Source organism: Pseudomonas fluorescens, assembly GCF_018614775.1.
Classification (GTDB): Bacteria; Pseudomonadota; Gammaproteobacteria; order Pseudomonadales; family Pseudomonadaceae; genus Aquipseudomonas; species Aquipseudomonas fluorescens_BY.
In genome coordinates this window covers 1-49810 of sequence record NZ_JAGGOF010000091.1, presented here as the reverse complement: position 1 = coordinate 49810, position 49810 = coordinate 1, and the positions used below count along the sequence as shown (strand labels likewise).

Here is a 49810-nt window from a genome sequence, read left to right as displayed (position 1 = left end):
ACCTTGAAAAACGCCGCGATCGCGAAGTTCTGCGAAGCTCGCCTTGGTGCCTAAAGAGCTGTCGGCATGCGTGGGTCTCTGTGTGTGAGCCAACACAAATTTAATACCCTGACAGGTCGCTGTGGCGAGTTTCAAATCGGAAAATCGACGGAAAACGTTTTGTTGGTTGTTGAGGTCAAGTCGATAGCCGAGGATGCGTGCTTATGGGGACGGATCTTTTTACCGAGGCTGCGAAAATGTAAATCGCTCCCCTTTTTCTCTCACCAACCCACGGACTGGCATGCACGCTGAAGGCAATTTCATTCGTGCCATTCACCCAACAACCCATAGTTTCACTGGTCACTTTCCAGGCGAAGGGCTGTATGAGTGACCTGATTAGTAGCCAAGTCCTCCATCTTTCTAGCGTCTCCTGCGCAGAGCAAAGTACTATCAAGCAGCTACAAGCCCGTGTGAAAGCGAAATGGTGCCGAACCAATCTTTTGCATCGGAATTGATCAGCGTTAGGGCTGGCTGCTTTCGTCTAGAAGCGGGCACCTGATTTTCCCCCATCCCAATAAATGCAGTGTGCGGGGCTCCAGCCTATACAGGGGGCAGCCCCTTACCAGCCTGAGATTTTTGTTGATAAGCGAAGGATGAGAAATGGACGTTCACTCTCAGGACATAGCTGAAGAGTTGGAAGATGAAGGCAGTGATCTAGTCTTCCCCGAGTCTGAGCCTCACAGCTTGGCGGCCAGTACGCACTTTCTGTATTCGGGGCGCGATCAGCTTTATCTGGTCACTTATCACCTTGCCACTGATCAGCAGATCAAAGGGCTTTTTCGCAGGAAAAGACCAGTAGGAGATCTGCTACAGCCTTCGAATTTTCTCGGTCGTCCTTGCTATGAGCTCTGGACCAACGGTTCGTTGGTCGGCGTTGCCGTGCTGAGTTTTTCCGGCATGGAATTCTCTGACGAAATCTATCTCACTGTCACCCTAGATGCGGTGTATCTCGCCAATAGCAGCCGAGGCATCGGACTGGCCCACTCTTTTTTGGAGGAGGTAGCCAAAGCTGCATACCTAGTGTCGATGGCGCCTCTTGTTGGGCCTGGTCGTGAGTTACCGAAAAAGCCAGTCAACCTGACCATTACGGCAGAGTTACATTCAGATGGTGGGCAGAATGCAGTGAGGGCACTTGGCGATTCGCTTTCATGGATGTTCTCGCTGAGCGGATTTCCGTCTCTAAAGTGCGTGGTTGAGGACAGCAATTTCTAGAGCACCGCACAAGTGAAACTGAACAGATACGTATGAGCCGTGTTGCGGGGCGATGACATCAAGCGAGTCATGCTGCAGAAAGAGTGCCAATGGCTTGTGTTGGATTTTTGGCGTTGCGGCACTTGGTTTCTTTCGAGGGCATCAGGATTACATCCTCTCTGAACGGGCTGCTGAGCGTTTTATGCCCCCATCAACCGTGGGATGCCCTGGATTAGGTGGGGAAACGCAGGCAATAAAAAAGCCGTAAAGCTTTGATTTCTCTAGGCTTTACGGCTTTTTTTGGGTCTTCCTGGGAAGACGAATTGGTGGAGCCGGGGGGATTTGAACCCCCGTCCGCCAGTACTCCGCTGTCGGTACTACATGCGTAGCCGTGTCTATTAAGTTAACCCTCAGCGACCCGACGGGCAGGGTGCTTTGGGCGAGTTGTGTAAGTTTTAGCCGCTTCGTCCACAACGTACTGCACGGCGATTCCGTTCTATATGACAATCACTTTGGGTTTACGGACATCCCCTCATGATTGCTGGACCCGAAGGTACCAGAAGCTCAGGATCTAAGGCTGCTTACGCAGCGATAGCGAATTCCTGGCCGTAGGTTTCGTCATTGGCAACTATAGAAGTTGCAACAGTGGATTTACGAGTTCTGTTACCAACTCGGCATGCACCTAGAGTTTCGCAACCGGCGTCGAATCCTAAACGGCCCCGAGCCTGTCACTCCGTGAATCATTTGGGGTGGCAGGCATGCGCAGTGTACGTCAATTCATCTCGCAGGCCAACCCGAAGGTTGGCCGCTGGGCGATCTTACTGAGGGTCGCCTTTGACATTGTTCTGCAGCTTCTGAAGGACCTGGGTCGTCAGGGAAATGCATTTTTGCGTGCCTTCCTTGGTGCCTTTCGCCTGCTCGCCCTTGGCTTGGCTTACCTTAGCGTCGATGTCGGCCTGCAAGCTTTCGCTTTTCTGCTCGGTGCTGACATTGGCGTTTCTGATCTTGTCCAGGTTGATCTGGCAGAGATCATCCTGACTATCCTGACTCGTTGCGAACACCGGAGAGGCCAACATCACAGCGGAAATGAACAAGCCAGCAAATGCAGTGTGCTTCATGTGTATCTCCTTGAACGTAGGGTCTCGGGGCTGCCGGTAATGGTCAGGCCGAGGGGTTGTTGTAGGGCCTTGCGGAGCCAGGCCTATTCAAGTGACTACAGCGAAGCGCAGGAATTCGATTTTTCGTCGGGTGCTGTAGGAAATCCCTCATGATCAGCCATTCTGGGCCGGGTCACCCGATCCACCAGATAGACCAGCCCGTGGTAGTCAATTGCGCCGTGCTGCGTCAGACCAATCTCGCAAGTGCGGCTGGTGGAGATGCCTTCGCTGCAATGCCGGACGGCGTCCTTCAGGGTGCGCAGTGAGTGGGCATTCAGCTCGGGTGTGGTAAAGCCCTTGTCGCCGGCAAAACCGCAGCAATGGATGCCCTCGGGGATGACCACGTTTTTACTGCATTTACGCGCCAGATCGATCAACGCCTGGCTTTCGCCAAGGTGCTGGGTGCTGCAGGTGACGTGGACGGCGATGGGCGCCTCTTGTGGGATGAAGTCCAGGCGCTCCATCAAGTGAGTGCGGATGAAGCGCACCGGGTCGTACAAGTCCAAACGCGTCTCGCCCAGGTCCTGGACCAGTCGCAATGTGCACGGGCTGGTGTCGCAATAGATGGGATCGAGTCCCCCGCGACTGGCGTGCAGCAGCGCGCCGATCAGTTCCTGGCGCTTGTGCTCGGCTTGTTCGGCGTAGCCTTTTGAGGCAAAGGGCTGTCCGCAGCAAAGGCTGTCCTGGTTGTCTGGAATGACCACTTGATAGCCGGCCTTCTCCAGCAGGCCGCGAGTTTTATCGTACAGCGACGCCTGTTCTTTATCCCCCGCCGCGGGGCCCATGACCCGTGATACGCAGGCGGCCAGGTACACCACGCGCGGGCGTTCGTCGGACACGACAGGGCTGAAGCGAATGGCCTTTTCCGGCTGCGGCATGGCGTTGCTCCACTGCGGCACCTGGCCCTTGAACAAGCGCGTCAATGTGGCCGAGAGTTTCGCCAGGCGTGGCGCCCCCAGCAGCATGCGTGCACCGTTGGCGACGTGCAGGGTGAAGCGCAGGCCTTGCAATGTGGTGGCGAAGTTTCCTTCAATCCAGTTGGCGGTTTTTGTACGCGTGGCTTCACGGCTGCGAAGCTTTTTCACCAGTTCGCCGGTATTGATGCCTACCGGGCAGCGTTGTGCACACAGGCCCGTGGCCGCGCACGTATCGATGCCTTGGTATTGGTAGGCCTGTTCCAGCTCGGTGGTGTCGATGCCTGCGCGTTGCTTCGCCTGGATATCACGCCAGATGACGATGCGCTGGCGCGGGCTCAGGGTCAGGTCCTTGGAGGGACAGACCGGCTCGCAGAAGCCGCACTCGATGCATTTGTCCACAATCTCATCGGCGGCCGGCAGTGGCTTGAGGTGCTTGAGGTGGATCTGCGGATCCTCGCTGAGTACCACGTCCGGGTTGAGGATGCCGTTGGGATCGAGCAGGCGTTTGAGCTGCCACATCAGTTGGTAGGCGTCGCTGCCCCATTCCAGCTCGACGAACGGTGCCATGTTCCGTCCGGTGCCGTGTTCGGCTTTCAACGAACCGCCGAATTCCACCGCCACCAGTTGCGCCACGTCGTCCATGAACGCCTGGTAGCGTGCGATTTCTTCCGGATTGTTGAAGCCTTGGGTGAAGACGAAGTGCAGATTGCCTTCCAGTGCGTGTCCGAAAAGGATCGCTTCATCGTAGTGATGTTTGTCGAACAGTTCGATCAGCCGGTTCACGCCAATGGCCAGTTGCTCCACCGGGAAGGTCACGTCTTCGATGATCACCGTGGTTCCGGTTTTGCGTACCGCGCCCACGGCTGGAAAGGTGTCTTTGCGGATGGCCCAGAGCCGGGCGTTTTCCCGTGGGTCTTCGGTAAAGTCGACTTGTCTTTCCACCGGGAAGCCGGCTAGCGAGGCCATGATCCGAGCGAGTTGCTCATGCAGCAACGACGAAGAGGCCGCGCGGGATTCGATCAGCAGGGCGCAGGCATTGGTCGACAGATGTTGTACGAAATCCGGCATGCCCGGCTTGTCTTGCACCCAGCGCAGGCTGCGGCGGTCGAGCAGTTCCACGGCCGATACCGGTTGGCTTTTCAGCACGGTAACCGCGTTGCAGCAGGTTTCCACGTCCGGGAATACGATCAGTGCCGACGCCTTGTGCGGATGGTCGACCACGGTGTTGTAGGTCACCGCGCTGATGAAACCGAGGGTGCCTTCAGAACCCACCAGCAGGTGGCTCAAGATATCCACAGGCTCGTCGAAATCCACCAGGGCATTGAGTGACAGGCCGGTGGTATTTTTCAGACGGTATTTGTGGCGGATTCGGGCAGCCAGCTCGGTGTTGTCGCGGGTCTCGCGGCCCAGGGTCGCCAGGCGCTCCAGCAGTTCGCCATGACTTGTACGAAAAGCCGCCACGCTGGCGTCGTCTTCGGTGTCGAGGCGGGTGCCGTCGGCCAATACCAGGCGAATGCCGGCCAAGGTGTGGTAGGTGTTTTGCGCCGTGCCGCAGCACATGCCGCTGGCGTTGTTGGCGACGATGCCGCCGATCTTGCAGGCGTTGATCGAGGCCGGATCCGGGCCGATCTTGCGCCCGAACGGGGCCAGCCAGGCGTTGGCCTGGGCGCCGATCACGCCGGGCTGCAAACGGATCTGCGTGCCTTGGCCGCGAATCTCGCGGCCGTTCCAGTTATCCCCCAGTACAATCAGCACGGAATCGCTGATCGCTTGCCCGGACAAGCTGGTGCCGGCCGCGCGAAAGGTGACCGGCACCTGGTCGCGCTGGGCGAATTGCAACAGGGCCACCACTTCGTCTTCGGTTTCCACCCGTACCACCAGTTTCGGAATGAGCCGATAGAAACTGGCGTCGGTGCCGAAGGCCAGGGTCGACAGCGGGTCGTCGAAACGGCGCTGCTGTGGGATCAATTGCTCTACGTCGCGTAGGAAAGAGGCCGGAAGGGTCATTGGTCCTCCTGAATCAAAACCACCAGGTCCTTCGGACCGTGGGCGCCGTAGGCCAGGACTTGCTCGATGTCCGCGGTTTTCGAAGGGCCGGACACCAGCAGGGCGTTGGTGGGCATGCCTTGGGCCCATTCGAATTCTTGCTGCACTTCATAGAAGTTATCGCGGATCTCGCTGGCCTTGAGCAGGGCGAAGTGCACCGGCGGGACCAGGCTCATCAGCCGCGGTTCCTCCCGGGTCGGCCACAGGATCAGGCTGCCAGTTGCAGCAATGGCACCCAGGGTTCCGGTCAGGCTGGCGGGGGTATCGTTGAACAATTCGGCTTTCCATTCCTCTACCGGCCGGTCGTAGGCCTTGAGCGTTGGCAGGTCAGGATTGTTCGCCCAGAACTGTGTGATCTTTTTCCCGTGAGGGGTGGTCGGGGCGATCAGCAGGCTCGGCAGCTGCCGGTCGCGCAGCAACTGCGCCAGCAGCGCCGGCCAGCCTTCACCGGAGGTCAGGTGGATTTCGGTGTGCACCGCCTCCATCAACTTGCGCAGTTGCGGGATGCGTTCCTTGGGCGAATAGCGGTAGGTTTGCGTCACCAGATCGACATCGAAGTTGTCGGCCACGGGCGTGGTGCCGGTCAGACTTGTGCGCAGCTTGGCGAGGATATTGTCCTTGGCGCTCATCGGCGGTCTCCCTTGACTTTCAGGTGTTCGCGGGCCAGGTCATGCAATGAGCGGGCGGCGGGTTTTGGGGCACTGTGGTTTTGTGTCCACGGGCCGAGGTTGCGGGGCGTCAGGGCGCGCAGGCGCGTGGCGATGAAGCCGAACAGGCGATAGAGCCGCGGTGAGCTGTTGAGCCGGGCCCAGGCATTCCAGATGAAGCGTTCCCTGGGCGAATATTTGCTGCCCTGGCCGCGCATCACTGGGTGAGGGCTGTCCGGTGCCTTGACGTTTTCTTCGCGCAGGCGTCGCAGCAAGGCCGGGATCGGGATTTTCACCGGGCACACTTCACCGCAGGCGCCGCACAACGATGAAGCGCTGGGATGGTCCGGCACTTTGGCGAGGCCGACCATGTGCGGCGTGATGATTTTTCCGATAGGCCCCGGGTAAACCTCCCCATAGGCGTGACCGCCGATTCGGGTGTACACCGGGCAATGATTCATACAAGCGCCGCAACGGATACAGTTCAGGGTCTGGCGCAATTCGCTGTCGGCAAATGCTTGGCTGCGACCGTTGTCCAGCAGCACCAGGTGCACTTCCTGGGGGCCGTCCAGTTCGTCGGCCTTGCGCGGGCCGGAGATCATGTTCACGTAAGTGGTGATCGGCTGGCCGAGGGCGGAGCGGGTCAGCAACGAGAGCAGCGGCACCACGTCGCGCAGGTTCTCCACGACTTTTTCGATGCCGGTCACGGCGATGTGCACCGGGGGCACGGTGGTGGACATCCGTCCGTTCCCTTCGTTTTCCACCAGCAGCAGCGTGCCGGTTTCGGCGACGGCGAAGTTGACGCCCGACACGCCGATGTCGGCCTCGAAGAATTTCTGCCGCAACACCTTGCGACCGATCTGAATGAGTTGGTCAACGTCCTTGGTGTACTCCACGCCGAGTTTGTCGTGGAACAAGGACGCGACCTGACCGGCGTTCTTGTGGATCGCCGGCATAATGATGTGTGAAGGCTTCTCGTGATCGAGCTGGACGATGTATTCCCCCATGTCGGATTCGAGACATTCAATGTCCCGAGCCTCGAGGAAATGGTTCATTTCCATCTCTTCGCTGACCATCGATTTGCCCTTGATCACTTGCCGCGCCTCGTGAGCGCGGATGATCGAGAGGACGATGCCGTTGGCTTCGTCCACCGTTTCCGCCCAGTGCACAGTCACACCGTTGCGGGTCAGGTTGGTTTCAAGTTGCTCGAGCAGGTCGGGCAACTTCGATAACGCACGGGCGCGGACAGCATTGCCCAGCGCTCGCAGGTGTTCTCTTTCATGGGCATCGCTGAAGGACGTTGCCCGTTTGGTCATCAGTGAATCCATCGCGCTGCGAAAGTTGTTTCGCAGTTGCGTGTCGGCCAAAGCCTTGTGGGCTCGGGCGCGAAAATCGTCGTGCAGCTCAACGGTCGGAATCAGCGTCGGCGTGCTCATGCCCCACCTCCGGTTCGCTGCCAGAGGAAGCTCGCCAGATGTTGCCCGCGTAACGCCTCCTGTTGCTTTTCCAGCGCGCCGTTGATGTTCATCAAGCAACCGCAATCGGCACTGATGACCTTGTGCGCGCCGGATTCCTTCAGCGCTCGGGTCTTGTCGGCCACCATCGCGCCGGAAATATCCGGCATGCGCACGCTGAATGTCCCACCAAACCCACAGCATTCACTTTCATGGCTGTGTTCAACCCGCTCCACATTGCCCAACTGCGCCAACAACGCGCGACCGTGCAGGTGGGTGTTCATTTCACGCCGTGCCGAGCAGGACGTATGCAGCGCGACCTTCACCGGCTCGCCGCCGTCGTTCAATTGCACCTTGCAGACGAACAGCAGGAACTCGGCCAGCTCGTAGGTCCGGGCGGCCAGGGCCTGGACTTGTCTGAGCGTGTCGGGCTCATCCTTGAACAGGTCGGCGTAATGCTCGCGCAGCATGCCGGCGCAGGAACCCGAGGGCACGACCACCGGACAGTCTTCGGCAAACAAGGCCAACTGCGCCCGCGCCACCGTCCGCGCCTGCTCGGTGTACCCCGAGGTGTAGGCCGGTTGCCCGCAGCAACTCTGCCCTTGCGGGTATTCCACCCGGATCCCTTCGCGTTCCAGCAGATGAATCGCATCCATCCCGGCTTCGGGATAGAACAGGTCCACCACGCACGTTCCAAACAGGTAGACCCGTTGCGGTTTTACGCTGAGGTACTGCCGAGGTTCGGGCAATGGCGGTGCGACACGCGTCGCGTTCGGCACGGCGTTGTAAAAAAGCTCGCTCATCAGGCGTGTCTCCGGGTGGTCCCGGTTATCCGTCCGCTGAGGCTGCTGAATATAGAGAGGAAATCTTTCAGCAGCCTTGCAGACCCGGTGATCAATAGCGAACGCCGGTTCGTGTTCCGGCGTCGGTTTTTTCCATGGGGCTTGTCGTACTCAGTGCACCAGCATGCCGGTGAACCAGTAGGCCTGGGCCAACGTGATCAGGCCGACGATCGTTGCAAAGAATAGGCTGTGTTTCAGGGTGAAACGGAACAGATCCGATTCCTTGCCGACCAAGCCAGTGGCTGCGCAGGCCACGGCGATCGATTGCGGCGAGATCATCTTGCCGGTCACGCCGCCGCTGGTGTTCGCCGCGACGAGCAAGGTGTCGTTGACGCCGAGCTGGTGCGCGGTAGTGGCTTGCAGCGAGCTGAACAGCGCATTGGAGGACGTATCGGAACCGGTCAGGAACACCCCCAGCCAACCGAGGAACGGCGAGAAAAAAGGAAACGCCGCGCCCGTGCCGGCCAACACCAGGGCCATGGTCGACGACATGCCGGATTAGTTGGTGACGAAAGCAAACGCCAGGACCATGCCGATGGACAGGATCGGCCAGCGCAACTCAAAAAGCGTCTCTTTGAAAGTGGTAAGACCAGTTTTTAAGTTGATCTTGAGCACCAGCATCGAGATCAGCGCAGAGAAGAAAATCGCCGTGCCGGTGGCGGAAATCGGATCGAGTTTGAACACGGCCGGAATGGCGGTGGGATTGATCACGATCGGCGCCACTTTGATCACCATCTGATCCAGATGGGGAATGGCGAAGTTGAACACCCAGCCATACATCGAACCGCCAGCGGCGAACATCGCCTTGAACGGTTTCAGGGTCCAGATCGTCACCAGCACGGTCAGGATCAGGAAGGGCGACCAGGCCTTGATGATTTCCCCCAGGCTGTAGGGCGAAGCCACAGTGCTGCGAGGTTGGCCGAAACCGCCGACGCTGGCGGTGACCGTTGCGCTGGACGTGGCACCGGCAATCTGAGCCCCCGCGGTGCGCTTGGGCTGCCAGACTTTCAGGAACAGCGTCAGGGCAATCAGGCTGGCGAGGGCCGAGGTGATGTCCGGCAGTTCCGGGCCGATGAAGTTGGAGGTGAAGTACTGGGTGACGGCAAAGCTCAGGCCCGCCACCAGCGCGGCTGGCCAGGTTTCCCGCACGCCGCGCAGGCCGTCCATCATGAACACCAGCCAGAACGGCACGAACAGCGACAGCAAGGGCAACTGGCGACCGGTCATGGCGCCGATCTTGAACGCGTCGATCCCGGTGACCTGGCCAGCCACGATAATCGGAATGCCCAGCGCGCCGAACGCTACTGGCGCGGTGTTGGCGATCAGGCACAGGCCGGCGGCGTACAGCGGGTTGAAGCCCAGGCCGACGAGCAGCGCGGCGGTGATCGCGACCGGCGCACCGAAGCCGGCGGCGCCTTCCAGGAAGGCGCCGAAGCAAAAGCCGATCAGCAGCACCTGCAGGCGTTGGTCATCGGTAATCGACAGCACTGAGCTGCGGATGACCTCGAACTGGCCGCTCTTGACCGTCAATTTGTAGAGGAACACGGCGGCGACGATGATCCAGGCAATCGGCCACAGGCCATAGGCAAAACCATAACCGGCGGCGGCAAGCGCCATGTCTGCCGGCATGTTGAACGCGAAGATCGCCACGGCAATCGCCAGGGCCAGGGTGACGCTGCCGGCCACATGGCCTTTCAGGCGAAACACCGCCAGGGCCAGGAAGAAAAATACGATGGGAATGACGGCCGCGAGTGCGGACAAGCCGAGGCTGCCGAGCGGGCTGTAAAGCTGTTGCCAGGTTTGCATATGGGTGGGCCCCTAATTGTTGTTGGTCAGGCACAGATCAGCGAATTTGGGTAATTGGTAATACCAATTTACAATCGCTGTTGGCTAGAGTAAAAGCCTTGGTTGTCGTGTGTCAATTTGTCGCTTGGAAACTTTCGTCGAATAAGCGGTGCAGATCGCATCTGCTCTGGTCGCGCAAACGGCTTCTGGTGGGTGTGGACGAGGCCCGGATGGGCCAGAATAGAGAGCCCGGCGAGCCGTCGGGATCGTGGAGAGTCGAGTTATGGGGTTTGATCAGATTCGTCAGCGCCGTTTGTCTGACGATATTGTCGAGCGGCTTGAAGGAATGATCCTTGAAGGCACGTTGAAATCCGGCGAGCGGCTACCGGCCGAGCGGACCCTGGCCGAACAGTTCGGTGTGTCACGCCCTTCGTTGCGCGAGGCCATCCAGAAACTGGCGGCCAAGGGGTTGCTGGTCAGCCGGCAGGGCGGTGGTAACTATGTCGTGGAGTCACTGGGCTCGACGTTCAGTGATCCCTTGCTGCAACTGCTGGAAAGCAACCCCGACGCGCAACGGGACCTGTTGGAATTTCGCCACACACTGGAAGCTTCCTGTGCTTATTACGCCGCGCAGCGAGCCACCGATGTGGATCGCGAGCGGCTGACAGCGGCTTTCGAGGAACTGCAGGATTGTTATTCGCGCCATGAGGAGGTGAGTCGGGCGGAGGAGGGCGCGGCGGATGCGCGCTTCCATCTGGCGATCGCCGAGGCCAGTCATAACGCGGTGTTGCTGCACACCATTCGCGGTCTGTTCGACCTGCTTAAACGCAACGTGGTGACCAACATCGGTGGCATGTACAAACAGCGCAGTGAAACCCGCGACATGCTGATCAGCCAGCATCGGGAGTTGTACCAGGCGATCATGGACGGGCACGCCGAACAGGCGCGGGAGGTGTCCAGTCGGCATATCCTGTATGTGCAGGAGGTGCTCGAAGAGGTGCGTCAGGAAGTGCAGCGGGTGGCGCGGGCGGAGCGGCGCAAGGGGATGTAGCCGGCAGGTTACGCGAAACCTGTGGGAGCGAGCCTGCTCGCGATAGCGGTGGTTCAACCAACGGAAATGTTGACTGATGCGCCGCTATCGCGAGCAGGCTCGCTCCCACATGGGGCTCGCGAGGGCTAGTCTTCCTTGCCCTTGTTACGCACAGCACGCTGCAGCTCGCGCCCGGCGTCGCGTTCGCGTTCGGTGTCGCGCTTGTCGTATTCCTTCTTGCCCTTGCCCAGCGCAATTTCGCACTTGATCAAGTGCTTGCTCCAGTACAGCGACGTGCAGACGCAGGTGTAGCCCTTCTGTTGCACGGAGGCGAAGAGCTTTTCCAGCTCACGCTTGTTGAGCAACAGCTTGCGCGAGCGCACCGGGTCGGCAATCACGTGGGTGCTGGCGGTGGTCAGTGGCGTGATGTGACTGCCCAGCAGCCAGGCTTCGCCATCCTTGAGCAGCACGTAGCTGTCGACCAGTTGCGCCTTGCCGGCACGCAGGCTCTTTACTTCCCAGCCGGCCAGGACCATGCCAGCCTCGAAACGCTGTTCGATGAAGTAATCGTGTCGCGCCTTTTTATTTTGCGCGATGGTCCCTGTGGGGTGTTTCTTCTGTTTAGCCATAGGGGCGGCATTATAGGCAGTTGCGCGCGTGTCGGCTACGGTGAAGCTGCATGCTTGAGCACGTTGAGTGAATCCCGGACAATGCGGCCTCTTTTTGAACGCTTGGGCGTGATCACGATGGCGACAGACAAGGTTTCTGTCCACGGCAGTTGGGCTAGCCGCTGGGTCTTCATACTCGCTGCGACCGGTTCTGCGGTGGGGCTGGGTAGTATCTGGAAGTTTCCATACATGGTTGGCGTCTATGGTGGCGGCGCCTTCGTACTGATGTTCCTGGCGTGCATCGCGTTCATCGGCGCGCCGGTCATGCTCGCCGAAACCCTGATCGGTCGTCGCGCCCGGCAAAGCCCGGCCAATGCCCTGAAGGTGCTGGCCCTGGAGGCCGGGCACTCGGCCAAGTGGTCGTGGGGCGCCTTTGCCGGCATGATCACGGCATTGTTGATCTTGTCTTTCTATAGCGTGGTCGGCGGCTGGTCGCTGGACTACATCATCGACATGGGGCGCGGGGATTTCCAAGGCGTCGCGCCTGATCAGGTCGGCGCCTATTTCGGCAAGGTCATCGACGATCCCTGGAGGCTGACGCTCTGGCACACGATTTTCATGGTGTTGTCCGCCGTGGTGATTGCCCGAGGCGTGGTCGCCGGGCTTGAGCGCAGCCTGCGGATCATGATGCCGCTGCTGTTCGTGATGATCCTGGTGCTGCTGGGGTACAGCATGACCACCGGGCATTTCATGGAAGGCCTGCACTTCATGTTCGATTTCAAGCCGGAAAAAGTCCTGGATGGCTTGTTGCCGGCCATGGGGCATGCGTTCTTCTCCCTGAGCGTCGGGGTTGGTTCGATCATGATCTACGGCGCCTACATGCCGAAGAACGCCTCCCTTACCCGAACCGTGGTCGGCGTTGCGCTGTTGGATACCTTCGTGTCGCTGCTGGCCGGCGTCGCTTTGTTTCCGATTGTGTTTGCCGCAGGCCTCAATCCCAGCGAAGGGCCAGGGTTGATGTTTGTCAGCCTGCCTTTTGCCTTCGGCAGCATGGCGTTCGGCCAAGTGATGGGGGTCGTGTTCTTTGTCCTGGTGGCCATCGCGGCCTGGAGTTCGGCGATCTCCCTGCTGGAGCCCATGGTGGCTTACCTGGTTGAGCGGACCCGGCTCAGCCGCGCCTGGGTGACCTTCTGGCTGGCCTTTACCTGCTGGTTCGTGGGCCTGGGTACGGTGTTTTCCTTCAATATATGGAAGCAGGCGAAGTTTTTCGTGAACGAAGACGGGCTGTTCCATCTCTACCAGTGGGGAGCAACCGGAGGGCTGGATTTCTTCGGCGTGATTGATTTCTTCACGTCACGGATCATGCTGCCATTGGGTGGTTTGTGTTTCGTGGTGTTTGCAGGATGGATCATGGGGCGTGAGGCGGTGCGTGATGAGTTGTCCCTGCGCAGCCCTGTATTGTTTGCCTTGAGCCTGTTCTTGATGCGCTACGTGGCGCCCATCGGCATTCTTGTAGTGTTTGCCGCCCAGCTGTGGAAGTGACGCTTACATGACGACACATATTCAACGCTCGGCCTTGCTGCCGTACCCGGCGCAGGTGCTGTACGACCTGGTCAACGATGTGGCGAGTTATCCGCAATTCTTGCCGTGGTGTGCGTCCGCCGAGGTTCTGGAAAGCTCCGATACCCACATGCGCGCCAGTCTCGGCATTGCCAAGGGTGGGTTGAGCCAGCGTTTCGTGACGCGCAATACCCTGGTGCCGGGGCAGTCCATCGAAATGAATCTGGAAGAGGGGCCTTTCAATCAGCTCCACGGTGTCTGGGTGTTCAAGCCATTGGGCGAAAAGGCCTGCAAGATCAGCCTCGACCTGTCGTTCGACTACGCTGGCCCATTGGTGCGGGCAACGCTGGGGCCCTTATTCAATCAGGCGGCCAACACCTTGGTTGACGCGTTCTGCCAACGTGCCAAGCAGCATGCAGAGCTCAAGCGTTGATTGAGATTGAAGTGGTGTACGCCTCTGTAGAGCGCCAGTTCCTGCGCGCATTTGCCGTGCCGGAAGGTACACGTGTACGTGCGGCGTTGAAGGCGTCGGGGATTGCCGAAGCGTTTCCCGAACTGGATCTGGCGACGTGCCCGGTGGGGATTTTTGGCAAAGTGCTTGTCGATCCGGATAACCAGATCGTGCAGGCGGCTGATCGACTGGAGATCTATCGTCCGTTGCTGGCCGATCCAAAAGAAATTCGTCGGCTGCGTGCGATCAAGGCCGCCCAGGCGCGCCAATCCGAGCAATAACCGGTCGAATCGCAGGCAATAAAAAACCCGGCATGCCGGGTTTTTTCATGTCGCCATTTATTGCGGCGAGGTGTCCAGGGGCTCTGGAGTCGGCACCGGTACGGTCTCGACTTTGTCTACATCCTTCTGGATCTGGTCGAGCAACGAACCTGGCTTGGCCGGTTTCTCCGGTTTCGGCTGTTCGCTGTTCTGGGTCGGATCAGTGACGGTAGTGCCGCTGTCCTTGCCCATGATTGCCTCGTCGCGGCTTACACCGGGCATGAAATCGCCCGACAGGCTAACGAGTTGGTCATTGGGGCTGAAGATAACGCTGATGCGTTCCTGCTGGCGCTCACCGCCCCCAGGCTGCAGGCTGTACAGGTAATCCCAGCGATCGGCGTGGAACGTGTCGGTCAGCAGGGGGTTGCCCATGATAAACCGTACTTGCCGGCGGGTCATTCCCGGGCGTAACTGGTCTATCATGTCCTGCGTGACGACATTGCCCTGCTGGATGTCGATTTTGTAAACCCCGGGGAATGAACAACCGGCGAGTGCGAGCAGTCCCACGAAGGTGAAACTGGTTAGCAAGAGCTTGGTGTTTTGCATCGGTGGGCGACTTCCACTATCTTGGCTGGGACAACGTAAACGCCGATCATACCCGCATTAAGAGAAGCTGCGAAGCAGCATCGCGAGAAAGCTGACCATGGTTGAAAATAGCGAACTACGCAAAGCCGGCCTCAAAGTGACCCTGCCACGGGTCAAGATTCTACAAATGCTCGATTCTGCCGAGCAACGTCACATGAGTGCCGAGGACGTCTACAAGGCGCTGATGGAAGCTGGCGAGGACGTTGGTCTGGCCACGGTCTACCGTGTCCTGACTCAGTTCGAGGCAGCGGGTCTTGTGGCTCGTCACAATTTCGATGGCGGTCATGCGGTCTTTGAATTGGCTGACGGGGAGCATCACGATCACATGGTGAACGTGGAAACCCGTGAGGTTATTGAATTCATCAGCCCGGAAATCGAGAAGCTGCAAAAGGCAATTGCTGAAGAGCATGGTTTCGAGCTGATCGATCACCATCTCGTCCTGCATGTGCGCCAGCGTAAATAAGCACGTTGCGTGAGCCCTGGCTCCCGAAACGAAAGAAGGCGACCCCAGGGTCGCCTTCTTGCTTTACGGCTTTTGTCAGGTCTTTGCGGCGACGACCATTTTTTTCGCGTGGGCCAGGGACTCCTTGGTGAGGTCAATCCCGCCCAGCATCCGCGCCACTTCTTCCACCCGCTCGTTTTTGTTGAGCTTGGACACGGCGGTTCGGGTGGCATCTTCGCCGCGCACCTTGTGCACAAATAAATGCTGATGCCCCTGAGCGGCCACTTGGGGCAGGTGAGTGACTGTCAGCACCTGGCCGCGCTCACCGAGCCGGCGAAGCAGTTGACCGACGATTTCTGCGGTCGGGCCGCCAATGCCCACGTCCACTTCGTCGAATACCAGCGTCGGCACGCGAGAGGTTTGCGCCGTGATGACCTGGATAGCCAGGCTGATTCGTGACAGCTCGCCACCGGAGGCGACTTTTGCCAGGGCCTTGAGCGGTTGCCCGGGGTTGGCGCTGACCAGCAGCTCCACCTGCTCCAGGCCGTTGGGCTGGAGTTCGTCGCTGGCGTTGGGCCGCAGCTCGATGGTGAAGCGGCCACCTGGCATGCCCAGGCGCTGGATTTCCTGTTCCACCGCATCGGCCAGCCCTGTCGCGGCATGCCGTCGCAGTTCGCTGAGCTCCTTGGCCTTTTCCTGATAATGCCGGGCGTAGGAGGCGAGTTCGTCTCCCAGGCGCTCGATGGATTCGTCGTTGGCGTTCAAGGTTTCCAGTTCGTCCAGCAGCCGCTGCTGGAGTTCGGCCACCTCGGTTGGCTGGACGCGGTGCTTGCGCGCCAGCGTATAGATGGTGTCCAGCCGCTCTTCCAGGTATTGCAGGCGTGCCGGGTCGGCATCGAAGTGATCAAGAAAGCGGTTCAGTTCCCCGACGGCTTCCTCGACCTGGATCTGTGCGCTCGTCAGCAGGTTGGTCGCTTCGCTCAGGGCGCCCACCGAATTGTTCACGCTGGAGAGTCGGTTCAGGCTTGCTGTCAGCGCGTTGAGCACATTCCCGGAGTCATTTTCGCTGCATTGCTCCACTACTTGGCGGCAGATGCCCAGCAGGGTCTCGGCGTTGGTCAGGTTCTTGTGTTCCTGCTCCAGTTCCCCCAGTTCATTTTCGCCGAGGGCGAGGTTCTCCAGTTCCTCAAGCTGATAGCTCAACAGCTGATGGCGGGCCCGTTGCCCATCGCCGGAGTTCGAGAGCCGGTCCAGCTCCTGCCGTGTCTGGCGCCAGCGCTGGGCGGCCAGCTGTACCTGGCGCGCCAGGTCGGTGGCGTCGGCGTATTCATCGAGCAGGCGACGGTGGGTGTCGGTCTTGAGCAGCGACTGGTGTTCGTGCTGGCTGTGAATGTCGATCAACAGTTCGCCAAGGGCCTTGAGGTCCCCCAGGGGGCAGGGCGTGCCGTTGATGTAGCCCCGGGAGCGTCCTTCGGCGGTGATGACACGGCGCAGGATGCACGGGCCGTCGGTGTCCAGGTCGCGTTCGGCGAGCCAGGTGCTGGCCTCGGGGATGTCGACCAGGTCGAAGGTCGCCAGGATGTCGGCTTTGTCTGCACCGGGGCGCACCACACCATTGTCGGCGCGATCACCCAGCGTCAGGCCCAGGGCGTCGAGCATGATCGATTTGCCGGCGCCGGTTTCACCGGTGATCACACTCATGCCTCGATCGAGTTCGAGGTCGAGGTGTTCGACGATGGCGTAATTGTGTACGGACAGGTGCACCAGCATAAGGCCGCTCCCAGGCTTTAGGTCTGGTTATTTATACAGTGTTTTGTTTGCGGCTGACAATGCCCTCGCTTAGCTCGATTTGCTTGGCTGGGTGAATTCCTTAGTTCAGGTGGGAATGGACAGGCAGATGTTTTTTGTAAGGTCAATTCGTCGCGCGGCCCTTGAAGCTGAAAAACCCGACCCCATATACCGGGGCAGAAGCGCGAGTCGAGCTCGCGGACGAAATTGAAAGGAGAAATCTATGGCTGACGAACAGACGCAGGACACGCAAAATCTAGACGCCAACCAGGCTCCCCAGGATTCGGGTGATGACCTGGCGGCACGTGTGCAAGTGCTCGAAGAGCAACTGGCGGGTGCGCAGGATCAGGCGTTGCGTGTAGCCGCGGACCTGCAGAACGTCCGCCGTCGCGCCGAGCAGGATGTGGAAAAGGCGCACAAGTTCGCCCTCGAGCGTTTCGCTGGCGACCTGCTGCCGATCATCGACAGCCTGGAGCGCGGCCTGGAGTTGTCCAATCCGGATGACGAGAACATTCGTCCGATGCGCGAAGGCATCGAGCTGACCCTGAAAATGTTCCAGGACACCCTCAAGCGCTACCAGCTTGAAGCGATTGATCCCCACGGCGAACCCTTCAACGCTGAACACCACCAGGCCATGGCGATGCAGGAAAGTGCCGACGTCGAGCCGAACAGTGTGCTGAAGGTTTTCCAGAAGGGTTATCTGCTTCACGGCCGCCTGCTGCGCCCGGCCATGGTCGTGGTCAGCAAGGCACCTGCACCGGTTTCGCCTTCTATTGATGAGCAGGCTTGAAAACGGTCGTAACGGCCCCATCTATAAGTCAAGCGTTTAAGTGCTACCGCAGTTAGCCACCACTGCTGCGGCAACCAAATCCAAGTTCCGGGAGAGTTAACATGGGCAAGATTATCGGTATCGACCTGGGGACCACCAACTCGTGCGTCTCCGTGCTGGAAAACGGCAAGGCCAAGGTTATTGAGAACGCCGAAGGCGCGCGCACCACGCCGTCGATCATCGCGTACGCCAATGACGGCGAAATTCTGGTTGGCCAGTCTGCCAAGCGTCAGGCTGTGACCAATCCGCACAACACCCTTTACGCGGTGAAGCGCCTGATCGGTCGCAAGTTCGACGAAGAAGTCGTTCAGAAAGACATCAAGATGGTGCCTTACAAAATCGCCAAGGCTGACAATGGCGACGCATGGGTTGAAGTGAACGGCCAGAAAATGGCGCCGCCACAGATCTCGGCTGAAATCCTGAAGAAAATGAAGAAAACCGCCGAAGACTACCTCGGCGAAGCGGTGACCGAAGCCGTTATTACAGTTCCGGCCTATTTCAACGATAGCCAGCGCCAGGCGACCAAAGACGCCGGCCGCATCGCGGGCCTGGACGTAAAACGTATCATCAACGAACCGACTGCTGCCGCACTGGCCTACGGCATGGACAAGGCCAAGGGCGATCACACTGTGATCGTTTATGACTTGGGCGGCGGTACCTTCGACGTTTCCGTGATCGAAATCGCTGAAGTCGATGGCGAGCACCAGTTCGAAGTACTGGCAACCAACGGTGATACGTTCCTCGGTGGTGAAGACTTCGACATCCGCCTGATCGACTACCTCGTCGACGAGTTCAAGAAAGAAAGCGGCATGAACCTCAAAGGTGATCCGCTGGCGATGCAGCGCCTGAAAGAAGCCGCTGAAAAAGCCAAGATCGAACTGTCCTCGAGCCAGTCGACCGACGTGAACCTGCCGTACATCACTGCAGACGCCACCGGTCCTAAGCACCTGAACGTGAAAATCTCCCGCGCCAAGCTCGAAGCGCTGGTGGAAGACCTGGTTCAGCGCACCATCGAACCTTGCCGCATCGCGATGAAAGACGCCGGTATCGACGTTGGCTCGATCAACGACGTGATCCTGGTGGGCGGTCAGACCCGCATGCCACTGGTTCAGAAGCTGGTGACCGATTTCTTCGGTAAAGAAGCGCGTAAAGACGTGAACCCGGACGAAGCCGTTGCCATGGGTGCTGCCATCCAGGGCGCCGTGCTGGCTGGTGACGTGAAGGACGTTCTGCTGCTCGACGTCAGCCCGCTGACCCTGGGTATCGAAACCATGGGTGGCGTGATGACCGCGCTGATCGAGAAAAACACCACGATTCCTACCAAGAAATCCCAGGTGTTCTCGACCGCCGACGATAACCAGGGCGCCGTGACCATCCACGTGCTGCAAGGTGAGCGCAAGCAAGCCGCCCAGAACAAATCCCTGGGCAAGTTCGATCTGGCCGAGATTCCACCAGCACCACGTGGCGTGCCACAGATCGAAGTGACCTTCGACATCGACGCCAACGGCATCCTGCACGTCGGCGCGAAAGACAAGGCCACCGGCAAGACCCAATCGATCGTGATCAAGGCCAACTCCGGTCTGTCCGAGGAAGAAATTCAGCAGATGGTTCGTGATGCTGAAGTGAACGCCGAGGAAGATCGCAAGTTCGAAGAACTGGCCAGCGCCCGCAACCAGGGTGATGCCCTGGTGCACTCGACTCGCAAGATGATCGCTGATGCAGGCGACAAAGTGACCGCGGAAGAGAAGACTGCCATCGAAGCGGCCGTGGTTGCCCTGGAAGCCGCTGTCAAAGGCGACGACAAGGCGGCCATCGAAGCGAAGATCGAAGAGCTGTCCAAGGTCTCCGCGCCAGTGGCCCAGAAGATGTACGCCGAGCAGGCTCAGCCAGCTGAAGGCGCAGCGGCACAAGGCGAATCGGCGGAAAAAGCCGATGACGTCGTGGACGCTGAGTTCGAAGAAGTGAAAGACCACAAGTAATCGCTTGCTGGTCGACCGGTTGACTGCCTTTGTGCGGTGGCTGGTAGGATGTCGCCGCGCGGGAGCTTGCTCCCGCGTTGGCGTGTCTGGAGCCAATGAATTTTTACAGCATGCGACGGCGTTCGGGTGCTGGCGGTGTGATCGGGAATGCTCCTGCTTTCCGAGCGATAAGCACTGCGTTTTGGCCGGGGCCCTGGCTGAAAGATCAAGACCAGGATCGTTGAATTGACGTGAGTTGGGTCCGGGCCTGTATTGGGGCTCAACGAGTTTGGCAAGGTTCAGGAGAGGTTTGCCGAACGTCCTATAAGAGTGCAAAGACTAATGGCAAAGCGTGACTATTACGAAATATTGGGTGTTGAGCGGGGGGCCAGCGAGGCAGAGCTGAAAAAGGCCTACCGTCGCCTGGCGATGAAGCACCACCCGGATCGTAATCCCGACGATAAAGCGTCTGAAGAACTGTTCAAGGAAGCCAACGAGGCTTACGAGGTTCTGTCCGACTCCAGCAAGCGCGCGGCATATGACCAGTACGGGCATGCTGGCGTCGACCCGAGCATGGGTGGCGGCGGTGCCGGTTTCGGCGGCCAGAACTTCTCCGATATTTTCGGCGATGTGTTCAGCGACTTCTTCGGTGGCGGTCGCGGCGGTGCCCGCGGTGGTGCCCAGCGTGGCAGCGATCTGCGTTACACGCTGGAACTGAACCTGGAAGAGGCGGTGCGCGGTACGACCGTCAATATCCGCGTGCCGACGCTGGTCAATTGCAAGCCGTGCGACGGCTCGGGCGCCAAGAAGGGCTCCTCGCCTGTTACGTGCCCGACCTGCGGCGGTATCGGTCAGGTTCGCATGCAGCAGGGCTTCTTCTCGGTGCAGCAGACCTGCCCGCGCTGCCATGGCCAGGGCAAGATCATTTCCGATCCGTGCGACTCCTGTCACGGCGAAGGGCGTGTCGAAGAGTACAAGACGCTGTCGGTCAAGGTGCCAGCCGGTGTCGATACCGGTGACCGTATTCGCCTGTCCGGCGAAGGTGAGGCGGGTGCCCAGGGTGGCCCGACCGGCGACCTGTACGTGGTGATCAATGTGCGCGAGCACGCGATTTTCCAGCGCGACGGCAAGCATCTGTTCTGCGAAGTGCCGATCAGCTTCGTCGATGCGGCCCTGGGTGGCGAGCTTGAGATCCCGACCCTCGACGGTCGCGTCAAGCTGAAAATCCCTGAGGGGACACAAACCGGCAAGCAGTTCCGCATTCGTGGCAAGGGCGTTGCGCCAGTGCGTGGTGGCGGCGCAGGTGACTTGATGTGTCGCGTGGCGGTAGAGACACCGGTCAATCTGAGCCGACGTCAGCGTGAGCTGCTGGAAGAGTTCCGCGGTACGTTGGAGGGTGACAACAGTCACTCCCCGAAAACCACCGGCTGGTTCGAAGGCGTGAAGCGCTTCTTCGGCGATCTGTAAGGAGGTCGCATGCGACGTATAGCTGTGATGGGTGCTGCGGGGCGCATGGGCAAGGCGCTGGTCGAGGCGGTGCAGCAGCGCTCGCCGCTCTCCGGCCTGACGGCTGCCATCGTTCGCCCCGACAGTACGCTGGTGGGCGCGGATGCGGGCGAGCTGGCTTCGCTCGGGCGCATCGGTGTGCCGATGTCTGGCGGGTTGGAAAAGGTCCTTGACGAGTTCGATGTCCTGATCGACTTCACGCTGCCGGAAGTGATGTTGAAAAACCTCGCCATCTGCCGCAAGCACGGCAAGGCCATGGTGATCGGCACCACGGGATTGGACGCTATGCAGAAGCAGTTGCTGGCCGATGCCGGGAAAGGCATTCCGATCGTGTTTGCGGCGAACTTCAGTGTGGGTGTGAACCTGTCGCTGAAACTGCTGGACATGGCGGCCCGGGTCTTGGGTGACGATGCGGATATCGAGATCATCGAAGCGCATCACCGACACAAGATCGACGCGCCGTCGGGGACGGCCTTGCGCATGGGTGAAGTGATTGCCGATGCACTAGGTCGCGACCTGCAGCAAGTCGCCGTGTACGGGCGCGAGGGGCATACCGGTGCGCGAGAGCGAGACACCATCGGTTTCGCGACCGTGCGCGGTGGTGATGTGGTGGGTGATCACACCGTACTGTTCGCCACTGAGGGCGAGCGCCTGGAAATCACCCACAAGGCCTCGAGCCGGATGACCTTCGCCAAGGGTGCGGTGCGTGCTGCGCTGTGGCTGGAGGGGCGTGAGCCTGGTTTGTACGATATGCAGGACGTTCTCGACCTGCGTTGATGTCAATGAAAACGGGGTTCGGGTTATACTGCGCCCCGTTTTACGCCGCTTCGCGACGGCCTGTCGCATTCCCCTGCCTTTAAGGCTCATTAGCGGTGGACCAAAAAAGCCTTTTTCTGTAAGCTACAGCTTTAGTGTGTCCACTAAAAGCGCGCAGAATAATTCAGTGAAGAAGCGGGGTGACGTGTCCATACGTCACTCCGCTTTTTTACAACCTGCGATCGCCCTTTCAGGCTTTATTTACGGGAGGTCTTCTTGACTAAGCCAGCCATACTCGCCCTTGCTGATGGCAGCATTTTTCGCGGCGAAGCCATTGGAGCCGACGGCCAGACCGTTGGTGAGGTGGTGTTCAACACCGCAATGACCGGCTATCAGGAAATTCTTACCGATCCTTCCTACGCCCAGCAAATCGTTACCCTGACTTACCCGCACATCGGCAACACCGGCACCACGCCGGAAGATGCCGAGTCCGACCGTGTCTGGTCCGCCGGCCTGGTCATCCGTGACTTGCCGCTGGTAGCGAGCAACTGGCGTAGCACGATGTCGCTGTCCGACTACCTGAAAGCCAACAATGTCGTGGCGATCGCCGGTATCGACACCCGTCGCCTGACCCGCATCCTGCGGGAGAAGGGCGCCCAAAACGGCTGCATCATGGCCGGTGACAACATTTCCGAAGAAGCCGCCATTGCCGCTGCCCAGGGCTTCCCTGGTCTCAAGGGCATGGACCTGGCGAAAGTCGTCAGCACCCAGAAGCAATACGAATGGCGTTCCACGGTCTGGGACCTGAAGACCGACAGTCACGCGACCATCGAGGCTTCCGAGCTGCCATACCACGTGGTTGCCTACGACTACGGCGTCAAAGTGAACATCCTGCGCATGCTGGTCGAGCGCGGTTGCCGCGTGACCGTGGTGCCCGCACAAACCCCGGCTGCAGACGTCCTGGCCCTCAAGCCCGACGGCGTGTTCCTGTCCAACGGCCCGGGTGACCCCGAGCCTTGCGACTACGCGATCCAGGCGATCAAGGATGTGCTGGAAACCGAGATCCCGGTGTTCGGCATCTGCCTCGGTCACCAGTTGCTGGCCCTCGCTTCGGGCGCCATGACCCTGAAGATGGGGCACGGCCACCACGGTGCCAACCACCCCGTCCAGGACCTGGACACCGGCGTCGTCATGATCACCAGCCAGAACCACGGTTTTGCGGTGGACGAGGCGACCCTGCCGGCCAACGTGCGGGCGATCCACAAGTCGCTGTTCGATGGCACGCTGCAAGGCATCGAGCGTACCGACAAGAGCGCGTTCAGCTTCCAGGGCCACCCTGAAGCGAGCCCGGGCCCGAACGACGTGGCCCCGCTGTTCGATCGCTTCATCAACGAGATGGCCAAGCGACGCTGACCGCGTGAAGCCTGAGGGCGGCCCCGAGTACGGCGGCCCCCTTGGGCGCTTCAAAGATTGTTCGACGGCCTAGCCGACTGACCTGCGGATTTGAGTGACAAACCCATGCCAAAACGTACAGACATAAAAAGCATCCTGATTCTCGGCGCTGGCCCGATCGTGATCGGCCAGGCCTGCGAATTCGACTACTCCGGCGCCCAGGCCTGCAAAGCCCTGCGCGAAGAGGGCTATCGCGTCATCCTGGTGAACTCCAACCCGGCGACCATCATGACCGACCCGGCCATGGCCGACGCCACTTACATCGAGCCGATCAAGTGGCAGACCGTTGCGAAGATCATCGAAAAGGAACGCCCTGACGCACTGTTGCCGACCATGGGTGGCCAGACGGCGCTCAACTGCGCCCTGGACCTGGAGCGCGAAGGCGTCCTGGAGAAGTTCGGCGTGGAAATGATCGGCGCCAACGCCGACACCATCGACAAGGCCGAGGATCGTTCGCGTTTCGACAAGGCCATGAAATCCATCGGCCTGGCGTGCCCGCGCTCCGGTATTGCCCACAGCATGGAAGAGGCTAACGCGGTCCTCGAGAAACTGGGCTTCCCGTGCATCATCCGTCCGTCCTTCACCATGGGCGGCACCGGTGGCGGCATCGCCTACAACCGTGAAGAATTCGAAGAAATCTGCGCCCGTGGCCTGGACTTGTCGCCGACCAAGGAACTGCTGATCGACGAGTCCCTGATCGGCTGGAAAGAGTACGAAATGGAAGTTGTCCGCGACAAAAAGGACAACTGCATCATCGTCTGCTCCATCGAGAACTTCGATCCGATGGGCGTGCACACCGGCGACTCGATCACCGTCGCACCGGCCCAGACCCTGACCGACAAGGAATACCAGATCCTGCGTAACGCCTCCCTGGCGGTACTGCGTGAGATCGGCGTGGAAACCGGTGGCTCCAACGTCCAGTTCGGCATCTGCCCAAACACCGGGCGCATGGTGGTCATCGAAATGAACCCGCGGGTATCCCGTTCGTCGGCCCTGGCCTCGAAAGCCACGGGTTTCCCGATTGCCAAGGTCGCTGCCAAGCTGGCCGTGGGCTACACCCTGGACGAACTGTCGAACGACATCACCGGCGGCAAGACCCCGGCGTCCTTCGAGCCATCCATCGACTACGTCGTCACCAAGCTGCCCCGTTTTGCCTTTGAGAAGTTCGCCAAGGCCGATGCCCGCCTGACCACTCAGATGAAGTCGGTCGGTGAAGTCATGGCGATTGGCCGGACCTTCCAGGAATCCCTGCAGAAAGCTCTTCGCGGTCTGGAGGTGGGTGTCTGCGGTCTTGATCCGAAGCTGGATCTCAACGACCCGGAAAGCATGAGCGTACTCAAGCGCGAGCTGACCGTGCCAGGCGCCGAGCGTATCTGGTACGTGGCCGATGCCTTCCGCGCCGGCATGACCGTCGAGCAGATCTTCGGCATGAACATGATCGACCCTTGGTTCCTGGTGCAGATCGAAGACCTGATCAAGGAAGAAGAGAAGGTCAAGACCCTGGGCATGTCCAGCATCGACTACGACATGATGTTCCGCCTCAAGCGCAAGGGCTTCTCGGACCAGCGCCTGGCCAAGTTGCTCGGTGTGACCGAGAAGAGCCTGCGTGCCCATCGTCACAAGCTGGAAGTGTTCCCGGTCTACAAGCGCGTCGACACCTGCGCCGCCGAGTTCGCCACCGACACCGCGTACCTGTACTCCACGTACGAAGAAGAGTGCGAAGCCGCGCCATCGACCCGCGACAAGATCATGATCCTGGGTGGCGGTCCTAACCGGATCGGCCAAGGCATCGAGTTCGACTACTGCTGCGTGCACGCCGCACTGGCCCTGCGCGACGACGGGTACGAGACCATCATGGTCAACTGCAACCCGGAAACCGTGTCGACTGACTACGACACTTCCGATCGCCTGTACTTCGAACCGGTGACCTTGGAAGACGTGCTGGAAATCGTCCGCGTCGAGAAGCCCAAAGGCGTGATCGTCCAGTATGGCGGCCAGACCCCGCTGAAATTGGCTCGCGCCCTTGAAGCCGCTGGCGTGCCGATCATCGGGACCAGCCCGGATGCAATCGACCGCGCCGAAGACCGCGAGCGCTTCCAGCAAATGGTCGAGCGCCTGAACCTGCGTCAGCCACCAAACGCCACCGTGCGCAGCGAGGACGAAGCGATTCGTGCCGCGGCCAAGATCGGCTACCCGCTGGTGGTGCGCCCGTCCTACGTACTGGGCGGCCGCGCCATGGAAATCGTCTATCAGGAAGACGAGCTCAAGCGCTACCTGCGCGAAGCGGTCCAGGTATCCAACGACAGCCCGGTGCTGCTGGACCATTTCCTCAACTGCGCCATCGAAATGGACGTGGATGCGGTCTGCGATGGCAAGGACGTGGTGATCGGCGCGATCATGCAGCACATCGAGCAGGCCGGTGTTCACTCCGGTGACTCCGCGTGCTCGCTGCCGCCTTACTCGCTGCCGGCCCATATCCAGGACGAGATGCGCGAACAGGTCAAGAAAATGGCCCTGGAGCTGGGCGTTGTCGGCTTGATGAACGTGCAGTTGGCGCTTCAGGGCGAAGACATCTATGTGATTGAGGTCAACCCGCGCGCTTCTCGGACCGTGCCGTTTGTCTCCAAGTGCATCGGTGTTTCCCTGGCGATGATCGCTGCGCGAGTCATGGCGGGCAAAACCCTGAAAGAGCTGAACTTCACCAAAGAGATCATTCCGAACTTCTACAGCGTCAAGGAGGCGGTGTTCCCGTTCGCCAAGTTCCCTGGCGTGGACCCGATCCTCGGCCCTGAGATGAAGTCCACTGGTGAAGTGATGGGCGTCGGTGACACCTTCGGCGAGGCGTTTGCCAAAGCCCAGATGGGCGCCAGCGAAGTGCTGCCGACGGGTGGTACGGCGTTCATCAGCGTCCGTGATGACGACAAGCCACTGGTTGCAGGTGTTGCCCGTGATCTGATCAACTTGGGTTTCGAAGTGGTCGCCACTGCCGGTACTGCCAAACTGATCGAGGCGGCAGGCCTGAAAGTGCGCCGCGTGAACAAGGTGACCGAGGGTCGCCCGCACGTGGTCGACATGATCAAGAATGACGAAGTCACGCTGATCATCAACACCACCGAAGGCCGCCAGTCGATCGCTGATTCCTATTCCATTCGTCGCAACGCGCTGCAGCACAAGATCTACTGCACCACGACCATTGCTGCGGGCGAAGCGATCTGCGAAGCGCTCAAGTTCGGTCCCGAGAAGACCGTGCGTCGCTTGCAGGATCTACATGCAGGATTGAAGGCATGAGCATAACCAAGTACCCGATGACCGTTCAGGGCGCGAAGGCCCTGGAAGAAGAACACGCTTTCCTGACCAAGGTCGAGCGTCCGCGCTTGAGCCAGGCCATTGGCGAAGCGCGCGAGCTGGGCGATCTCAAGGAAAACGCTGAGTACCATGCCGCTCGTGAGGAGCAGGGCATGGTCGAGGCGCGGGTGCGTGACATCGAGGGTCGCATGCAGAACGCAGTGATCATCGACGTCACCGCCATCCCCCACACCGGCAAGGTGATCTTCGGCACCACCGTGGAAATCGCCAACGTCGAGACGGATGAAAGCGTCACTTACCAGATCGTGGGTGAGGATGAGGCTGACATCAAGCTGGGCAAGATTTCCGTCGGTTCGCCGATCGCTCGCGCCTTGATTGCCAAGGAAGAGGGCGATGTGGTGACGGTGAAGACACCCGGTGGTGTTATCGAGTATGAGATTGTCGAAGTCCGTCACATCTGAACGAAGGCGCCCGCTACGTGCTGGCGCCATGCTCTGGCAGCTTAGCCAGATGCTGTGGGTGGGTGGCGTGTGGTTGCTGCACATCGGTTTGCTGCCGGTGCTGGGCCGTGTTGGCCTGGCACCGCTGCTCATCAATGAAATCGCGGGTATGCTGACGGCACTGCTGGTGGGTTTCTGCGCAGTGTGCGTGACGTTTCAGGTGTTGGTGTTGGTGCTGGTTCAGGCCGAGGGCCTTGCCAGTCTATGGCGCGACATTCGTGGGCAATTGCTGCTCATGGCCTTGTATGCCTGCGGAATGTTCTTTGCGGTGCGTCTCGGCTGGCCGGATGCGAGCCAGTGGCAGGCATTCAGTTACCTGGTGCTGGGGTTTTCCGGCTTGGTGCTGGTGTTGCAGCCGGTTCCCGGATGGGGTGGCAGGGTGCGCGAAGCACACCCTTGACCCTTTGCTGTCACTTGAAGCGGTGAACGTTCGACAGTTGCTTGTTGACGCTGAAATTCTTGCGATAAATCAGTGCCATCTTGCCGATGACCTGCACCAGGTCGGCCTTGCCGGTCTTGCACAGTTCAGCAACGGCAGCCAGGCGGGCTTCGCGGTCGAGGATGTTGAGCTTGATCTTGATCAGCTCGTGATCACCCAAGGCGCGTTCCAGCTCGGCGAGTACACCTTCCGTCAAACCGTTGTCAGCCACAGTCAAAACCGGTTTCAGATGGTGGCCAATGGATTTGTATTGTTTCTTCTGCTCTTGAGTGAGCGGCATAATCTGACCCCTGCGTCTGATCTTGTAAAAAGCGGCGGCCAGTTTACCCGAGCGAGTCCGGGACCGCCCACTTAATCACGACCCGTTTTATTTTTTAGAGGTGGCCCGTGGCCCGTTCCAAGACTAGCCAGAACTGGCTCAGAGAGCATTTCAACGATCCGTACGTCAAAATGGCGCAAAAGGACGGCTATCGTTCGCGTGCCAGCTATAAATTGCTTGAGATCCAGGAAAAGGATCGCCTGATCCGTCCAGGCATGACCGTGATCGACCTTGGTGCGGCGCCGGGAGGGTGGTCCCAAGTGACCAGTCGTCTGATTGGTGGGCAAGGGCGCTTGATCGCCTCCGATATCCTGGAAATGGACGGCATCCCTGATGTGACCTTCATCCAGGGTGATTTTACCGAAGACGCCGTATTGGCAAAAATTCTGGAAGCCGTCGGAAATACCGAGGTTGACCTTGTGATTTCCGATATGGCCCCCAATATGAGTGGATTGGCGGCTGTCGACATGCCTCGTGCGATGTTCCTCAGTGAGCTGGCCTTGGATCTTGCCGGACGGGTTCTGCGTCCAGGGGGCGATTTCCTGATCAAGGTCTTCCAAGGTGAAGGCTTCGACGAATACCACAAGGGCATGCGCAAGTTGTTCGACAAGGTGCAGATGCGCAAGCCATTGTCGTCCCGTGACCGCTCTCGCGAGCAGTACCTGTTGGCGCGAGGGTTTCGCGGTGTTGAAGGCGCCTCCAGTGATGAGCGTCTTTGACAGGCGCGATAGTTTTTTTTGTCTCGCATTGAAAACGCCGTGTAACGAAAATTACCCGGTCAAAGTTTCACAAAGGGTTACAGACGGCGCCTGCCAGAGTCGTAGGTAATGTAGTAAGTTAGGCCGGTGAATATCATGCGAAGCGCGCGCCAGTAGCGGAGCTTGCTTCAGAGGGTAGTTAATTGAACGATATGGCAAAGAATCTGATCCTGTGGTTGATCATCGCCGCTGTCCTTGTGACCGTGATGAACAACTTCTCCAGCCCTAACGAGCCGCAGACCCTCAACTATTCCGACTTCATCCAGCAGGTCAAGGATGGCAAGGTCGAGCGCGTAGCCGTAGATGGCTATGTGATTACCGGCAAGCGCGCCGATGGCGACAGCTTCAAGACCATTCGTCCGGCGATCCAGGACAATGGCCTGATCGGCGACCTGGTGGACAACCATGTCGTGGTCGAAGGCAAGCAGCCCGAGCAGCAAAGCATCTGGACCCAGCTCCTGGTCGCCAGCTTCCCGATCCTGGTGATCATCGCGGTGTTCATGTTCTTCATGCGCCAGATGCAGGGCGGTGGTGGCGGAAAGGGCGGGCCGATGAGCTTTGGCAAGAGCAAGGCCCGACTGCTTTCCGAAGACCAGGTAAAAACCACCCTGGCTGACGTTGCGGGTTGCGACGAAGCCAAGGAAGAAGTGGGCGAGCTGGTTGAATTCCTGCGTGATCCCGGCAAGTTCCAGCGCTTGGGCGGTCGTATCCCCCGTGGCGTGTTGATGGTGGGCCCGCCAGGTACTGGTAAGACCTTGTTGGCCAAGGCGATTGCCGGCGAAGCCAAGGTGCCGTTCTTCACGATTTCCGGTTCCGACTTCGTGGAAATGTTCGTCGGCGTGGGCGCCAGCCGTGTTCGTGACATGTTCGAGCAGGCAAAGAAGCACGCGCCATGCATCATTTTCATCGACGAGATCGACGCCGTCGGCCGCCATCGTGGCGCCGGCATGGGTGGCGGTCACGACGAGCGTGAACAGACCCTCAACCAGTTGCTGGTGGAGATGGACGGTTTCGAAATGAATGACGGCATCATCGTGATTGCCGCCACCAACCGTCCTGACGTGCTTGACCCTGCGCTGTTGCGTCCAGGCCGCTTCGACCGCCAGGTCGTGGTGGGGCTGCCGGACATTCGCGGTCGTGAGCAGATCCTCAAGGTCCACATGCGTAAGGTGCCAATGGGTGACGACGTTGCCCCGGCGGTCATCGCGCGTGGTACGCCTGGCTTCTCCGGCGCTGACCTGGCGAACCTGGTCAACGAAGCGTCGCTGTTTGCCGCGCGTTCCGGCAAGCGTGTGGTGGAAATGAAGGAATTCGAACTGGCCAAGGACAAGATCATGATGGGTGCCGAGCGCAAATCCATGGTCATGTCCGAGAAAGAAAAGCAGAACACGGCGTACCACGAGGCGGGGCACGCGATTGTCGGTCGTGTAGTGCCTGAGCATGATCCGGTCTACAAGGTCTCGATCATCCCGCGTGGTCGTGCCCTGGGTGTGACCATGTTCCTGCCGGAGGAGGATCGCTACAGCCTGTCCAAGCGCGCGCTGATCAGCCAGATCTGTTCGCTGTACGGTGGTCGTATCGCTGAAGAAATGACGCTGGGCTTCGACGGTGTGACCACTGGCGCCTCCAACGACATCATGCGTGCCAGCCAGATTGCCCGGAACATGGTGACCAAGTGGGGCCTGTCCGAGAAACTGGGCCCGCTGATGTACGCCGAAGAAGAGGGCGAGGTGTTCCTCGGTCGTGGTGGCGGTGGCCAGCATGCGAGCTTCTCTGGCGAGACGGCCAAGCTGATCGACTCCGAAGTGCGTAGTATCATTGATCAGTGCTATGGCACCGCCCGGCAGATCCTCACGGACAACCGTGACAAGCTCGATGCCATGGCCGATGCCCTGATGAAGTATGAAACCATCGATGCCGATCAGATCGACGACATCATGGCGGGTCGCGAGCCGCGCGAACCCCGTGACTGGTCGGGTGGCACCGGTAATTCCGGTACGCCTCCGGCGGTGCAGGGCGAGCGTCCGGAAACACCGATTGGCGGTCCGGCTGCTGATGTCTAAGGCTTGAAATGACTTCTGCTCAGTCCTCGACCCGGTTGCTTTGCGGCAACCGGGTTCTTGATTTGGCCCATGCGCATGTCATGGGTATTCTCAATGTCACTCCTGATTCCTTTTCCGATGGCGGCCGATTCAGCCAGCTCGACGCTGCGTTGCGGCATGCCGAAGCCATGGTGGCCGCCGGTGCGACGCTGATCGATGTGGGTGGCGAATCGACCCGACCGGGTGCGCGAGCCGTTTCCCCTACCGAAGAGCTGGAGCGAGTGGCACCGATTGTCGAGCGTATAACTCGCGAGCTTGATGTCATTGTCTCGGTGGATACGTCCACGCCGGCGGTTATGCGCGAAACGGCGCGACTGGGGGCGGGGCTGATCAATGATGTTCGGTCCTTGCAGCGCGACGGCGCCCTGGATGCGGCAGCGGCCACCGGCTTGCCGGTTTGCCTGATGCATATGCTCGGCGAGCCCGGGACAATGCAGAATGACCCGCATTATGATGATGTGCCCCGAGAGGTCGGTGAGTTCCTGGCGCAGCGTATGAGCCAGTGCGCCGCTGTGGGCATCTCTGCCGAACGGATCATTCTTGATCCCGGGTTTGGCTTTGCCAAGACGTTGGCTCACAACCTGAGCCTGTTCAAGCACATGGAGGCCCTGCATGCGCTCGACCGTCCCCTGTTGGTCGGTGTTTCGCGAAAGAGCATGATAGGCAATGCCTTGGGGCGTCCGGTGGGAGAGCGCCTGTATGGTGGTCTCGCCCTTGCAGCCTTGGCCCTAACCAAAGGCGCGCGCATATTGCGCGTTCACGATGTGGCCGAAACGATGGATGTTGTGCGGATGATCGCAGCTGTGGATTCAGCCGAATAAGAATGACGGAGCACTTATGAGCAAAAAATACTTTGGCACCGACGGGATCCGTGGTCGGGTCGGTGAATACCCTATCACCCCGGATTTCATGCTCAAGCTCGGTTGGGCCGCCGGTATGGCGTTCCGCAAGATGGGCGCCTGCAAGGTGCTGGTTGGCAAGGACACGCGTATTTCCGGCTACATGTTCGAATCGGCTCTCGAGGCAGGTCTGACTTCGGCGGGTGCCGATGTGATGCTGCTGGGGCCAATGCCGACACCGGCCATCGCTTACCTGACCCGTACCTTCCAGGGGCAGGCAGGTATCGTGATCAGCGCTTCGCACAACCCGCATGACGATAACGGGATCAAGTTTTTCTCCGGCAAGGGCACCAAGCTGCCGGATGAAGTCGAGCTGATGATCGAGGAGCTGCTGGACACGCCGATGACTGTCGTTGAGTCGAGCAAGATCGGCAAAGTGTCGCGGATCAACGATGCTTCGGGTCGGTACATCGAGTTCTGCAAAGGCAGCGTGCCGACCGGCACCAGCTTCGCAGGCCTGAAAATCGTCGTCGATTGCGCCCATGGAGCCACTTATAAAGTCGCCCCGAGCGTGTTCCGCGAGTTGGGCGCTGAGGTAGTGGTACTTTCCGCCCAGCCCAACGGCCTGAACATCAATCACAACTGTGGTTCTACCCATACCGACTCGTTGCAGGCTGCGGTGCTGGCCGAGCACGCCGATCTGGGGATCGCCTTCGACGGCGATGGCGACCGGGTCTTGATGGTTGATCACACTGGTGCGGTGGTCGATGGTGATGAGTTGTTGTTCATCATCGCTCGCGACCTGCACGAGCGCGGCAAGCTGCAAGGGGGGGTCGTCGGTACGCTGATGAGTAACCTTGGGCTGGAACTGGCCCTCGCGGACCTGGATATCCCGTTCGTGCGCGCTAATGTGGGTGACCGCTATGTGATCTCGGAGCTGCTGGAGCGCGACTGGGTGATCGGTGGCGAGAACTCCGGTCATATCGTTTGCTTCGACCATACCACCACAGGTGATGCGATTATCGCAGCCCTGCAGGTGTTGATGGCGCTGAAGGCACGCAATGAAGGGCTTGCGCAGGCGCGCCAGGCGCTGCGCAAGTGTCCGCAGGTGTTGATCAACGTGCGTTTCGGTGGCGGTGCGAATCCCCTTGAACACGCGACGGTCAAGCAGGCCAGCGAGCGCGTGACACAGGCGATGGCGGGTCGCGGACGTGTACTGCTGCGCAAGTCCGGCACAGAGCCCTTGGTGCGTGTCATGGTCGAAGGCGAGGATGAAACACAAGTCCGCGGTTACGCCGAAGAGCTGGCAAAACTGGTTACTGAAGTTTCTGCCTGAATTCGGCTTGCCAGTCATGAATCGGTTGGGTAACATCTGCGCCCACTTTGACCGACGAGGTACAGCATGCGTCGCCCTATGGTAGCTGGTAACTGGAAGATGCACGGTACCCGCGCCAGCGTCGCTGAGCTGATCAATGGCCTTCGTCATCTGGCCTTGCCAAGCGGTGTTGATGTCGCGGTATTCCCGCCTTGCCTGTATATCAACCAAGTGGTTGATGGCTTGAAAGGCAAGTCGATTTCGGTCGGTGCGCAGAATTCTGCGGTGGAATCCATGCAAGGTGCTTTGACCGGTGAAGTTGCGCCGAGTCAGCTGGTGGATGCAGGTTGTTCCCTGGTCCTGGTCGGGCATTCCGAGCGTCGCCTGATCATGGGCGAGCAGGACAAGACCTTGATTCGCAAATTTGCTGCGGCTCAGGCTTGTGGTCTGACTCCGGTGTTGTGCGTAGGGGAGACCCTCGAGCAGCGTGAAGCCGGCAAGACCCTTGAAGTTGTCGGGCGTCAGCTGGGCAGCATCATCGAAGACCTGGGTGTCGGTGCTTTTGCAAAGGCAGTCATAGCTTACGAGCCGGTCTGGGCCATTGGCACCGGGCTGACTGCTTCGCCGCAACAGGCGCAGGATGTGCATGCCGCCATCCGCGCGCAGTTGGCGGCAGAGAATTCTGAAGTGGCACGAGGTGTGCGGCTTCTATACGGCGGCAGCGTGAAGGCGGCCAATGCGGTCGAACTGTTCGGCATGCCGGATATCGATGGGGGGCTCATTGGTGGAGCTTCCCTGAATGCAGATGAGTTCGGTGCGATCTGTCGCGCCGCGGGAAACTGAAAAAATGCTGGAAACAGTCGTAGTCGTTTTTCATCTGCTGGGTGCACTGGGCGTTGTTGCTCTCGTATTGCTGCAGCAGGGTAAAGGTGCGGATGCTGGCGCGTCTTTCGGTGCAGGTGCTTCAAATACTGTGTTCGGAAGCCAAGGTTCCTCTACCTTTCTCAGTAAGTTTACTGCTATACTTGCCGCCGGTTTCTTCATGACCAGCTTAGGGTTAGGTTACTTTGCTAAAGAGAAAGCTCACCAGCTGACTCAAGTAGGTTTGCCAAACCCGGCGGTACTGGAAGCACCAAAGCAACAACCGGCTTCTGATGATGTCCCGGTGCTTCAAGAGCAAAAGTCGGCCAACCCGGCGACTGACGTACCTCCAGCTCAAGAGCAGAAGTAAGAAGGTTTCAAACGCTGTATTGCCGAGGTGGTGGAATTGGTAGACACGCAACCTTGAGGTGGTTGTGCCCATAGGGTGTAGGGGTTCGAGTCCCCTTCTCGGTACCAATTATCAGGAGAGCCCGCAATTGCGGGCTTTCTTGTAGGTGGAAGGGTTACATTGACCCTGTAATGGATCGGTCGTATACTTCCGCCCCAGCTTTGTCGCGGGATGGAGCAGTCTGGTAGCTCGTCGGGCTCATAACCCGAAGGTCGTCGGTTCAAATCCGGCTCCCGCAACCAGTTTCAGAGGCCCCTTCCAAGGGGCTTTTTGTTAGCTGGACACTTTACAGCGCCGTTGTTTGACGGCGTTTCAGGGATGGGCGATTCGCCCATTTTTTTTTTATTTGCACAGCATGCACAAACATGCACGAGGGGGTTCAGGTGTCGAGCAAGCTAGAACAGTTGCAGGCCTTGTTGGCCCCGGTGGTCGTGGCCCTTGGCTATGAATGCTGGGGTGTTGAGTTTTCGGCTCAAGGTCGCCACTCACTGTTGCGCGTTTATATCGATAAGGAAGGCGGCGTATTGGTGGATGATTGCGCCATCGTCAGCCGTCAGATCAGCGGTGTTCTGGATGTTGAAGATCCAATCACCTCCGAATACACCCTTGAAGTTTCCTCGCCTGGCATGGAACGCCCTCTGTTCACCCTTGAGCAGTTCGCTTCATTTGCCGGTGAACAAGTGAAGATCAAGCTGCGTTCGCCTTTCGAAGGTCGGCGCAACTTTCAAGGCCTTCTGCGCGGTGTAGAAGAGCAGGACGTCGTGGTGCAGGTAGACGACCATGAGTTCCTGTTGCCGATCGATATGATCGACAAGGCCAACATTATTCCCAGTTTTGACTGATACGTGCCAGATACTGCGGATCCCGCGGATCCAATGGCTTGCGAAAGGCGAGGCGTACGATGAGCAAAGAAGTACTGCTGGTTGTTGAGTCGGTATCCAATGAAAAAGGCGTACCGGCTAACGTGATTTTTGAAGCGCTGGAGCTGGCCCTGGCCACTGCTACCAAGAAGCGGTTCGAAGACGAAGTTGATTTGCGTGTGGAAATCAATCGCCACACCGGTGCCTACGAGACTTTCCGTCGCTGGACGGTGGTCGAGGAAGCTGACCTGGACGATCCGGCTATCGAAACCTGGCCGAGCAAGGTTGCAGAAACGCATCCGGGCGCCAAGGTCGGTGATGTCGTTGAAGAAAAAATCGAATCCATCGAGTTCGGCCGGATTGCTGCACAGACTGCAAAGCAGGTCATCGTGCAGAAAGTTCGCGAAGCCGAGCGTGCACAAGTGGTCGACGCCTATCGCGAGCGCCTCGGGGAAATCATCTCCGGCACCGTGAAGAAAGTGACCCGCGACAACGTGATCGTCGACCTGGGCAACAACGCCGAAGCGTTGCTGGCTCGTGAAGACATCATTTCCCGTGAAACTTTCCGGGTTGGCGTGCGCTTGCGCGCGCTGCTCAAGGAAATCCGCACCGAGAACCGCGGCCCGCAGCTGATCCTGTCGCGTACCGCGCCGGAAATGCTGATCGAGTTGTTCCGTATCGAAGTGCCGGAAATTGCTGAAGGCTTGATCGAAGTCATGGCCGCCTCCCGTGATCCGGGTTCGCGTGCCAAGATCGCGGTCCGCTCCAAGGACAAACGCATCGACCCGCAAGGCGCCTGCATCGGCATGCGTGGTTCGCGTGTCCAGGCCGTATCCGGCGAGTTGGGCGGCGAGCGTGTGGATATTGTCCTGTGGGACGATAACCCGGCTCAGTTCGTGATCAATGCCATGTCGCCTGCTGAAGTGGCGGCAATTATCGTCGACGAAGATGCCCATGCCATGGACATCGCCGTTGGCGCCGACAACCTGGCTCAGGCCATTGGTCGTGGTGGTCAGAACGTGCGTCTGGCAAGCCAGTTGACTGGCTGGACCCTGAACGTGATGACCGAATCGGACATCCAGGCTAAGCAGCAAGCTGAAACCGGCGACATCCTGCGCAACTTCCTCGAAGAGCTTGAGGTCGATGAAGAACTGGCGCAGGTGCTGGTGGATGAAGGCTTTACCAGCCTGGAAGAGATTGCCTACGTACCGGTGGAGGAGATGCTCAACATCGACGGCTTTGACGAAGAAATCGTCAACGAGCTTCGCGCTCGGGCCAAGGATCGTTTGTTGACCAAAGCCATCGCTACTGAGGAAAAGCTGGCAGACGCCCACCCGGCCGAAGACCTGCTCTCGCTTGAGGGCATGGACAAGGATCTGGCGGTGGAACTGGCGGTGCGCGGCGTAATTACCCGCGAAGACCTGGCCGAGCAGTCTATTGACGATCTGCTCGACATCGACGGCATTGACGATGATCGTGCCGGCAAGTTGATCATGGCCGCCCGAGCCCACTGGTTCGAATAATTAGGCGCGGCCTGAGGAGAGAAGTGCATGACGCAAGTCACGGTGAAACAACTGGCCGATGAGGTCAAAACACCGGTAGAGCGCCTGTTGCAGCAGATGCGTGAGGCAGGTCTGCCGCACACCGCCGCCGAGGAACATGTGACTGACAGTGAGAAGCAATCCCTGCTGACTCACTTGAAGAGCAGTCACAAGGCGAAAGTGGAAGAACCACGCAAGATCACTCTGCAGCGTAAAACCACCAGCACCCTGCGTGTTGCCGGTAGCAAAAGCATCAGTGTTGAAGTACGCAAGAAGAAAGTCTTCGTACAACGCAGCCCGGAAGAAATCGAAGCCGAGCGCAAGCGCGAACTGGAAGAACGTCGCGCAGTAGAAAATGCTGCACGTCAGAAGGCTGAAGAAGAAGCCAAGCGTCGCGCCGAAGAAGAAGCGCGTCGCCAGCCTGCTGCAGCGCAAGCCGCTTCGGTCGACGCCGTTGCGGCGCCTGCCCCGGCAGCCGAGCCTGTGCGTGAAAGCGCACCGGTCCTGGCAGCCGCCCCGGCTCCTGCGGCGGATGCCCGCAAGCGCGACGAACAACGTCGTCCGGACAAGCCTCGTGCCGACGATAACCGTCGTGGCGGTGGCGGTGGTGGTGATAGCGATCGCAAGAACGCGCCGCATCGTGCCTCGGTCAAGGAAAAGGCGCCGGCACCTCGTGTTGCGCCACGTACCACCGACGAAGAGAGCGACGGCTTCCGTCGCGGCGGTCGCGGCAAGGCCAAGCTGAAGAAACGCAACGCCCACGGTTTCCAGAGCCCAACCGGCCCTGTCGTGCGTGAAGTGAAGATCGGCGAGACCATCACTGTGGGCGATCTGGCCCAGCAGATGTCGGTCAAGGCTGCAGAAATCATCAAGTTCATGTTCAAGCTGGGCACACCAGCCACCATCAACCAGGTACTGGATCAGGAAACTGCCCAACTGGTTGCTGAAGAACTGGGCCACAAAGTGACCCTGGTCAGCGACACCGCCCTGGAAGATTCCCTGGCCGAGTCCCTGAAGTTTGAAGGTGAGGCGGTTTCTCGTGCACCGGTCGTGACCGTCATGGGCCACGTCGACCACGGTAAAACCTCCCTGCTCGACTATATCCGTCGTGCGAAGGTTGCGGCAGGTGAGGCTGGCGGTATCACCCAGCACATCGGTGCCTACCACGTTGAAACCGACCGCGGCATGGTGACGTTCCTCGACACCCCGGGTCACGCCGCGTTTACCGCGATGCGTGCCCGTGGTGCCAAGGCGACCGACATCGTGATCCTGGTGGTGGCGGCGGACGACGGCGTGATGCCACAAACCATCGAAGCCGTTCAGCATGCCAAGGCAGCTGGCGTGCCGCTGGTGGTTGCGGTGAACAAGATCGACAAGCCGGGCGCTGATCTCGATCGCATCCGCAGCGAACTGTCGGTGCACGGCGTGACTTCCGAAGAGTGGGGTGGCGACACTCCATTCGTACCGGTCTCGGCGAAGATGGGTACCGGCGTCGACGAGTTGCTCGAAGCGGTATTGCTGCAGGCCGAAGTGCTCGAACTGACCGCCACTCCGTCGGCCCCTGGCCGTGGTGTCGTGGTTGAATCGCGCCTGGACAAGGGCCGCGGCCCGGTGGCCACGGTCCTGGTTCAGGACGGTACGCTGCGTCAGGGCGACATGGTGCTGGTTGGCTCGAACTATGGCCGCGTGCGCGCCATGCTCGACGAGAACGGCAAGCCCATCAAGGAAGCTGGCCCGGCTATCCCGGTCGAGATCCTCGGCCTGGACGGTACCCCGGACGCTGGCGACGAGATGAGTGTTGTGGCTGACGAGAAGAAAGCCCGTGAAGTGGCTCTGTTCCGTCAAGGCAAGTTCCGCGAAGTCAAATTGGCTCGCGCTCACGCCGGCAAGCTGGAAAACATCTTCGAGAACATGGGCCAGGAAGAGAAGAAGACGCTCAACATCGTCCTCAAATCCGACGTCCGTGGTTCGTTGGAAGCCTTGCAGGGCGCTCTGAATGGCCTGGGCAACGACGAAGTGCAAGTGCGCGTGGTCGGCGGCGGTGTCGGTGGTATCACCGAGAGCGACGCCAACCTGGCACTGGCTTCCAACGCAGTAGTGTTCGGCTTCAACGTGCGTGCCGATGCCGGCGCGCGCAAGATCGTCGAGCAGGAAGGTCTGGATATGCGTTACTACAACGTGATCTACGACATCATCGAAGACGTCAAGAAAGCCCTGACCGGTATGCTGGGCAGCGACGTTCGGGAAAACATCCTGGGTATCGCCGAAGTTCGCGACGTGTTCCGCTCGCCGAAATTTGGTGCCATCGCCGGTTGCATGGTGATCGAGGGTATCGTTCACCGTAACCGTCCGATCCGTGTATTGCGTGAAGACATCGTGATCTTCGAAGGCGAGCTGGAATCGCTGCGTCGCTTCAAGGATGACGCTTCCGAAGTACGTGCCGGCATGGAATGCGGTATTGGCGTCAAGAGCTACAACGACGTCAAGGTGGGCGACAAGATCGAAGTCTTCGAGAAGGTCCAGGTTGCTCGCAGCCTCTGACTCGCATGCTTCAAGAGCCGCAACCGGCAGCCGCATGAACATGCGCTGCCGCGCTGGCGGACTCTAAACGCAACGCCCGGTCTGGCTTTTGTCAGGCCGGGCGTTTGCCGCTTTCAGACCTTGCGGGTTTCCCGTGGGGCAGTAACAGGTAACAAGACATGGCAAAAGAATACAGCCGTACCCAACGAATCGGCGATCAGATGCAGCGTGAGCTGGCCCAACTGATCCGTCGCGAAATCAAAGACCCGCGCGTCGGCCTGGTCACCATTACCGCTGTGGAAGTCAGCCGTGACGTCGGTCATGCGAAAATTTTCATTACGGTGATGGGCCAGGATGGCGCCGAGGAAATCGCCCAGAGCATCAAGGTGCTCAACGCGGCCGCCGGGTTCCTGCGGATGCAATTGGCCCGTGAAATGAAGCTGCGCAGCGTTCCACAGTTGCACTTCCACTACGACGAAAGCGTCGTGCGGGGCGCCCACCTGTCGGCGCTGATCGAGCGCGCGGTGGCTCAAGACAGCCAGCACGCGGCTGAACCCGAAGACTCCAAGGAGTAATCGGTGGCTCAGGTCAAACGTATCCGCCGTAACGTCAGCGGCATCATCCTGCTCGACAAGCCGCTGGGGTTCACCTCCAACGCCGCGTTGCAGAAGGTTCGCTGGCTGCTCAATGCCGAGAAAGCCGGGCACACCGGTAGCCTTGATCCACTGGCCACCGGCGTGCTGCCGTTGTGCTTTGGCGAGGCGACCAAGTTCTCCCAGTACCTGCTGGACTCCGACAAGGGTTATGAAACCCTGGCGCAACTGGGCAAGACCACCACCACGGCGGACGCCGAAGGAGAGGTTCTACTCGAACGTCCGGTAACCGTTGGTCAGGCTGATATCGAAGCGGTGCTGCCGGGATTTCGTGGGCAAATCAGTCAGATACCGCCGATGTACTCAGCCCTGAAGCGTGATGGGCAGCCGTTGTACAAACTGGCCCGTGCAGGTGAAGTAGTGGAGCGTGAACCGCGTTCTGTTACTATTGCGCGCTTGGAATTGCTGGCCTTTGGCGGCAATACTGCGCGGCTAGCCGTGGATTGCAGCAAAGGCACCTATATCCGCACCCTGGTGGAAGATATCGGTGAGCAGTTGGGCTGTGGTGCGTACGTGGCAGAATTGCGACGGACCCAGGCCGGGCCCTTCACGTTGGCCCAGACGGTCACGCTGGAAGAACTCGAAGCGGTCCATGCCGAAGGCGGCAACGAAGCGGTCGACCGCTTCCTGATGCCCTCGGACAGCGGGCTGCTGGATTGGCCGCTGTTGCAGTTCTCGGAACACAGCGCGTTCTACTGGCTCAACGGCCAGCCGGTACGTGCCCCGGATGCCCCGAAGTTCGGCATGGTCCGGGTACAGGATCACAACGGTCGCTTCATCGGTATCGGTGAAGTGAGCGAAGACGGGCGCATTGCGCCGCGTCGACTGATTCGGTCGGAATGACCGGAAACCAGCCTGGGTAAAAGCAGGTTGGCGAGTGTGGCTGTTAACAGGCACGGTCACTACTCATTTATAGATACAGGGATTTGTCCCTGGCCTGTTGAAGCTGTTTCCCTGAAACAGTTTCCTGATAAAAGGATTGCCTCATGGCTCTCGACGTTCAAGAAAAAGCTCAAATCGTTGCTGACTACCAGCAAGCTGTTGGTGACACTGGTTCGCCAGAAGTGCAAGTTGCACTGCTGACCCACAACATCAACAAACTGCAAGGTCACTTCAAGGCCAACGGTAAGGATCACCACTCCCGTCGTGGTCTGATCCGCATGGTAAACCAGCGTCGTAAGCTGCTGGACTACCTGAAAGGCAAGGATCTGGGTCGCTATCAGACTCTGATCGGTCGCCTGGGTCTGCGTCGCTAATAAGCGATTGCGCTATGAGGTTGGTTGTTTGCCGTGTGTCAGCGGGTTTCCGCAGGCACAGGGCAGGCTCCCAGCCTCAAGTTTTATCTGGATACGCGTTTACCCTGGACAGGCGTTGGGCCGATTCCCGACATTGCCCAAGAATTTCGAAAGAAGACAGTTTCCCCAAGAGCCACAAAGAAGGTAGGACACCGTGAACCCGGTAATCAAAAAATTCCAGTTCGGTCAGTCGACCGTTACCCTCGAGACTGGCCGTATCGCCCGTCAGGCCTCCGGCGCAGTGCTGGTCACCGTTGACGACGACGTCAGCGTATTGGTGACCGTTGTCGGTGCCAAGCAAGCTGATCCAGGCAAGGGTTTCTTCCCTCTGTCTGTTCACTACCAGGAAAAGACTTACGCTGCCGGTAAGATCCCTGGCGGTTTCTTCAAGCGCGAAGGCCGTCCTTCCGAGAAAGAAACCCTGACTTCCCGATTGATCGACCGTCCGATCCGTCCGCTGTTCCCGGAAGGCTTCATGAACGAAGTGCAGGTTGTCTGCACCGTCGTTTCCACCAGCAAGAAGACTGATCCGGACATCGCTGCGATGATCGGTACCTCGGCTGCGCTGGCGATCTCCGGCATTCCTTTCGATGGCCCGATCGGCGCTGCCCGCGTCGCGTTCCACGAAAGCACCGGCTACCTGCTGAACCCGACCTACGAGCAACTGAAGGCTTCGAGCCTGGACATGGTTGTTGCCGGTACTTCCGAAGCCGTGCTGATGGTTGAATCCGAAGCCAAGGAGCTGACCGAAGACCAGATGCTGGGCGCCGTGCTGTTCGCCCACGACGAGTTCCAGGTGGTGATCAACGCCGTCAAGGAACTGGCCGCCGAAGCCGCCAAGCCAACCTGGACCTGGGCGCCGCAAGCTGAAGCCACCGAACTGCTGGGCGCGATCCGCGCCGAGTTCGGCGAAGCGATCTCTCAGGCCTACACCATCACCGTCAAGGCTGACCGCTATGCGCGCCTGGGCGAGTTGAAAGACCAGGTCATTGCCAAGCTGTCCGGTGAAGAAGGCCAGCCGTCTGCCGCTGAAGTCAAAGCGGCTTTCGGTGAAATCGAATACCGCACCGTTCGCGAAAACATCGTCAACGGCAAGCCACGTATCGACGGTCGCGACACCCGCACCGTACGTCCGCTGAACATCGAAGTCGGCGTTCTGCCAAAGACCCACGGTTCGGCCCTGTTCACCCGTGGCGAAACCCAGGCACTGGTCGTTGCAACACTGGGCACCGCCCGTGATGCGCAACTGCTGGACACCCTGGAAGGCGAGAAAAAAGACCCGTTCATGCTGCACTACAACTTCCCGCCGTTCTCGGTCGGTGAGTGTGGTCGCATGGGTGGTGCCGGTCGCCGCGAAATCGGCCACGGCCGTCTGGCCCGTCGTTCGGTCCAGGCCATGCTGCCAGCTGCCGACGTGTTCCCGTACACCATCCGCGTGGTATCGGAAATCACCGAATCCAACGGTTCGAGCTCGATGGCTTCGGTCTGCGGCGCCTCCCTGGCCCTGATGGACGCCGGTGTACCGATGAAGGCGCCGGTTGCCGGTATCGCCATGGGCCTGGTGAAGGAAGGCGAGAAGTTTGCCGTCCTGACCGACATTCTCGGTGACGAAGACCACCTGGGCGACATGGACTTCAAAGTGGCCGGTACCGCCAAAGGCGTCACCGCGCTGCAGATGGACATCAAGATCAAGGGCATCACCGAAGAAATCATGGAGATCGCCCTGGGCCAGGCCCTGGAAGCTCGCCTGAACATCCTCGGCCAGATGAACCAGATCATTGGTCAGTCCCGTACCGAACTGTCGGAAAACGCTCCGACCATGATCGCGATGAAGATCGACACCGACAAGATCCGTGATGTCATCGGTAAAGGCGGCGCGACCATCCGTGCGATCTGCGAAGAAACCAAGGCTTCGATCGACATCGAAGACGACGGTTCGATCAAGATCTTCGGCGAATCCAAGGAAGCGGCAGAAGCAGCACGTCAGCGCGTCCTGGGCATCACCGCCGAAGCCGAGATCGGCAAGATCTACGTCGGCAAGGTCGAGCGCATCGTTGACTTCGGTGCCTTCGTCAACATCCTGCCGGGCAAGGACGGTCTGGTTCACATCTCCATGCTGAGCGATGCTCGCGTCGAGAAAGTGACCGACATCCTGAAGGAAGGCCAGGAAGTGGAAGTGCTGGTACTGGACGTGGACAACCGCGGCCGTATCAAACTGTCCATCAAGGACGTGGCAGCGGCCAAGGCTTCGGGCGTTTAATCACCCCGTCGCCTGAGCGCTGAACAAGCAAACGCCCCGACTGGTTCGGGGCGTTTTGCTGTGTGCTTGAAAAACCCTGCGGCGCAGGTTGCCTGTCCACAGGGCGCGATGCTAGGTTAGCTCACCGCCCGTGTAGCTCAGTCGGTAGAGCAGCGCACTCGTAACGCGAAGGTCGCAGGTTCGATTCCTGTCTCGGGCACCAGGCCCTTTTGGCTTTTTAAGCGTGATGCTGTAAGTATTCGCTTAATGCCTGGCGTGTCAAATCGTTCAACGACACATTTTTACGGGTCGCAGCCAAAGCTACCGCCAGATGCAGGTCGTGCCCAATGCGGACATTGAACGACCCTTTGCAGGGTATTTCTGGCTCCTGCCCGAGATGGCGACAGGTCTGCAAATAATCATCAACTGCTTCGCGAAAAGCTGTTTCCAGCTCGGCCACTGTTTGCCCCTCATAGCTCACCAGTGCCCGAATGAATAGCAGCTTTCCAAACAGACATTTGTCCTCTGTGCTTGCTTCAATTGAGCCAATATAGCCTTGGTATTGCAGCTGGGCGCTCATGGAATCAGGCCTCCCGCTCTCAATTGCTCGATGATTTGGCGACGTATGTACGCTTTGAGCTCATTGCCTGGATGCGGCTTGTGCAAGTTGATCATCGCACTTGGGTTCCCATTCTCAAATTTGACCCGGCTGCCCGAGCCCTCCAGTTGGGAGTAACCCAGGCGACATAACAGGGTGACAAGCTCTGACCAGGTGAAAGTGCCTTGGCCGTTGAGTAGCTTTGCCAGTAGCTTTTCATTTTTTGACATGTGTGCTCTTGTGTTGCGACTGAATATAGTTGCATGTTCCTGGATGGTCAATGAGAAGGTTTTACCCATCAAATTCCCGAATATTTATACGGGGCGAAGTAGCACGTGTGAAACGCGAAACTGTAACAGGCAAATAATGTGCTGTTCCATCTGGTTCCGGTTGTTGCACTCGCTTGCGTGTCTGCTAGGATTCCTTGTCCCAGAAAGACACACAGCATTGTTTTCAGATGATCCCCGAATGGTTCTGAAGGCCAGGTAAACCGGGCTTGTAACGGTTTTCTGCGCAGAGAGATCCTTGATGATCCAGATCCATCCTCCATTCCTCCGATCAACGAGAACGACATGACCGCTAAAGAACTGACGCAAGAAGCCAGACACGAAGAAGCGCTGCGCCAATACGCCCTGGACACGCCTCAGTTACTGGAAGAAATCAAGAACCTGAGCGCTGACGACCAGAAAGACCAGCTTCAATGGGCGTTCGAGGACGAGGCCGAAGCCCAGGGATTGCAGCCTTGGGAACTGACACTCAAATACACCAGCACGCCTGAAGAATTCGAGACGCAACGCCTTGCGTTGCACAAGGAAGCGGCCGAGGTGCTGGGTGTGGAGTGGGATGAATACTGCGAGATGAATAATCTGGTTGTTTAAAAGCAGCTACAAGCTGCAAGCTGCAAGCCAAGCACGGAACAGCTTGCAGCTTGTAGCTCAAGGCTTGCAGCTGCCCCTCAAAGACTGAGCCGCATCGACAGATCCACAGCCTTCACATCCTTGGTCATTGCCCCGATCGAGATGTAGTCCACCCCGGTCTCGGCAATCGGGCGTAACGTGCTTTCGTTGATCCCGCCGCTGGCCTCCAGCTTCGCCTTGCCGCCGTTCAGGCGTACGGCTTCACGCATGTCATCCAGGCTCAGTTCGTCGAGCATGATGATGTCGGCATTGGCCGCCAGGGCTTCTTTCAGTTCCGCCAGGCTTTCCACTTCGATTTCCACCGGTTTGCCCGGAGCAATCTTGTGGGCGGCCGCGATGGCCTGGGCGATCCCGCCGCAGGCGGCGATGTGGTTTTCCTTGATCAGGAACGCGTCATACAGGCCGATGCGGTGGTTGTGGCAACCGCCGCAGGTGACCGCGTATTTCTGCGCCAGGCGCAGCCCGGGCAGGGTCTTGCGGGTGTCCAGCAGCTTGACCTGGGTATCGGCGACAAAATCGGCCAGGTAGCGGGCCCGGGTGGCGACGCCCGAGAGCATTTGCAGGAAGTTCAGTGCGCTGCGCTCGCCGCTCAGCAGCGAGCGGGCCGGGCCTTCCAGATGGAACAACGCCTGGTCGGGGCTCACCCGGTCGCCGTCGCGCACTTGCCAATGCACCGCGACACGCGGGTCCAGTTGCCGGAACACCGCATCGACCCAAGCCGTGCCGCTGATGACGGCGGCGTCGCGGGTGATGATGGTGGCCTTGGCCAGGCGTTCGGCGGGGATCAGTTGCGCGGTGATGTCGCCGCTGCCGATGTCTTCGAGCAACGCACGGCGCACATTGGCTTCGATTTCGGCGGTCAGATCGGCGAGACGTAGATTCGGCATAACGGGCTCCACAAACAAAGTGGCCCGATTATAGGGCCACCGGTGGCCAGTCTCACAAATACTGTTCCATTTTGATGTCGTCTTTTGTCGTCATGCTGGGATGTGGCGGATCGAACCTGCATTTGGTCGCCTCCTCGCAACATTTGCGTGTTTTCCGGGTCACTTGTTGCGCGGTATTTCGAGGCGCATCACAGAGTAGCGCTGGTACCACAGCGTCCTTTTGGACATAATCCGCCTTTCGATTGACGTCATGTATTTGACGTTGCCAGCCGAAGAACACCGTGCCAGGAGATCAGGATGCACAACGACGGGAATGTGGTGCCTTTACACAAGGTATCTGCCGATCAGGCGAATCGCTCGCCGCTCCCGCGCCTGCCGGTGATTCTGCTCCAGGTTCGCGACAAGGCCGCTCAACAGTTGCGCCTGGGTTTGCAGGGGTTGTTCGATAACGCCGACGATACGTTGTTCGAAATGGCCGACCGCGCGCGCGACGATATCGAACAGAATCTGTTCTTCGAAGCCATGCGGGACTTGCGCCTGAAACGCAAAAGTATCGAGCGCGAATTTATCGAGCAGTTTTTCGAGGCGTTCGTCAGGCTTGCCCAGTACGATCTCACCCAGGCCACCCTTGCGCCGGTGCTGTCCTCTGGCCCCCCGTCCCAACCCACTCACGACGAACTGGAACGGCATCTGGCGGTGGAAGCCATGGTCACCCGGGTGCTCAGGCGCGATGGCCTTTCTCTAGAACAATTGACGGCGCGCCTCAGTGCGTTGCTGGCCCGGCCGTTGGCGAACCCGCATAACCCCCTGAGCCCTGCGTTGCTGTGTGAGAACTTCCTGCAGGCCGGGCGCAACCTGGGCGTAGGGATCAAGGTCAAGTTGATCCTGCTCAAGCTGTTCGAGCGTTATGTGCTCAGTGAGTGCGATCAGCTCTACGCCGAGGCCAATCAGTTGCTGGTGGCCACCGGTATTTTGCCGGAGCTCAAGGCGGCGCCGTCCCGGCGCGCTTCGGATCGTCCCGACGATAGTCCCAGGCCCGAGGCCGACGTCGCAACCAAGCCCATGGCTGCCGAAGTCGACGACAGCGTGCAGGAAGTGTTCGTCTCCTTGCAGAAGCTGTTGATGCAAGTGCGTGGCAGCGTGGCGCCGACCCTGGAAGCCAGCGCACCGGCCCAGCCGATTTCCACCCGAGACCTGCTACGGCTGCTCTCTCATCTGCAGCAGTACGTGCCCGCGCCCACGGTGCAGGACGAGTTCGACCTGCGTGGTCAGTTGGAGCAGCTGTTGACCCGGGTAAGTGTCAGGACTGGCAAATCCCGAGTGGTCGAAGGTGCTGATGAGGACGTCATCAACCTGATCTCGATGATGTTCGAGTTCATCCTCGATGACCACAACCTGCCGGATTCCTTCAAGGCCTTGATCGGCCGTCTGCAAATCCCGATGCTCAAGGTCGCGGTTCAGGACAAGAGTTTCTTCAGTCGCGGTAACCATCCCGCCCGCCGGCTACTCAACGAAATCGCTGCGGCGGCGATGGGCTGGGGAGATTGCGATGATCACCAGCGCGACAGTCTTTACCTGCGCATCGAGCAAGTGGTGCAGCGACTGTTGAATGAGTACGTCGACGACCCGGCGATTTTTTCTGAATTGCTGGCCGACTTCCTCGCTTTCACCAGTGATGAGCGCCGCCGTAGCGAGCTGCTGGAACAGCGCATCCGTGATGCCGAAGAGGGGCGCGCCAAGGCCGAACTGGCTCGCCTGCGGGTCGAGGGGGTGTTGAACCACGTCATGCTCGGCAAGGTGTTGCCGCAAGCGGTGGTGGAATTCGTCCAGCAGGCCTGGAGTCAGGTGCTGCTGTTGACCTGTTTCAAGCACGGCAAGTATTCGGCCGAGTGGCAGGCAGACGCCTTGACCCTGGAACGACTGGTCTGGAGCGTCCAACCCCATGATGAACCCGATGCCGGCCTGCGTTTGCTGGAGATGGTTCCGGGTCTGCTCAAGGCCTTGCGTGAGGGCCTGAGTCGTTCGGCGTTCGATCCATTTGCCACCAGCGATTTTTTCAGCGAGCTGGAGGTCCTGCACGTCCAGGCCCTGGAGCGCATGGGGCAGGCAACGGAGCAGGTCAGGTCGTCCGATTCGCCGGTCATGGTCGAAGTGTCGGAAAAAATCGTTCTACGTGGCTCCCATAAGGCGCCAGCGGACAGTGCGGCGGTGCGCTTGCCGGTCGACGACGTAGGCCTGCTCCAGGTCGATCAGCTGCGCCTGGGCAGTTGGGTCGAGTTCCAGGAGGATGATGACAACACCTTGCGCTGCAAGCTGGCGGCGATCATCGAGGCGACCGGTAAATACATCTTCGTCAACCGCACCGGCCTTAAAGTGCTGGAGCACAGCCGTACCAGCCTGGCCCTGGCGTTCCGCCGGGGGGCGGCGCGCCTGTTGGACGATACCCTGCTGTTCGACCGGGCGCTGGAGTCGGTGCTGGGCAATCTGCGTCAGCTCAATCGCGGCAAGTGATCGCGTCGCCCGATCACGGCATACTGGCGGCATTCAATGTCGTCACCGAAGGAACCTGTATGCAGTTGGACTCCGCGAGCGGCTGGTGCGAGGGCGTGCGTCATTGCCCTTCGCCCAACTTCAATGCGCGCCCCGAGGGCGAAATCTCCCTGCTGGTGATCCACAACATCAGCTTGCCACCGGCCCAATTCGCGACGGGCAAGGTGCAGGAGTTCTTCCAGAATCGCCTGGATGTCACAGAACACCCTTACTTTGCCGGTATTGCCGACCTGCGCGTCTCTGCGCATTTCCTGATTGAACGTGACGGTGCCGTCACTCAGTTTGTCTCCTGTCTGGACCGGGCGTGGCATGCGGGCGTCTCGTGTTTCGAGGGGCGCGAGACCTGTAATGATTTTTCCCTGGGCATCGAGCTGGAAGGCACCGATGATCTGGCCTACACCGATGCCCAATATGCCGCCTTGCTGGCATTGACGCGGCAGTTGCAAGCGGCTTTCAGAGCAATCACGCTGCAGCGCATCTGTGGACATAGCGACATCGCTCCGGGGCGCAAGACTGATCCGGGACCGGCATTCGACTGGGTGCGCTACCGTGCGGCCCTGACACAAGGGGAAGGACAATGAGTTTTCTGGTGTTGCTGCTGACGGTCTGGATCGAGAAATTCTCGGCCTTGCGCCAGCGGGTCCAGCGCGACGGTGGTTGGCTGCACGAATTGAACAGGCTCGGGACGGGCCCACGGTGGGCCACCCGGCCCTGGCTGGTGCTGATCGTGATGGTACTGCTGCCGGTGGCGCTGCTGGCGTTGCTACTGTGGGTGCTGGAGCCGGTGGCCTATGGCTTGCTGGCGCTACCGGTGCACCTGCTGGTGGTGATTTACAGCCTGGGGCGCGGCGATCTGTTGGCTGGCCTGGGGCCGTTTCGCGATGCCTGGCGGCGTGAAGACCTGCAAGCGGCCGCCCATGTGGCCAAGCGCGACCTGGGCATCGAAGCCGATGACGGCGATCAATTGTTGGAGCGGGTCCAGGGGTATTTGCTCTGGCAGGCCTACCAGAGCTTTTTTGCGGTGATTTTCTGGTACTTCCTGCTAGGCCCGGTCGCGGCCCTCAGCTATCGACTGCTGGCGCTGGCCGCCGAGCACAGCCAGAATCCCGGTGTCGCCGAGCGGGCCGGGCAAATGCGCCATGCGTTCGATTGGGTGCCGGTGCGCTTGCTCGCCGCGAGCTTCGCCCTGGTGGGCAACTTCGTCGCGGTCAGCCGGGTCATGCTGCATGAGTTGTTGAACTGGAACATCAGCGCCGCCGACCTCATCGACAGGGTCGGACTGGTGGCCGGCGAGATTCCCAAGCCCGTGGCCGGGCCGGATGGCCTCAACAGCCTGGATCGGCTGTGGGAATTGCTGTTGCGTGCGGCGGTGCTCTGGTATGCCGGGTTTGCGTTGTGGACGGTGTTGGCCTGATTCAACGACCCCATGTGGTGTGGCAGCAGTTGTGGGAGCAAAGCTTGCTCGCGATACAGGCGCCACACTTCTTAACGACTGCGTTGACTTCACCGCAGGCAAGCCTTGCTCCTATCAAACAAAAC

Annotated in this window: 43 protein-coding genes, 3 tRNA genes, 1 other RNA gene and 1 pseudogene; 34 read left to right on the top strand and 14 right to left on the bottom strand. The window is 59.5% G+C overall.

The features are described 5' to 3' along the window. Positions 1 to 639: 639 nt before the first annotated feature. A complete protein-coding gene (locus tag J7E36_RS21360; protein WP_215007443.1) occupies positions 640 to 1251 on the top strand; it encodes a hypothetical protein in 612 nt (203 codons plus the stop codon). A gap of 303 nt (positions 1252 to 1554) precedes the next feature. Here J7E36_RS21360 and ssrA read toward each other — a convergent pair. The 7 genes and pseudogenes from ssrA to J7E36_RS21325 all read right to left on the bottom strand — a co-directional run bounded on the left by ssrA (position 1555) and on the right by J7E36_RS21325 (position 10099). Continuing rightward, positions 1555 to 1951, bottom strand: a transfer-messenger RNA (tmRNA) gene (gene ssrA / locus J7E36_RS21355). A 97-nt stretch (positions 1952 to 2048) separates the two neighbouring features. Next, positions 2049 to 2348 (bottom strand): hypothetical protein, encoded by a 300-nt coding sequence (locus J7E36_RS21350; protein ID WP_215007441.1) that lies wholly within the window; start codon positions 2346 to 2348, stop codon positions 2049 to 2051. Positions 2349 to 2443: 95 nt separating this feature from the next. Continuing rightward, the gene (locus tag J7E36_RS21345) at positions 2444 to 5311 is read right to left on the bottom strand and encodes an FAD-binding and (Fe-S)-binding domain-containing protein (RefSeq protein ID WP_215007439.1); all 2868 of its coding nucleotides are present in this window, start codon (positions 5309 to 5311) and stop codon (positions 2444 to 2446) included. Further along, complete coding sequence (locus J7E36_RS21340; protein WP_215007437.1) at positions 5308 to 5979, bottom strand: LutC/YkgG family protein; 672 nt, start codon at positions 5977 to 5979, stop codon at positions 5308 to 5310. Before J7E36_RS21340 ends, J7E36_RS21345 begins: the two co-directional genes overlap by 4 nt. Further along, positions 5976 to 7433, bottom strand: coding sequence for a LutB/LldF family L-lactate oxidation iron-sulfur protein (locus J7E36_RS21335; RefSeq protein WP_215007436.1), 1458 nt, complete (start codon positions 7431 to 7433; stop codon positions 5976 to 5978). The genes J7E36_RS21340 and J7E36_RS21335 overlap by 4 nt, the downstream gene beginning before the upstream one ends. Further along, complete coding sequence (locus tag J7E36_RS21330) at positions 7430 to 8254, bottom strand: (Fe-S)-binding protein (RefSeq protein ID WP_215007434.1); 825 nt, start codon at positions 8252 to 8254, stop codon at positions 7430 to 7432. The genes J7E36_RS21335 and J7E36_RS21330 overlap by 4 nt, the downstream gene beginning before the upstream one ends. Positions 8255 to 8404: 150 nt before the next feature. Next, positions 8405 to 10099, bottom strand: a pseudogene (locus tag J7E36_RS21325) (lactate permease LctP family transporter). 262 nt (positions 10100 to 10361) lie between these two features. Here J7E36_RS21325 and J7E36_RS21320 point away from each other — a divergent pair. Continuing rightward, positions 10362 to 11129, top strand: coding sequence for an FCD domain-containing protein (locus J7E36_RS21320; protein ID WP_215007431.1), 768 nt, complete (start codon positions 10362 to 10364; stop codon positions 11127 to 11129). Positions 11130 to 11254: 125 nt separating this feature from the next. On the opposite strand, the gene smpB is transcribed toward J7E36_RS21320, so the two are convergent. Further along, positions 11255 to 11737: an SsrA-binding protein SmpB gene (gene smpB, locus J7E36_RS21315; RefSeq protein ID WP_042730880.1), complete on the bottom strand. Its 483-nt coding sequence runs from the start codon at positions 11735 to 11737 to the stop codon at positions 11255 to 11257. A gap of 117 nt (positions 11738 to 11854) precedes the next feature. On the opposite strand from smpB, the gene J7E36_RS21310 reads away from it, so the two are divergent. Genes J7E36_RS21310 through J7E36_RS21300 form a run of 3 tightly spaced genes read left to right on the top strand, consistent with a single transcriptional unit; the run spans position 11855 to position 14008 of the window. Next, positions 11855 to 13258: a sodium-dependent transporter gene (locus J7E36_RS21310; protein ID WP_215007429.1), complete on the top strand. Its 1404-nt coding sequence runs from the start codon at positions 11855 to 11857 to the stop codon at positions 13256 to 13258. Between the two features lie 7 nt (positions 13259 to 13265). After that, positions 13266 to 13709, top strand: coding sequence for a type II toxin-antitoxin system RatA family toxin (locus J7E36_RS21305; protein WP_215007427.1), 444 nt, complete (start codon positions 13266 to 13268; stop codon positions 13707 to 13709). Continuing rightward, positions 13706 to 14008: an RnfH family protein gene (locus J7E36_RS21300; protein ID WP_215007424.1), complete on the top strand. Its 303-nt coding sequence runs from the start codon at positions 13706 to 13708 to the stop codon at positions 14006 to 14008. The genes J7E36_RS21305 and J7E36_RS21300 overlap by 4 nt, the downstream gene beginning before the upstream one ends. A 57-nt stretch (positions 14009 to 14065) precedes the next feature. On the opposite strand, the gene J7E36_RS21295 is transcribed toward J7E36_RS21300, so the two are convergent. Then, on the bottom strand, positions 14066 to 14593 hold the full coding sequence (locus J7E36_RS21295; RefSeq protein ID WP_215007422.1) for an outer membrane protein assembly factor BamE: 528 nt from the start codon (positions 14591 to 14593) through the stop codon (positions 14066 to 14068). Positions 14594 to 14690: 97 nt separating this feature from the next. Here J7E36_RS21295 and fur point away from each other — a divergent pair, with 97 nt between their 5' ends. Then, positions 14691 to 15095 (top strand): ferric iron uptake transcriptional regulator, encoded by a 405-nt coding sequence (gene fur, locus J7E36_RS21290; protein WP_215007420.1) that lies wholly within the window; start codon positions 14691 to 14693, stop codon positions 15093 to 15095. Positions 15096 to 15170: 75 nt separating this feature from the next. On the opposite strand, the gene recN is transcribed toward fur, so the two are convergent. Continuing rightward, a complete protein-coding gene (recN, locus tag J7E36_RS21285; RefSeq protein WP_215007418.1) occupies positions 15171 to 16844 on the bottom strand; it encodes a DNA repair protein RecN in 1674 nt (557 codons plus the stop codon). Positions 16845 to 17085: 241 nt separating this feature from the next. Here recN and grpE point away from each other — a divergent pair, with 241 nt between their 5' ends. From grpE to J7E36_RS21245, 8 genes are all read left to right on the top strand, one after another. Then, positions 17086 to 17652, top strand: a complete 567-nt coding sequence (grpE, locus tag J7E36_RS21280) for a nucleotide exchange factor GrpE (protein WP_215007416.1) — start codon at positions 17086 to 17088, stop codon at positions 17650 to 17652. Positions 17653 to 17717: 65 nt separating this feature from the next. Next, a complete protein-coding gene (dnaK, locus tag J7E36_RS21275) occupies positions 17718 to 19670 on the top strand; it encodes a molecular chaperone DnaK (RefSeq protein WP_269216587.1) in 1953 nt (650 codons plus the stop codon). 321 nt (positions 19671 to 19991) lie between these two features. Then, a complete protein-coding gene (gene dnaJ / locus J7E36_RS21270; RefSeq protein ID WP_215007414.1) occupies positions 19992 to 21116 on the top strand; it encodes a molecular chaperone DnaJ in 1125 nt (374 codons plus the stop codon). 9 nt (positions 21117 to 21125) lie between these two features. Beyond that, positions 21126 to 21932 carry a 4-hydroxy-tetrahydrodipicolinate reductase gene (gene dapB / locus J7E36_RS21265; protein ID WP_215007411.1) on the top strand — a complete coding sequence of 269 codons (807 nt, stop codon included), beginning with the start codon at positions 21126 to 21128 and terminating at the stop codon, positions 21930 to 21932. Positions 21933 to 22187: 255 nt separating this feature from the next. Continuing rightward, positions 22188 to 23324 (top strand): glutamine-hydrolyzing carbamoyl-phosphate synthase small subunit, encoded by a 1137-nt coding sequence (gene carA, locus J7E36_RS21260; protein ID WP_215007408.1) that lies wholly within the window; start codon positions 22188 to 22190, stop codon positions 23322 to 23324. Positions 23325 to 23429: 105 nt separating this feature from the next. Next, positions 23430 to 26651 carry a carbamoyl-phosphate synthase large subunit gene (gene carB / locus J7E36_RS21255; protein WP_215007405.1) on the top strand — a complete coding sequence of 1074 codons (3222 nt, stop codon included), beginning with the start codon at positions 23430 to 23432 and terminating at the stop codon, positions 26649 to 26651. A 2-nt stretch (positions 26652 to 26653) separates the two neighbouring features. Beyond that, the gene (greA, locus tag J7E36_RS21250; RefSeq protein WP_215007451.1) at positions 26654 to 27130 is read left to right on the top strand and encodes a transcription elongation factor GreA; all 477 of its coding nucleotides are present in this window, start codon (positions 26654 to 26656) and stop codon (positions 27128 to 27130) included. A gap of 28 nt (positions 27131 to 27158) precedes the next feature. Further along, positions 27159 to 27569, top strand: coding sequence for an MFS transporter (locus J7E36_RS21245; protein WP_215007402.1), 411 nt, complete (start codon positions 27159 to 27161; stop codon positions 27567 to 27569). 10 nt (positions 27570 to 27579) lie between these two features. Here J7E36_RS21245 and J7E36_RS21240 read toward each other — a convergent pair whose 3' ends face one another. Beyond that, positions 27580 to 27888, bottom strand: a complete 309-nt coding sequence (locus J7E36_RS21240; RefSeq protein WP_003177852.1) for a YhbY family RNA-binding protein — start codon at positions 27886 to 27888, stop codon at positions 27580 to 27582. 107 nt (positions 27889 to 27995) lie between these two features. Between J7E36_RS21240 and rlmE the strand changes: the two genes are divergently transcribed. From rlmE to J7E36_RS21160, 16 genes are all read left to right on the top strand, one after another. Next, positions 27996 to 28646 (top strand): 23S rRNA (uridine(2552)-2'-O)-methyltransferase RlmE, encoded by a 651-nt coding sequence (gene rlmE / locus J7E36_RS21235; RefSeq protein ID WP_215007400.1) that lies wholly within the window; start codon positions 27996 to 27998, stop codon positions 28644 to 28646. 191 nt (positions 28647 to 28837) lie between these two features. Then, a complete protein-coding gene (gene ftsH, locus J7E36_RS21230; protein ID WP_215007397.1) occupies positions 28838 to 30748 on the top strand; it encodes an ATP-dependent zinc metalloprotease FtsH in 1911 nt (636 codons plus the stop codon). Between the two features lie 8 nt (positions 30749 to 30756). Next, on the top strand, positions 30757 to 31608 hold the full coding sequence (folP, locus tag J7E36_RS21225) for a dihydropteroate synthase (protein ID WP_215007394.1): 852 nt from the start codon (positions 30757 to 30759) through the stop codon (positions 31606 to 31608). A gap of 16 nt (positions 31609 to 31624) precedes the next feature. Further along, positions 31625 to 32962 carry a phosphoglucosamine mutase gene (glmM, locus tag J7E36_RS21220; RefSeq protein ID WP_215007392.1) on the top strand — a complete coding sequence of 446 codons (1338 nt, stop codon included), beginning with the start codon at positions 31625 to 31627 and terminating at the stop codon, positions 32960 to 32962. Positions 32963 to 33028: 66 nt separating this feature from the next. After that, positions 33029 to 33784 (top strand): triose-phosphate isomerase, encoded by a 756-nt coding sequence (gene tpiA, locus J7E36_RS21215; RefSeq protein WP_215007389.1) that lies wholly within the window; start codon positions 33029 to 33031, stop codon positions 33782 to 33784. Between the two features lie 4 nt (positions 33785 to 33788). After that, on the top strand, positions 33789 to 34172 hold the full coding sequence (gene secG, locus J7E36_RS21210; protein ID WP_215007449.1) for a preprotein translocase subunit SecG: 384 nt from the start codon (positions 33789 to 33791) through the stop codon (positions 34170 to 34172). Between the two features lie 21 nt (positions 34173 to 34193). Then, positions 34194 to 34279, top strand: a tRNA-Leu gene (locus J7E36_RS21205). A 97-nt stretch (positions 34280 to 34376) separates the two neighbouring features. Next, positions 34377 to 34453, top strand: a tRNA-Met gene (locus tag J7E36_RS21200). A 141-nt stretch (positions 34454 to 34594) separates the two neighbouring features. Continuing rightward, the gene (gene rimP / locus J7E36_RS21195) at positions 34595 to 35053 is read left to right on the top strand and encodes a ribosome maturation factor RimP (RefSeq protein ID WP_215007447.1); all 459 of its coding nucleotides are present in this window, start codon (positions 34595 to 34597) and stop codon (positions 35051 to 35053) included. Between the two features lie 59 nt (positions 35054 to 35112). After that, on the top strand, positions 35113 to 36594 hold the full coding sequence (nusA, locus tag J7E36_RS21190; protein WP_215007386.1) for a transcription termination factor NusA: 1482 nt from the start codon (positions 35113 to 35115) through the stop codon (positions 36592 to 36594). Between the two features lie 27 nt (positions 36595 to 36621). Further along, positions 36622 to 39153: a translation initiation factor IF-2 gene (gene infB, locus J7E36_RS21185; protein WP_215007383.1), complete on the top strand. Its 2532-nt coding sequence runs from the start codon at positions 36622 to 36624 to the stop codon at positions 39151 to 39153. Between the two features lie 158 nt (positions 39154 to 39311). Further along, on the top strand, positions 39312 to 39707 hold the full coding sequence (rbfA, locus tag J7E36_RS21180) for a 30S ribosome-binding factor RbfA (protein WP_215007380.1): 396 nt from the start codon (positions 39312 to 39314) through the stop codon (positions 39705 to 39707). Between the two features lie 3 nt (positions 39708 to 39710). After that, the gene (gene truB / locus J7E36_RS21175) at positions 39711 to 40628 is read left to right on the top strand and encodes a tRNA pseudouridine(55) synthase TruB (RefSeq protein WP_215007377.1); all 918 of its coding nucleotides are present in this window, start codon (positions 39711 to 39713) and stop codon (positions 40626 to 40628) included. Between the two features lie 143 nt (positions 40629 to 40771). After that, complete coding sequence (rpsO, locus tag J7E36_RS21170) at positions 40772 to 41041, top strand: 30S ribosomal protein S15 (protein ID WP_003177875.1); 270 nt, start codon at positions 40772 to 40774, stop codon at positions 41039 to 41041. A 193-nt stretch (positions 41042 to 41234) separates the two neighbouring features. Continuing rightward, positions 41235 to 43340, top strand: coding sequence for a polyribonucleotide nucleotidyltransferase (gene pnp, locus J7E36_RS21165; RefSeq protein WP_215007374.1), 2106 nt, complete (start codon positions 41235 to 41237; stop codon positions 43338 to 43340). Between the two features lie 126 nt (positions 43341 to 43466). Further along, positions 43467 to 43542, top strand: a tRNA-Thr gene (locus J7E36_RS21160). A 15-nt stretch (positions 43543 to 43557) separates the two neighbouring features. On the opposite strand, the gene J7E36_RS21155 is transcribed toward J7E36_RS21160, so the two are convergent. Together J7E36_RS21155 and J7E36_RS21150 are read right to left on the bottom strand one after the other, a co-directional pair. Beyond that, complete coding sequence (locus J7E36_RS21155; RefSeq protein ID WP_215007371.1) at positions 43558 to 43899, bottom strand: type II toxin-antitoxin system HicB family antitoxin; 342 nt, start codon at positions 43897 to 43899, stop codon at positions 43558 to 43560. Beyond that, entirely contained in the window at positions 43896 to 44147 is a 252-nt protein-coding gene (locus J7E36_RS21150; RefSeq protein WP_215007368.1) for a type II toxin-antitoxin system HicA family toxin, read from the bottom strand. The genes J7E36_RS21155 and J7E36_RS21150 overlap by 4 nt, the downstream gene beginning before the upstream one ends. Before the next feature lie 342 nt (positions 44148 to 44489). On the opposite strand from J7E36_RS21150, the gene J7E36_RS21145 reads away from it, so the two are divergent. Next, entirely contained in the window at positions 44490 to 44795 is a 306-nt protein-coding gene (locus J7E36_RS21145) for a DUF6388 family protein (protein ID WP_215007364.1), read from the top strand. Positions 44796 to 44872: 77 nt separating this feature from the next. On the opposite strand, the gene nadC is transcribed toward J7E36_RS21145, so the two are convergent. Further along, on the bottom strand, positions 44873 to 45721 hold the full coding sequence (gene nadC / locus J7E36_RS21140; protein ID WP_215007361.1) for a carboxylating nicotinate-nucleotide diphosphorylase: 849 nt from the start codon (positions 45719 to 45721) through the stop codon (positions 44873 to 44875). A 297-nt stretch (positions 45722 to 46018) separates the two neighbouring features. Here nadC and J7E36_RS21135 point away from each other — a divergent pair, with 297 nt between their 5' ends. The 3 genes from J7E36_RS21135 to ampE are packed head-to-tail and all read left to right on the top strand — an operon-like array spanning position 46019 to position 49685. After that, positions 46019 to 48232 carry a DUF1631 domain-containing protein gene (locus J7E36_RS21135; RefSeq protein WP_215007358.1) on the top strand — a complete coding sequence of 738 codons (2214 nt, stop codon included), beginning with the start codon at positions 46019 to 46021 and terminating at the stop codon, positions 48230 to 48232. Between the two features lie 59 nt (positions 48233 to 48291). Further along, the gene (gene ampD, locus J7E36_RS21130) at positions 48292 to 48852 is read left to right on the top strand and encodes a 1,6-anhydro-N-acetylmuramyl-L-alanine amidase AmpD (protein ID WP_215007445.1); all 561 of its coding nucleotides are present in this window, start codon (positions 48292 to 48294) and stop codon (positions 48850 to 48852) included. Continuing rightward, a complete protein-coding gene (gene ampE / locus J7E36_RS21125; RefSeq protein ID WP_215007355.1) occupies positions 48849 to 49685 on the top strand; it encodes a regulatory signaling modulator protein AmpE in 837 nt (278 codons plus the stop codon). Before ampD ends, ampE begins: the two co-directional genes overlap by 4 nt. Positions 49686 to 49810 lie beyond the last annotated feature (125 nt).

Coding starts and splice junctions, on each gene's coding strand:
- J7E36_RS21330 (WP_215007434.1), bottom strand. CDS start 8,254: ATGAGCGAGCTTTTTTACAACGCCGTGCCGAACGCGACGCGTGTCGCA.
- J7E36_RS21310 (WP_215007429.1), top strand. CDS start 11,855: ATGGCGACAGACAAGGTTTCTGTCCACGGCAGTTGGGCTAGCCGCTGG.
- secG (WP_215007449.1), top strand. CDS start 33,789: ATGCTGGAAACAGTCGTAGTCGTTTTTCATCTGCTGGGTGCACTGGGC.
- J7E36_RS21145 (WP_215007364.1), top strand. CDS start 44,490: ATGACCGCTAAAGAACTGACGCAAGAAGCCAGACACGAAGAAGCGCTG.
- rpsO (WP_003177875.1), top strand. CDS start 40,772: ATGGCTCTCGACGTTCAAGAAAAAGCTCAAATCGTTGCTGACTACCAG.
- J7E36_RS21320 (WP_215007431.1), top strand. CDS start 10,362: ATGGGGTTTGATCAGATTCGTCAGCGCCGTTTGTCTGACGATATTGTC.
- dapB (WP_215007411.1), top strand. CDS start 21,126: ATGCGACGTATAGCTGTGATGGGTGCTGCGGGGCGCATGGGCAAGGCG.
- ampD (WP_215007445.1), top strand. CDS start 48,292: ATGCAGTTGGACTCCGCGAGCGGCTGGTGCGAGGGCGTGCGTCATTGC.
- smpB (WP_042730880.1), bottom strand. CDS start 11,737: ATGGCTAAACAGAAGAAACACCCCACAGGGACCATCGCGCAAAATAAA.
- infB (WP_215007383.1), top strand. CDS start 36,622: ATGACGCAAGTCACGGTGAAACAACTGGCCGATGAGGTCAAAACACCG.
- J7E36_RS21245 (WP_215007402.1), top strand. CDS start 27,159: ATGCTCTGGCAGCTTAGCCAGATGCTGTGGGTGGGTGGCGTGTGGTTG.
- J7E36_RS21340 (WP_215007437.1), bottom strand. CDS start 5,979: ATGAGCGCCAAGGACAATATCCTCGCCAAGCTGCGCACAAGTCTGACC.
- J7E36_RS21350 (WP_215007441.1), bottom strand. CDS start 2,348: ATGAAGCACACTGCATTTGCTGGCTTGTTCATTTCCGCTGTGATGTTG.
- dnaJ (WP_215007414.1), top strand. CDS start 19,992: ATGGCAAAGCGTGACTATTACGAAATATTGGGTGTTGAGCGGGGGGCC.
- J7E36_RS21150 (WP_215007368.1), bottom strand. CDS start 44,147: ATGTCAAAAAATGAAAAGCTACTGGCAAAGCTACTCAACGGCCAAGGC.
- J7E36_RS21335 (WP_215007436.1), bottom strand. CDS start 7,433: ATGAGCACGCCGACGCTGATTCCGACCGTTGAGCTGCACGACGATTTT.
- nadC (WP_215007361.1), bottom strand. CDS start 45,721: ATGCCGAATCTACGTCTCGCCGATCTGACCGCCGAAATCGAAGCCAAT.
- recN (WP_215007418.1), bottom strand. CDS start 16,844: ATGCTGGTGCACCTGTCCGTACACAATTACGCCATCGTCGAACACCTC.
- glmM (WP_215007392.1), top strand. CDS start 31,625: ATGAGCAAAAAATACTTTGGCACCGACGGGATCCGTGGTCGGGTCGGT.
- tpiA (WP_215007389.1), top strand. CDS start 33,029: ATGCGTCGCCCTATGGTAGCTGGTAACTGGAAGATGCACGGTACCCGC.
- J7E36_RS21305 (WP_215007427.1), top strand. CDS start 13,266: ATGACGACACATATTCAACGCTCGGCCTTGCTGCCGTACCCGGCGCAG.
- carB (WP_215007405.1), top strand. CDS start 23,430: ATGCCAAAACGTACAGACATAAAAAGCATCCTGATTCTCGGCGCTGGC.
- grpE (WP_215007416.1), top strand. CDS start 17,086: ATGGCTGACGAACAGACGCAGGACACGCAAAATCTAGACGCCAACCAG.
- rbfA (WP_215007380.1), top strand. CDS start 39,312: ATGGCAAAAGAATACAGCCGTACCCAACGAATCGGCGATCAGATGCAG.
- ampE (WP_215007355.1), top strand. CDS start 48,849: ATGAGTTTTCTGGTGTTGCTGCTGACGGTCTGGATCGAGAAATTCTCG.
- J7E36_RS21135 (WP_215007358.1), top strand. CDS start 46,019: ATGCACAACGACGGGAATGTGGTGCCTTTACACAAGGTATCTGCCGAT.
- J7E36_RS21360 (WP_215007443.1), top strand. CDS start 640: ATGGACGTTCACTCTCAGGACATAGCTGAAGAGTTGGAAGATGAAGGC.
- folP (WP_215007394.1), top strand. CDS start 30,757: ATGACTTCTGCTCAGTCCTCGACCCGGTTGCTTTGCGGCAACCGGGTT.
- fur (WP_215007420.1), top strand. CDS start 14,691: ATGGTTGAAAATAGCGAACTACGCAAAGCCGGCCTCAAAGTGACCCTG.
- J7E36_RS21240 (WP_003177852.1), bottom strand. CDS start 27,888: ATGCCGCTCACTCAAGAGCAGAAGAAACAATACAAATCCATTGGCCAC.
- J7E36_RS21155 (WP_215007371.1), bottom strand. CDS start 43,899: ATGAGCGCCCAGCTGCAATACCAAGGCTATATTGGCTCAATTGAAGCA.
- J7E36_RS21345 (WP_215007439.1), bottom strand. CDS start 5,311: ATGACCCTTCCGGCCTCTTTCCTACGCGACGTAGAGCAATTGATCCCA.
- J7E36_RS21295 (WP_215007422.1), bottom strand. CDS start 14,593: ATGCAAAACACCAAGCTCTTGCTAACCAGTTTCACCTTCGTGGGACTG.
- ftsH (WP_215007397.1), top strand. CDS start 28,838: ATGGCAAAGAATCTGATCCTGTGGTTGATCATCGCCGCTGTCCTTGTG.
- nusA (WP_215007386.1), top strand. CDS start 35,113: ATGAGCAAAGAAGTACTGCTGGTTGTTGAGTCGGTATCCAATGAAAAA.